At 29.9% G+C, this 57671-nt stretch carries 58 protein-coding genes, 9 tRNA genes, 1 pseudogene, 1 riboswitch and 1 other annotated feature (1 of these 70 only partly in view); of the genes and pseudogenes, 62 read left to right on the plus strand and 6 right to left on the minus strand.

The window, feature by feature from the left end; translation table 11 throughout:
- Both AALI31_RS05130 and AALI31_RS05135 read left to right on the plus strand, forming a co-directional pair.
- A pseudogene (locus tag AALI31_RS05130) lies at positions 1 to 245 on the plus strand (hypothetical protein); the annotation flags it as partial.
- Positions 246 to 418: 173 nt separating this feature from the next.
- Positions 419 to 1006 carry a hypothetical protein gene (locus tag AALI31_RS05135; RefSeq protein WP_489885461.1) on the plus strand — a complete coding sequence of 196 codons (588 nt, stop codon included), beginning with the start codon at positions 419 to 421 and terminating at the stop codon, positions 1004 to 1006.
- On the opposite strand, the gene AALI31_RS05140 is transcribed toward AALI31_RS05135, so the two are convergent.
- Together AALI31_RS05140 and AALI31_RS05145 are read right to left on the minus strand one after the other, a co-directional pair.
- A complete protein-coding gene (locus AALI31_RS05140) occupies positions 996 to 1175 on the minus strand; it encodes a hypothetical protein (RefSeq protein ID WP_489885462.1) in 180 nt (59 codons plus the stop codon). The genes AALI31_RS05135 and AALI31_RS05140 overlap by 11 nt on opposite strands.
- Before the next feature lie 82 nt (positions 1176 to 1257).
- Positions 1258 to 1443, minus strand: a complete 186-nt coding sequence (locus AALI31_RS05145; RefSeq protein ID WP_489885463.1) for a hypothetical protein — start codon at positions 1441 to 1443, stop codon at positions 1258 to 1260.
- Between the two features lie 826 nt (positions 1444 to 2269).
- On the opposite strand from AALI31_RS05145, the gene AALI31_RS05150 reads away from it, so the two are divergent.
- From AALI31_RS05150 to AALI31_RS05165, 4 genes are all read left to right on the plus strand, one after another.
- Positions 2270 to 2716, plus strand: coding sequence for an NfeD family protein (locus tag AALI31_RS05150; protein WP_489885464.1), 447 nt, complete (start codon positions 2270 to 2272; stop codon positions 2714 to 2716).
- Positions 2717 to 2770: 54 nt separating this feature from the next.
- Entirely contained in the window at positions 2771 to 3640 is an 870-nt protein-coding gene (locus AALI31_RS05155; protein ID WP_489885552.1) for an SPFH domain-containing protein, read from the plus strand.
- A gap of 101 nt (positions 3641 to 3741) precedes the next feature.
- Positions 3742 to 4554, plus strand: coding sequence for a DUF368 domain-containing protein (locus AALI31_RS05160; RefSeq protein ID WP_489885465.1), 813 nt, complete (start codon positions 3742 to 3744; stop codon positions 4552 to 4554).
- An 85-nt stretch (positions 4555 to 4639) separates the two neighbouring features.
- Entirely contained in the window at positions 4640 to 4810 is a 171-nt protein-coding gene (locus tag AALI31_RS05165; protein WP_489885466.1) for a hypothetical protein, read from the plus strand.
- 43 nt (positions 4811 to 4853) lie between these two features.
- On the opposite strand, the gene AALI31_RS05170 is transcribed toward AALI31_RS05165, so the two are convergent.
- Complete coding sequence (locus tag AALI31_RS05170; RefSeq protein WP_489885467.1) at positions 4854 to 6035, minus strand: MFS transporter; 1182 nt, start codon at positions 6033 to 6035, stop codon at positions 4854 to 4856.
- 101 nt (positions 6036 to 6136) lie between these two features.
- Between AALI31_RS05170 and AALI31_RS05175 the strand changes: the two genes are divergently transcribed.
- The 14 genes from AALI31_RS05175 (at position 6137) to AALI31_RS05240 (ending at position 22043) form a co-directional block, all read left to right on the plus strand.
- Positions 6137 to 6679, plus strand: a complete 543-nt coding sequence (locus AALI31_RS05175) for a class IV adenylate cyclase (RefSeq protein WP_489885468.1) — start codon at positions 6137 to 6139, stop codon at positions 6677 to 6679.
- 29 nt (positions 6680 to 6708) lie between these two features.
- Positions 6709 to 6897: riboswitch (cobalamin riboswitch) on the plus strand.
- A 145-nt stretch (positions 6898 to 7042) separates the two neighbouring features.
- Positions 7043 to 7909 carry an ABC transporter substrate-binding protein gene (locus AALI31_RS05180; RefSeq protein ID WP_489885469.1) on the plus strand — a complete coding sequence of 289 codons (867 nt, stop codon included), beginning with the start codon at positions 7043 to 7045 and terminating at the stop codon, positions 7907 to 7909.
- The gene (locus AALI31_RS05185; RefSeq protein WP_489885470.1) at positions 7902 to 8921 is read left to right on the plus strand and encodes a FecCD family ABC transporter permease; all 1020 of its coding nucleotides are present in this window, start codon (positions 7902 to 7904) and stop codon (positions 8919 to 8921) included. The genes AALI31_RS05180 and AALI31_RS05185 overlap by 8 nt, the downstream gene beginning before the upstream one ends.
- Entirely contained in the window at positions 8908 to 9678 is a 771-nt protein-coding gene (locus tag AALI31_RS05190; RefSeq protein ID WP_489885471.1) for an ABC transporter ATP-binding protein, read from the plus strand. The genes AALI31_RS05185 and AALI31_RS05190 overlap by 14 nt, the downstream gene beginning before the upstream one ends.
- 178 nt (positions 9679 to 9856) lie before the next feature.
- Entirely contained in the window at positions 9857 to 10588 is a 732-nt protein-coding gene (gene deoD, locus AALI31_RS05195) for a purine-nucleoside phosphorylase (RefSeq protein WP_489885472.1), read from the plus strand.
- 110 nt (positions 10589 to 10698) lie between these two features.
- The gene (locus AALI31_RS05200; protein ID WP_489885473.1) at positions 10699 to 13065 is read left to right on the plus strand and encodes a P-loop NTPase fold protein; all 2367 of its coding nucleotides are present in this window, start codon (positions 10699 to 10701) and stop codon (positions 13063 to 13065) included.
- 121 nt (positions 13066 to 13186) lie between these two features.
- Positions 13187 to 14047 (plus strand): hypothetical protein, encoded by an 861-nt coding sequence (locus AALI31_RS05205; RefSeq protein WP_489885474.1) that lies wholly within the window; start codon positions 13187 to 13189, stop codon positions 14045 to 14047.
- A gap of 1168 nt (positions 14048 to 15215) precedes the next feature.
- The gene (locus AALI31_RS05210; RefSeq protein ID WP_489885553.1) at positions 15216 to 15893 is read left to right on the plus strand and encodes a response regulator transcription factor; all 678 of its coding nucleotides are present in this window, start codon (positions 15216 to 15218) and stop codon (positions 15891 to 15893) included.
- 1 nt (position 15894) lies between these two features.
- Positions 15895 to 17172 carry a sensor histidine kinase gene (locus AALI31_RS05215; RefSeq protein WP_489885475.1) on the plus strand — a complete coding sequence of 426 codons (1278 nt, stop codon included), beginning with the start codon at positions 15895 to 15897 and terminating at the stop codon, positions 17170 to 17172.
- A 97-nt stretch (positions 17173 to 17269) separates the two neighbouring features.
- The gene (locus AALI31_RS05220) at positions 17270 to 18016 is read left to right on the plus strand and encodes a polyphosphate polymerase domain-containing protein (protein WP_489885476.1); all 747 of its coding nucleotides are present in this window, start codon (positions 17270 to 17272) and stop codon (positions 18014 to 18016) included.
- Between the two features lie 41 nt (positions 18017 to 18057).
- The gene (locus AALI31_RS05225; protein ID WP_489885477.1) at positions 18058 to 18747 is read left to right on the plus strand and encodes a DUF4956 domain-containing protein; all 690 of its coding nucleotides are present in this window, start codon (positions 18058 to 18060) and stop codon (positions 18745 to 18747) included.
- Positions 18748 to 20616 carry a carbohydrate-binding domain-containing protein gene (locus tag AALI31_RS05230; RefSeq protein ID WP_489885478.1) on the plus strand — a complete coding sequence of 623 codons (1869 nt, stop codon included), beginning with the start codon at positions 18748 to 18750 and terminating at the stop codon, positions 20614 to 20616. It begins immediately after the preceding gene.
- A 263-nt stretch (positions 20617 to 20879) separates the two neighbouring features.
- On the plus strand, positions 20880 to 21311 hold the full coding sequence (locus AALI31_RS05235) for a YaaR family protein (RefSeq protein WP_489885479.1): 432 nt from the start codon (positions 20880 to 20882) through the stop codon (positions 21309 to 21311).
- Positions 21312 to 21431: 120 nt separating this feature from the next.
- The gene (locus AALI31_RS05240) at positions 21432 to 22043 is read left to right on the plus strand and encodes a YczE/YyaS/YitT family protein (RefSeq protein WP_489885554.1); all 612 of its coding nucleotides are present in this window, start codon (positions 21432 to 21434) and stop codon (positions 22041 to 22043) included.
- Between the two features lie 21 nt (positions 22044 to 22064).
- Here AALI31_RS05240 and AALI31_RS05245 read toward each other — a convergent pair whose 3' ends face one another.
- A complete protein-coding gene (locus AALI31_RS05245; RefSeq protein ID WP_489885480.1) occupies positions 22065 to 23453 on the minus strand; it encodes a hypothetical protein in 1389 nt (462 codons plus the stop codon).
- 101 nt (positions 23454 to 23554) lie between these two features.
- Between AALI31_RS05245 and AALI31_RS05250 the strand changes: the two genes are divergently transcribed.
- The 22 genes from AALI31_RS05250 (at position 23555) to AALI31_RS05355 (ending at position 39127) form a co-directional block, all read left to right on the plus strand.
- Positions 23555 to 24541, plus strand: a complete 987-nt coding sequence (locus AALI31_RS05250) for an AIR synthase family protein (protein ID WP_489885481.1) — start codon at positions 23555 to 23557, stop codon at positions 24539 to 24541.
- Positions 24542 to 24556: 15 nt separating this feature from the next.
- The gene (gene rdgB, locus AALI31_RS05255) at positions 24557 to 25183 is read left to right on the plus strand and encodes an RdgB/HAM1 family non-canonical purine NTP pyrophosphatase (protein ID WP_489885482.1); all 627 of its coding nucleotides are present in this window, start codon (positions 24557 to 24559) and stop codon (positions 25181 to 25183) included.
- An 85-nt stretch (positions 25184 to 25268) separates the two neighbouring features.
- A tRNA-Pro gene (locus AALI31_RS05260) sits at positions 25269 to 25344 on the plus strand.
- A 3-nt stretch (positions 25345 to 25347) separates the two neighbouring features.
- A tRNA-Gly gene (locus tag AALI31_RS05265) sits at positions 25348 to 25421 on the plus strand.
- Positions 25422 to 25430: 9 nt separating this feature from the next.
- A tRNA-His gene (locus AALI31_RS05270) sits at positions 25431 to 25506 on the plus strand.
- An 8-nt stretch (positions 25507 to 25514) separates the two neighbouring features.
- Positions 25515 to 25590, plus strand: a tRNA-Gln gene (locus tag AALI31_RS05275).
- Positions 25591 to 25594: 4 nt separating this feature from the next.
- Positions 25595 to 25670 (plus strand) — tRNA-Lys (locus tag AALI31_RS05280).
- Positions 25671 to 25673: 3 nt separating this feature from the next.
- Positions 25674 to 25758 (plus strand) — tRNA-Leu (locus AALI31_RS05285).
- 11 nt (positions 25759 to 25769) lie between these two features.
- Positions 25770 to 25845 (plus strand) — tRNA-Gly (locus tag AALI31_RS05290).
- Between the two features lie 7 nt (positions 25846 to 25852).
- Positions 25853 to 25926 (plus strand) — tRNA-Gly (locus AALI31_RS05295).
- 16 nt (positions 25927 to 25942) lie between these two features.
- Positions 25943 to 26019: transfer RNA gene (locus AALI31_RS05300), tRNA-Arg, on the plus strand.
- A gap of 145 nt (positions 26020 to 26164) precedes the next feature.
- The gene (gene gnd / locus AALI31_RS05305) at positions 26165 to 27064 is read left to right on the plus strand and encodes a phosphogluconate dehydrogenase (NAD(+)-dependent, decarboxylating) (RefSeq protein ID WP_489885483.1); all 900 of its coding nucleotides are present in this window, start codon (positions 26165 to 26167) and stop codon (positions 27062 to 27064) included.
- Between the two features lie 23 nt (positions 27065 to 27087).
- Positions 27088 to 28566, plus strand: coding sequence for a glucose-6-phosphate dehydrogenase (zwf, locus tag AALI31_RS05310; protein ID WP_489885484.1), 1479 nt, complete (start codon positions 27088 to 27090; stop codon positions 28564 to 28566).
- A gap of 1 nt (position 28567) precedes the next feature.
- Positions 28568 to 29188: a cyclase family protein gene (locus tag AALI31_RS05315; RefSeq protein ID WP_489885485.1), complete on the plus strand. Its 621-nt coding sequence runs from the start codon at positions 28568 to 28570 to the stop codon at positions 29186 to 29188.
- Positions 29189 to 29333: 145 nt separating this feature from the next.
- The gene (locus AALI31_RS05320; protein ID WP_489885486.1) at positions 29334 to 30569 is read left to right on the plus strand and encodes a polysaccharide deacetylase family protein; all 1236 of its coding nucleotides are present in this window, start codon (positions 29334 to 29336) and stop codon (positions 30567 to 30569) included.
- A 98-nt stretch (positions 30570 to 30667) separates the two neighbouring features.
- The gene (locus tag AALI31_RS05325) at positions 30668 to 32914 is read left to right on the plus strand and encodes a peptidoglycan-binding domain-containing protein (RefSeq protein ID WP_489885487.1); all 2247 of its coding nucleotides are present in this window, start codon (positions 30668 to 30670) and stop codon (positions 32912 to 32914) included.
- A 91-nt stretch (positions 32915 to 33005) separates the two neighbouring features.
- Positions 33006 to 33641, plus strand: a complete 636-nt coding sequence (locus AALI31_RS05330) for a hypothetical protein (protein WP_489885488.1) — start codon at positions 33006 to 33008, stop codon at positions 33639 to 33641.
- A gap of 131 nt (positions 33642 to 33772) precedes the next feature.
- Entirely contained in the window at positions 33773 to 35107 is a 1335-nt protein-coding gene (gene nox, locus AALI31_RS05335) for a H2O-forming NADH oxidase (protein WP_489885489.1), read from the plus strand.
- A 381-nt stretch (positions 35108 to 35488) separates the two neighbouring features.
- The gene (locus tag AALI31_RS05340) at positions 35489 to 36538 is read left to right on the plus strand and encodes a hypothetical protein (RefSeq protein ID WP_489885490.1); all 1050 of its coding nucleotides are present in this window, start codon (positions 35489 to 35491) and stop codon (positions 36536 to 36538) included.
- 261 nt (positions 36539 to 36799) lie between these two features.
- Positions 36800 to 37417 (plus strand): ECF transporter S component, encoded by a 618-nt coding sequence (locus AALI31_RS05345; RefSeq protein WP_489885491.1) that lies wholly within the window; start codon positions 36800 to 36802, stop codon positions 37415 to 37417.
- Between the two features lie 20 nt (positions 37418 to 37437).
- Positions 37438 to 38268, plus strand: coding sequence for a pantothenate kinase (locus AALI31_RS05350; RefSeq protein ID WP_489885492.1), 831 nt, complete (start codon positions 37438 to 37440; stop codon positions 38266 to 38268).
- Between the two features lie 118 nt (positions 38269 to 38386).
- Positions 38387 to 39127: a YaaA family protein gene (locus AALI31_RS05355; protein WP_489885493.1), complete on the plus strand. Its 741-nt coding sequence runs from the start codon at positions 38387 to 38389 to the stop codon at positions 39125 to 39127.
- Positions 39128 to 39154: 27 nt separating this feature from the next.
- On the opposite strand, the gene AALI31_RS05360 is transcribed toward AALI31_RS05355, so the two are convergent.
- Positions 39155 to 39757, minus strand: a complete 603-nt coding sequence (locus tag AALI31_RS05360) for a ZIP family metal transporter (protein ID WP_489885555.1) — start codon at positions 39755 to 39757, stop codon at positions 39155 to 39157.
- Here AALI31_RS05360 and AALI31_RS05365 point away from each other — a divergent pair.
- From AALI31_RS05365 to AALI31_RS05455, 19 genes are all read left to right on the plus strand, one after another.
- Positions 39639 to 39929: a hypothetical protein gene (locus AALI31_RS05365; protein WP_489885557.1), complete on the plus strand. Its 291-nt coding sequence runs from the start codon at positions 39639 to 39641 to the stop codon at positions 39927 to 39929. The genes AALI31_RS05360 and AALI31_RS05365 overlap by 119 nt on opposite strands.
- A 485-nt stretch (positions 39930 to 40414) precedes the next feature.
- Complete coding sequence (locus tag AALI31_RS05370) at positions 40415 to 41083, plus strand: C40 family peptidase (RefSeq protein ID WP_489885494.1); 669 nt, start codon at positions 40415 to 40417, stop codon at positions 41081 to 41083.
- 125 nt (positions 41084 to 41208) lie between these two features.
- A complete protein-coding gene (locus tag AALI31_RS05375; RefSeq protein ID WP_489885495.1) occupies positions 41209 to 41934 on the plus strand; it encodes a hypothetical protein in 726 nt (241 codons plus the stop codon).
- Between the two features lie 274 nt (positions 41935 to 42208).
- Entirely contained in the window at positions 42209 to 43228 is a 1020-nt protein-coding gene (locus AALI31_RS05380; RefSeq protein WP_489885496.1) for a rod shape-determining protein, read from the plus strand.
- A 7-nt stretch (positions 43229 to 43235) separates the two neighbouring features.
- Positions 43236 to 44081 carry a rod shape-determining protein MreC gene (gene mreC / locus AALI31_RS05385; RefSeq protein ID WP_489885497.1) on the plus strand — a complete coding sequence of 282 codons (846 nt, stop codon included), beginning with the start codon at positions 43236 to 43238 and terminating at the stop codon, positions 44079 to 44081.
- Positions 44082 to 44085: 4 nt separating this feature from the next.
- Entirely contained in the window at positions 44086 to 44574 is a 489-nt protein-coding gene (gene mreD / locus AALI31_RS05390) for a rod shape-determining protein MreD (protein ID WP_489885498.1), read from the plus strand.
- Between the two features lie 20 nt (positions 44575 to 44594).
- Entirely contained in the window at positions 44595 to 47393 is a 2799-nt protein-coding gene (locus AALI31_RS05395; protein WP_489885499.1) for a penicillin-binding transpeptidase domain-containing protein, read from the plus strand.
- A 17-nt stretch (positions 47394 to 47410) separates the two neighbouring features.
- The gene (minC, locus tag AALI31_RS05400; RefSeq protein WP_489885500.1) at positions 47411 to 48049 is read left to right on the plus strand and encodes a septum site-determining protein MinC; all 639 of its coding nucleotides are present in this window, start codon (positions 47411 to 47413) and stop codon (positions 48047 to 48049) included.
- 72 nt (positions 48050 to 48121) lie between these two features.
- On the plus strand, positions 48122 to 48913 hold the full coding sequence (gene minD / locus AALI31_RS05405) for a septum site-determining protein MinD (protein WP_489885501.1): 792 nt from the start codon (positions 48122 to 48124) through the stop codon (positions 48911 to 48913).
- A 22-nt stretch (positions 48914 to 48935) separates the two neighbouring features.
- On the plus strand, positions 48936 to 49202 hold the full coding sequence (gene minE, locus AALI31_RS05410; RefSeq protein WP_489885502.1) for a cell division topological specificity factor MinE: 267 nt from the start codon (positions 48936 to 48938) through the stop codon (positions 49200 to 49202).
- A gap of 13 nt (positions 49203 to 49215) precedes the next feature.
- Positions 49216 to 50334 (plus strand): rod shape-determining protein RodA, encoded by a 1119-nt coding sequence (gene rodA, locus AALI31_RS05415; protein WP_489885503.1) that lies wholly within the window; start codon positions 49216 to 49218, stop codon positions 50332 to 50334.
- A 69-nt stretch (positions 50335 to 50403) separates the two neighbouring features.
- Positions 50404 to 51258: a site-2 protease family protein gene (locus tag AALI31_RS05420; protein ID WP_489885504.1), complete on the plus strand. Its 855-nt coding sequence runs from the start codon at positions 50404 to 50406 to the stop codon at positions 51256 to 51258.
- 230 nt (positions 51259 to 51488) lie between these two features.
- Positions 51489 to 51564: a sequence feature (ribosomal protein L21 leader region), on the plus strand.
- A gap of 17 nt (positions 51565 to 51581) precedes the next feature.
- The gene (gene rplU, locus AALI31_RS05425) at positions 51582 to 51896 is read left to right on the plus strand and encodes a 50S ribosomal protein L21 (RefSeq protein WP_489885505.1); all 315 of its coding nucleotides are present in this window, start codon (positions 51582 to 51584) and stop codon (positions 51894 to 51896) included.
- 3 nt (positions 51897 to 51899) lie between these two features.
- On the plus strand, positions 51900 to 52232 hold the full coding sequence (locus AALI31_RS05430; protein WP_489885506.1) for a ribosomal-processing cysteine protease Prp: 333 nt from the start codon (positions 51900 to 51902) through the stop codon (positions 52230 to 52232).
- Positions 52233 to 52234: 2 nt separating this feature from the next.
- A complete protein-coding gene (gene rpmA, locus AALI31_RS05435; protein WP_489885507.1) occupies positions 52235 to 52525 on the plus strand; it encodes a 50S ribosomal protein L27 in 291 nt (96 codons plus the stop codon).
- An 82-nt stretch (positions 52526 to 52607) separates the two neighbouring features.
- Positions 52608 to 53903, plus strand: coding sequence for a GTPase ObgE (obgE, locus tag AALI31_RS05440; RefSeq protein ID WP_489885508.1), 1296 nt, complete (start codon positions 52608 to 52610; stop codon positions 53901 to 53903).
- Between the two features lie 26 nt (positions 53904 to 53929).
- Positions 53930 to 54541 carry a nicotinate-nucleotide adenylyltransferase gene (gene nadD, locus AALI31_RS05445; protein ID WP_489885509.1) on the plus strand — a complete coding sequence of 204 codons (612 nt, stop codon included), beginning with the start codon at positions 53930 to 53932 and terminating at the stop codon, positions 54539 to 54541.
- A 7-nt stretch (positions 54542 to 54548) separates the two neighbouring features.
- Positions 54549 to 55133 carry a bis(5'-nucleosyl)-tetraphosphatase (symmetrical) YqeK gene (gene yqeK, locus AALI31_RS05450; protein WP_489885510.1) on the plus strand — a complete coding sequence of 195 codons (585 nt, stop codon included), beginning with the start codon at positions 54549 to 54551 and terminating at the stop codon, positions 55131 to 55133.
- 21 nt (positions 55134 to 55154) lie between these two features.
- Positions 55155 to 56051, plus strand: coding sequence for an RluA family pseudouridine synthase (locus AALI31_RS05455; RefSeq protein ID WP_489885511.1), 897 nt, complete (start codon positions 55155 to 55157; stop codon positions 56049 to 56051).
- Positions 56052 to 56079: 28 nt separating this feature from the next.
- On the opposite strand, the gene AALI31_RS05460 is transcribed toward AALI31_RS05455, so the two are convergent.
- Positions 56080 to 56943: a D-alanyl-D-alanine carboxypeptidase family protein gene (locus AALI31_RS05460; RefSeq protein ID WP_489885512.1), complete on the minus strand. Its 864-nt coding sequence runs from the start codon at positions 56941 to 56943 to the stop codon at positions 56080 to 56082.
- Positions 56944 to 57106: 163 nt separating this feature from the next.
- Here AALI31_RS05460 and AALI31_RS05465 point away from each other — a divergent pair, with 163 nt between their 5' ends.
- Positions 57107 to 57671, plus strand: partial view of a helix-hairpin-helix domain-containing protein gene (locus tag AALI31_RS05465; RefSeq protein WP_489885513.1) — the 5' portion only. The gene runs 74 nt beyond the window's last position; 565 of the gene's 639 nt are visible here — the first part of the coding sequence; it begins with the start codon at positions 57107 to 57109; its stop codon lies off the right edge, out of view.

Here is a 57671-nt window from a genome sequence, read left to right on the forward strand (position 1 = left end):
AGATAGATAGATGGGATAAGTGGGAAGATTTAACAATAAGTAATGATTTTATGTTTTCGAAGGTAATGAGAGATAAGGAGAAAGGCAAGGCAGAGGGAATGACCAAAGGTATAGAAGAAGGAATTAGGAAATTAGTGGAGAGTTTAAGAAAATTTGGAGTAGATGAGAAAGAGATTAGAGTTAAAGTAATTAGTAAGTATGGATTGAGAGAAGATGAGTTAGGTAGATATTTAAAACAGGAATAAGGTGTATAGGAGTTGCTAAGCAATGACTTAGCGATTTTTTGTTTTTTGTGGGAGGTGTGATGGGGATGTATTGGTGGACAAGCATTAAATTTTTGGAAAGGTGTAGAAGGCGTTTGGAAGACACGTGGATGGACAATCATTAATCTCACGGAAGATTTGTGTGAGATACACGGATGGACAAGCTTAAACTTCCAATTAACAAGGTGTTAAATGGTAATATATCAGGGAAGGAGTATGAAATAACTAATGAGAAAGCTGATGGAGGTAATGCAAATGGTATAAATAATGATAATTTGAAGAAAATATTTGCAGGTACAAAGGAAGAGTTATTAAAATTAGGAGAAGGGACATTTGAAATTAAAATAACTGCTCCTGCTAATGGAGCTACAGATGTTACATTAGAAATAATAGACAAGTCTGAATTTAATGGAGGGAAAGAGTATGTAATGGATACTATTACATTTGCTAAACCTGCACAAAAAGGGAATCAAACAGTAGAAATAGCAGGTATAACATTGGAATTAAAGGAGTTGGATACAAACACTTTACCTGATGGAAAGAGTGGAGGATTTGAGTTTACGAACAGTGTGAGTAAGGAGGAAGGAGGTATAAGATTACAAGTAGGAGCGAATAGGGAGCAAATGATAGGATCGAGTGTGGGAAACATGAGGAGCAGGGAGTTAGGGCTAGGAGGTATAGATGTGATAGGAGTAGGGAATGCGGAGGAAGCGATAGAGAGGATAGATGAAGCTAAGAGTTAATAATGTGTTGAATTAATATACAAAGAGGGAAAGATAGTAAAGAGATTATGAAAAGTACTAGGAATTCTTTTGGTAATATGTTATCATCCTCTTGGGTTTCTTTTTTCATTTGCTCTGGTAGGTTGTCTGCTGGAGCATTTCCCCTGTTTTTAGTGTAAATTATTTTCATTTTAATCTCCTCCATGAATTATCTTCTTCATATTTTTCATAGATTTTATTAATAAAATCCATTACTATAAAGCTCTATGTAGTTATTTATATTTCCGTTCTGGATCATTGAATACTAAGAATATTTTTTTAATATCATTGTCAGTTATCTCTACGACTCCATCGTAGATATCAACTCTTATTAATGATCTAACAACCATGCTTATATTTTTAAGATTAATCTTTCTTAGAAGATTGTAATATTTATTATTGATTCTGATGCTTATCATATCGTCATATTCTCTAATTTTTGAATTTGCTAAAATCGTTCTCTTTGATGGATATTGCAAAAAGAACTTTTTGATTTACGTGAATTAAATATTTTAGTTAAATATTTAATTGGACAGTCACGTATTTATCGTTGCAATACTTATAGGCTTGTATGAATTTTTTGTTTGAATTTATGTACATTTTCATTATTTAGATATTTTTAGATAGTTATTATCATTACTATGTTTTACAGTGCCCACGATGTTTTTGACTTTTGTATGAATATTTCTAAATGTATTATTTAAATTTTTACTGATTTGTGATACAATAACGTTAGAAGTTTTAAGGATTCTAGCATTTTTGATATTGTTGCACATAATTAAGGTTTTGCTTATGAAATTTTTAGGCATGTATTTAAGATTGCAAGGCGACAAAAAATAACTGCTAAGGATATCTTACCTAATTTAGATAAATTAAACAGTCATGCATCAATTAATCTTATATATAATTTTGGATCAGGTAAAATATGGATATCTATAAAAAAAGTTTTATCAGTGATTAAGTGTAGTTAAGCTTATTAGCGATGATTTTTTCTTAGAAAATGGGCGATATGAAGTCAAAGAAAATAAAATTAACAGTGAAATTGTAATTGATATATTTAATGATAGAGTTTATGAAATTAAAAAGAAGCGAGTAAAGATACTGAGAAGTGATATGAATATTAATATAGATAAGTTACCTACACTACATAAGCTTTTAAAGAATTGAACTTGATTTAGGTAAAATATCCCAAAGTGGAGGCGAAGAATATTATTTAAGATAGTTGTATGTTTAAGAGGTGGTTTAATGTATATTAATTATTCACATATTATACTTTGGCTGATTATATTTGTGATTTTGGTCGTAATTGAAGTTATTACTATTAATTTAGTAACAGTATGGTTTTGTATAGGAAGTTTGGCTGGATTATTTTCTACATTTTTTATAAAGGATTTGAATTTACAGCTTATAATATTTATAATATTTTCTGTAATTTCTATGCTTTGTACGAAGAGATTTTTGAATAAGGTTACAAATTTTGAGAAAATAAATATAAATACAAATTCTCTTATAGGTAGAATATGTTTAGTAAATAAAGATATAAACAATATCTTAAATCAGGGTGAGGTAATTATAGACAACAATATATGGCCTGCTTTGAGTGAAGATGATAGTTGTATTATAAATGAAGGAAATAAAGTGAGAGTAAAATGCGTAAGAGGAGTGAAACTGATAGTCGAAAAAATTAATTAGGAGGAAATTTTAATGTTTTTTTTTGTGGTGTTTTTTGTGGTGTTTTTCTTGATTATGTTGCTTGTATTTGGAGGAATTGTTGTAGTTCCACAGGCTAAGGTTTACGTAGTAGAAAGGCTTGGAGCGTATTATAAAACTTTAGAGGTTGGAATACATTTTAGAATACCATTTGTTGATAAGATATCAAGTAGAATATCTATAAAAGAAAGAGTGGTAGATTTTAATCCTCAGCCGGTTATAACTAAGGATAATGTAACAATGATGATAGATACTGTTGTATTTTTTCAAATAACTGATCCAAAATTGTATGTTTATGGAGTGGAAAATCCAATTTTGGCTATAGAGAATTTGTCTGTTACGACTCTTAGAAATATAATAGGGGAGTTAGAGTTAGATGAAACACTTACATCAAGAGATTTAGTTAATGGGAAAATGAGATCAATTCTAGATCAAGCAACAGATTCATGGGGAATAAGAATAAATAGAGTGGAACTTAAAAATATTATACCTCCTCAAGAAATACAAGATGCTATGGAAAGACAGATGAAGGCTGAAAGAGAACGTAGAGAGCTTATTTTAAAAGCGGAGGGTGAAAAAAAATCTGCGATACTTCTTGCAGAAGGGGAAAAGGAGTCTACGATTTTGATTGCGGAATCTAAGAAACAGGCCGCTATAAAACAGGCGGAAGGACAAGCGGAAGCTATACTTAGTATACAGAGAGCATTAGCTGAGGGGATAAAATTAATGAATGATGCTTCACCAACAAAAGAGGTATTATCCATTAAAGCGCTTGAAACTTTTGAGAAGGTTGCTGATGGTAAGGCTACTAAAATAATTATACCTTCTGAACTACAAAATTTATCTACGTTTACTAGTACTTTTAGAGAGATTTTTGATTCAGCTGATAGGAGTGTTAATAATTAGAGGTTTTTGAAATATCAATCTATTCTTTTATAGGCTGATATTTTTATTGTTGAGTTATGTATTATGTATATTGAAAAATATATTGTAGCGAGGTTTTTGTATTGGATGATTTTAAAAATATTTTTATAGGTATGATCTTGGGAATATCTAATATTATTCCTGGAGTTTCTGCTGGAACTATGGCTGTAGTGCTTGGAATATATGATAAATTAATAAGTTCTATATCTGAGATTTTTAAGAATTTTAAATCAAATTTTAGATTTTTGTTTTTTATAGGTATTGGAATTTTTTTAGGAGTTGTGATATTTAGTGGTATATTAAATATACTCTTAGATAAATATCCTTGGTATATGAGTTATTTGTTTATAGGACTTATTGCGGGTAGTATGAGAACTTTATTTAAGGTTATTAGGTCGTATGAGGTGAAAAAGATTCATTACCTATACCTGATAGTTACGTTTGTGATTTTACTATGTGTGAAGTTTATGACACCTGCTATGGACGTAAAAATAATTGTTACTTTGAATTTTGAAAATATTATTCTATTGTTTTTAAGTGGTTTTATCGCTTCTAGTACTATGATATTACCAGGAGTTAGTGGTTCGTTTATTTTGATTTTATTTGGAATGTACAATTCTGTAATTTCTGCAGTTTCTAATTTTAATTTTTTGTTTCTTATACCTTTTTGCATTGGTGTGTTTTTAGGAATTGTAGTTATGATAAATGCTGTTGGGTATTTTTTGAAAAATTTTCCTGTCCAAAGTTATATGTCTATAATAGGATTAATTTTAGGATCGATGATTTCGATAATTCCTGGATTTGAGTTTTCTATGAGAGGTATAGTTTACGTAGTAATATTTGTTATAGGATTTTTAATATCATCATCTACTTGGATAGCAGATAGAACAATATAAAAATAGTTATTTTCGAAATAATATTTTATAAAGAAAAATTTATAGTTTACGAAACTATAAATATAACAGAAATTTGAGGAGAGTTATGATGAAGTTAAGTTATTTTGTCAGCAGTTTAATTAATTTTAGGAAAGTGATAATTTGGTTTATGATTGTGGCTTTAATTATAACGCTTATGGTTCTAATAAAAAATGAATATAACTTTTTATCCCCAGCAGCTAGGTATATATATAATGGAATTTTGTTGTCTAACTGATGATTATATAAAAAATGCTACGGTCGATAAAATGACTGTAGCATTAGTTTTTTTGTAATCTGGTATATGAAATTGAAATTAAAAAGCATGATATTAAACTTATTCCCGATATAAAAAAAGGAAGTTTGAACCATACATCGAAAATTATACCAGAGGATATTGCTCCTAAGAAAGAACCAACTGCTTTAAATCCATTTTGAAGACCGGCTAATTCCCCGTGATTGTTTTTAGATTTTTCTATAATCATTGACTGTATAATAGGTGCTATCATTGTATGTAATACCACGAATAAAAGTAAGCAAGCAAAAGATATAATTGAGTTTTGTAAGGTCATGGATAAAATTATACAAACACCAGATACAAGTGTTGATAATAGGTAAAGCAGCTTTGAATTAAATCTTTTATTTAAAGTCGGTATAAGAAACAGATTTGTAATTGTGGTAAAAAATCCAGTTGATCCCAAAATTAATCCATTAACTGTTGTTGGTAATTTTAAAATATTTTCAACGTAGTAACTTATTGTAGATGTATAACTTTGGATTCCTAAAAATGTGATGACTATAAGTAACAACATTAAGAATATGAATTTGTCTGATTTAGCTATACTTTTTAAGTCATCTATGCTAAATATTTTAAATGAAAATTTTTTGTATGAATTTCTTTCTGACGTGTCATTGAAAAATACTAATATACAAAGCATTGATATGAAGGAAATAAAAATCTGAACTATAAATGCTATTTGGTAATTATTCATTCCTGCATAGCCACCTATGATTGACCCAAATGTTGTACCTAGGCTACTAGAAGCGTTTAGATATGCTAATCTTTTTAGTTTTTGCGAATCTGGTGTTATGTAAGATACATATGATATACTTGACACATACCATCCGGATATAAAAATACCTGATATAATTCTCGCAATAAGAACGTTTATGTGATTTGGAAAGAAGCCAAATATAATTTGTCCAATCGTATACCCTATCATTCCAATTATCATAGGAAGTTTCATTCCATATAAATCGCATATGTTTCCAAATATTGGGGAAGCGATAAATGTTGAAATATTTAAACATCCATATAAAAGTCCAAAGTAGAATGGGGGGAGGTTTGTGGAATTTATAAGTTTTGGTGTTACAGGATGAATCATACTTAAACACGTTAAAACTATAACGTTTATCAAAAGTATCTTTGTAAAATTAGTATTACTAGAATTAGAATAACTCAATTTATTTTCTCCTTAAAATAAAATTATTGGTATAATTATATAACAAAAACACAAAGGATATCAGAATTAATAAAAATTATTGATTACATTTTGGAGTATTTATGGAAACTGAAGTTAGGATTTTAGATATTGATATTGATAAAATAAGAAAGAAATTGAATGATAATGGTGCTAGGCTTGTTAAAAAAGAAAATCAAATTAATAAATTATTTGATTTTGAAGACGGTAAACTTCTCAATGAAAATGGATATGCAAGAATAAGGATTGTAGAAGATTTAATTTCTAACAAAATAACATCTTACATGACAGTAAAGAAAACAATCTCAGATTGTAACTCTAAGTATAAGGTTATGGAAGAAAATGAAATAGAAATTAGTGATGCGTATTTAGGAGAGGAGATTTTTAAATCTATAGGTCTTAAGGCAAATTACGTAATACATAGATATAGAGAGAGTTATGAAATATGTGATACTCTTGTAGAAATTGATATAAATGATAAAAGCTTCTATCCAAAACCATATATAGAAATTGAAGGAGATTGTGAGAAAAAAATAGAAAGAGTTGTAAATATTTTAGGGTATACAATGAGTGATACAACGTCAAAAAGTATTTTTGATATACTCAAAGACCACGATAAAAAATAGTTGATTAAAAAAAATTGCTGTTATATAATGATCATCTGGGATATGTGGGTTAGTCAAGTGTTAAAACTTGATTATTAAAAGGGAAATAGGTTAAAATCCTATACGGTCCCGCCGCCGTGAATGAGGAGTGCTTGCCTTATTATCCACTGGGTAACTGGGAAGGGAAGGTAAGTGTTATGATTCTAAGTCGGAATACCTGCCTACGTATTGTGACTTTTAGCTTCACGGTGTATGGAGTTATTTGTTTATGCAATGTTGGGGTGTAGATTGTTATTTATGGCTTCTTTTTGTTGTGTAAAAATGCTCTGTGAGGTTAAAACTCACGGAGCATTTTTAGTTTTTATATAAAAAGGAGAAGTAGTGTTGAAGTTTTTGAGTAAGACATGGAGAGTTTTAGTATTTGGATTAGTTTTAATAAATTTTGTGGCTTGTGGGTCAAACAGAAATAATTCAGTGAGAGATAATGATGGGTTGAAAATTGTATCTCTTGCACCTTCTAATACAGAAATATTAGTTGAACTATCTTTAGGAGATAAAATCATAGGGATTGATAAATATTCTACCGATGTGGAAGGAGTTAATGATGCGGCAAAAATTTTTGAAAGTGGGTCACCGAACATGGAGGCATTAGCAGAGATGGCTCCAGATATTATATTTTTATCTCAATACGATCCTAGCGTTTCATTTGATAAGCTCGAGGGTTTAGGTATTAAAATTGTTAATATTGATACAGCAACTAATTTGGAAGAAATATATAATTCAATTTTACTTATTGGTAATGAAACAAATAAATTAAGTGAGGCAAATAGTATAGTTGAAAATTTGAGGAAGGAGGTTGACAAGATAAAGGACGATATTTTTAGTGATCCAGTTAATGTATATTTTGAGATATCGGCGGCTCCATATATATATAGCATTGGGAATGATACATTTATAAATGAAATTATAGAAATTTCTGGAGGTAAAAATATATTTGGAGATTTGAAAGGATGGATTTCGCCAAATAGTGAATCTATAATCGAAAAAAATCCAAAGATTATTTTTACAAATGTGAGCACACAGGGAAATATTGATGAAATAAAAAGCAGAGTTGGATGGGAAAATATAGATGCTGTAAGGAATGGGAATGTTTACTATATAGATAACAACAGTTCATCAAGACCATCTCAGTTTTTCATAAAGGCACTTCAAGACATTCGAAGTCACATAAAGGAATTTATAAATGAGTAATGTAGTTAAGGTAACCACATCAATTTTTTTAGGAATTTTTTTAATTTTAATTTCAATGATGATCGGTGGTGGAGTAAGTAATGTATCTGATGTAATACAAATTATTTTACATAAGATTTTTAACTATAATTTAAATGAAAATATTTCTAATGCAATGATTTCTATAATTTGGGATATAAGATTACCGAGAATTTTATTATCTTTTATAGTGGGGGGAATGCTTTCGGTAAGTGGTGCTATAATGCAATCAATTTTAAGAAATCCGTTGGCATCGTCTTACACTATAGGTGTTTCTTCTGGAGCATCTTTGGGAATCGGAATATTTATAATTTTGGGAATTACAGTTTCGATATTTAAAAATTTTACATATCCGATTGTTGGGTTTGTATTTTCAATTTTAACAGCGTTGTTAGTAATAGTCATTTCGAAAAGGTGTGATAGATATATGTCGAATAACACAATAATTCTAATCGGAATGTCTATTTCCTTATTTTTGAATTCCATTTTAACATTCATAACATCTATAAATCAAGAAAGTTTATATTCGATATTAATATGGCAAATGGGATCATTTTCTTCTAGAGGATGGGAATATGTATGGGTAATAATTCCATTTGTAGTAATACCAATTATAGGTATTACTACAATGTTAAATGAAATAGATATTTTGACTTTTGGTGATGAGATGTGTAAAGCAGTTGGGGTAAATCCAAGTAAAACTAGAATAAAGTTATTGATATTTTCTTCAATTTTAACGGGAGCTAGTGTAGCTTCAAGTGGCGTAATAGGATTTGTGGATTTGATAACTCCTCACATATGTAGAAGGTTATTCAATTCAAAACATAATTTTGTTATTCCAATGAGTTTTGTTTTTGGAGGAACTCTCATGGTTTTATTTGACACGATATCGAGGATTGTTATATATCCAGCTGAAATACCGATATCAACTATCAATGCTCTCATAGGTACTCCAATATTTATACATATATTTTTCAGAAATGGAAGGAGATGATATTATCTTAAGGGTTTCAAATCTTAGTTACTCTTATGGAAGAAATAAAGTTTTGGATAACATAAGTTTTTCTTTGAACAAGGGTGATCATTTAAATATAATTGGTACAAATGGAAGTGGTAAATCCACTTTGTTAAAATGTTTGTATGGGTTTTTAAATTACAGGGGAAGCATAAAAATCGATGATACTGAAGTAAGCGAAATGAAAAATGAAGTATTGTCTAGTAAAATCACGGTATTACATCAAGAAATAAATACATATTTTAATTATAAGGTTGTAGATGTGATAAAATTTGGAAGGTATGTACATGATAAATGGAAACTTTCTCTCAAGAATAAGGACGAATTGTTGTGGAGACTTGGTATTTCACATTTGGAAAATAAATATATGGATGAATTATCTGGCGGTGAAAGACAAAGAGTTTTTATTGCAAGAGTCCTCGCACAGGATACAGATATAATTTTATTTGATGAACCGAGTAATAATTTGGATATGAAATATCAAATTTATATGATAGAAAATATAAGTAAATGGTTTGAGGGTAAAATTTTAATAAGTATATTTCATGATCTAAATTTGGTCAATAATTTAGATTGTAATATTATGATGCTTAAAGATTCTAAAGTATATAGGTATGGTAAAATAGACGAAGTGTTTAACAAGTTTAACTTGCAAGATTTATATGAAATGGACGTAGAAAAGTTTATGCTAGATTCTTTTAAGAAGTGGAAAAGGAGAAGTAGGTATATTACGTGAAGGAAGAGAGTAGGTTTAAGTAAAACAAGCTTATCTAAGATTGTATCTGAGAAATTTAATTTTAGTCTTTTTATGAAAATGCCGATACTGTACATAATGTAATAGGTATTATAAAAATAGGATAAAATATATTGATAAAGGCTTTACTTAATCCATAATTTATTATAGTATTTAATCAATGATGGATATTTTTATAGAGGAGGCGAGGTTTATTAATACACCACATATAAACACTAATGGAAGTAAAATAGCAGAGTCTATACTTTTGCCAGGAGATCCCTTAAGAGCAAAGTTTATAGCTGATAATTTTTTAGAAAATGTCATACAATTTAATTCTGTTAGGAATATCTTAGGGTTCACTGGTACATATAAAGGTAAGGAAGTTTCTGTAATGGGGACAGGCATGGGAATGCCTAGTATAGGGATATACTCATATGAGCTTATAAGTAAATTTGGTGTTAAGAATTTGATTAGAATAGGAAGTTGTGGAGCAATACAAAAACATATAAATCTATATGATATAATAATAGGGCAAGGGGCATCTACAAATTCAAATTATGGTTTTCAGTATGGAATTAAGGGAACGTTTTCCCCTTTGGCTTCTTACAAGTTATTGTCTAAGGCCACTTGTAAAGCTGAAGAGTTTGGCATTAAATATCACGTAGGAAATATTTTATCTTCTGATGTTTTCTACGATGAAAGTGATTCTTACTTAGAATGGAAAAAATTAGGTGTGCTTGGTGTAGAGATGGAGGCAGCTGCTCTTTACATGAATGCGGCTCGTCTTGGTGCAGATGCACTTTGTATTCTCACAGTTAGTGATCATATATTAACAAAGGAAGAAACAACATCACTTGAAAGGCAAACTGCATTTACGAATATGATGAAAATATCTTTAGAAATGATTTAGAACTTTTTTGGATGCATCTTAATATAATAGATGTATCCTTTTTACTTTTTAAAGAAACTAGATTCATAAAATTTGACGAGTAAAAGATATTAATGGAGAAATAAATATTAATGTTTTATTTGTATCTATTAAGTTTGTTCATAGCAATAATTTATTTTTCAGTATTTACAGCTATTTTTAGATGTAAATTAGTGTATTTTTTAAGGAAGCTCATCTTAAAAATTGTACCTGAGTTTGCTATTTTGATATACCTTAATATTTTTATGGTAAGTATAATAAATTCGAATATTGGAGTTTCTCTTAGTAAAACTGTATTTTATAGCATAGCAAATCAAATAAGTAGTATATTTTTCTATAAGTTATACTATCTAACATTATTTGATTTTATAATAATTATTATCAGTTTATACTTAATATTTGTGATAATTACATGTTTATTTAAAAGGAATTATTTAAATAAATTAGAATATATAAAAACAACCATAGTTTATAAATATCTTAATGAAATAAATTATATAATAGTAGGGATTTATGTAATATATATAATAATTTTATATGTATCTAGGGAGTATTTTATATATTCAGCACAACCGTATATAAATATATTTATTATTTTGAATATATATTTTATATTGAATATGTTTATTATGTTAAAAGAATTAGAAATAGTTTTAATATCAAATTTGTTTAATTATAAGATAAATAAGTTTGATATTAGAGATTTTATTAAAGATGAAAACTATAGAATTTATGATTTTGATATGATGTTTGAGGAAAAAAAATATCTATTCAGGGAAGTTAAAAGATATTTGGACTATTACCAAAAAGAGGCACTTACTATATGTATAGATGGCAAAAGTGGTTGTGGGAAAACTAGTTTTGCTGGTGTTTTACAAAAACAATTGAATGATAATTACTATGTTTTTGAGATAAATAGCTTAATGGTTACCGAGAGAAATAGATTAAGTGACTATTTTAACTTTATTATGGGAAACTTGTTTAAAGCACATGGTATCTATAATTCAAGAACTTTAAAAAATTATACCAATATAATAAATTATGTTATTAACAGTAAAATTCCTGATGTTGTTAAGTATTTCTTAGACGAGGATTTTGGGAATGGTTACTTTGATCTAAAGGATGAGATAAATATATATACTAAAAAGATATTTAATGATAAGTTGAATAGAATATCTGGCAAAAAGGGTATTATATTTATAGTTGATGACCTTGAAAGAGTATACAATAAAATGCAAATTGTGAATATGTTAGTTTTCTCTCAATATATAATAAGTTTTGACTATGTAAAGTTTATATTTGTAACTAACCTTGATATTTTAAGTGAACGAATAGAAAGTAGATACTTGAATATGTTTATTCATAAAATTTTTAAAATAGATGATACAAATACGAATAATATACTAAACAAGTACTTTAGGGAACTTGATTTGTATGAAAGTAGTAATAAGAGAGAAATATTGACAGAGTGGTTTGAAATTCTATCGAATATTGATTTTGACAAAGATATTGGTGAATTTGGAATGTACCTGTATGATAATATAAATATTGAATATTATATTTTTTCTAAAAGGTGGATGGAGTATAAGAGTAAGTTACTTAAAATTTTGAATGATATAGAGTATATGGAAAGTCAGTACGTTAAAATTAACACTGATAACTCAGATTATGATATAATGAATAACTACTATAATTATATATACTTTAAAAAATCATTTTTAGGTGATAATAAAGATGTAATACTTGATAATATGTACATGATAACTAGGCTTCCTAAAATAAAGTTTGATTTGTATAATGATAATCAATTGATTGCTATATGGATATTTTTAGAGAAAAAGGGTCTTATTGACGCAACTATGCAATTAGATAGAGAAAAGTATATGGTATATAAAAATCTTGTAAAATATAAAGACAATATAAATAAAATAGGATTACTTGTTAACTTAAAGTTGGAGAAAAATCCAAGAAATTTAAAAAGGCAAGTATCTTTTTTTTGGTACAGTTTTGAAAGATTAAGCGAATATTTAGAGGGAATAAAGGAACATAAATATTTTGATGATGTGTTAAAACTAGTTACACAAAGGGATTTTATATTATTTTTTATGTTAGTATGTTTTTTAAAAATATCTAGTTTTATAGAAGACCCTAATGAAGATTTTAAAGTTAGTCTTAAGAATAATATTGATATTATGAGTATATACAAATTCTTAGATTCAAGCTACGAGAATTTAAAAAAATGCTCAACTAGAGGTTTTACATCTTTTGTTAACGAAAATGTAAATAATTTAAATATTGAGACGTATGTATCCTTAAAAGGATTTGATAAGGGCATAAATTATATATTTTTGTGTTTTTATGTTCAAACTTATATATACAAGAAGATGATATTAGAGGATGTAAATGAAGAAAGTCTTGAAATGGTTATGCAATTTGTACACAATTTAAGTAAGAGTTAAAGATGGTGGCTACTTTATGTAGGTATCATTTTTTTTTGTTAGAATGGAGATACAGTTGTATATAAATTAGGAAAAATTCACAGAATAGAGTAGAGTTTTAGTTTTCGTATGGAGAAGTTTCATGGGTCTTGATATTTTAGATAGATTAATTGAATATGCTATAGCAGATTTATTTGAGGATACGAAATTGAAAATTTTGGGGTTTCCTTATAAATGTAAATTTGTAAAAAGGAGGAATCAAGAAAGTTTTTATATAAAAGATGCAGTTTTAAATTTCACAATGATTGCTAAAGACAATAAAATTGTACATTTTGAATTTAAGAAAGAGTATTTTTATAATGATATATATAAATTCCTTGTATACTCATCATTCCTGATATATGAAAATAAAGATGACTTTGAACTTATTTTAGTATATCCAAGTAAGACTAGAAAAATAATTAAAAGTATGGCTTTTACCTCACTAAGGTTTATGTATACTGATATATATTTAGATTGTTTCAATGGCGATAAATTGATCATGAAGTTGAGTTCCAAATTTTCTAAAAATAGGAGGTTCACTGATGAAGAATATTTAGCTTTATCTCTTATACCTTATATGTATTCTAGGCGGGAAAAGATAACTCTTATAATAGAAGGATTAAGGCTTGCAAATTCTTTGAATTCCAAGAAAAAACATAGCGTAATTATAGTCATTCTTATCTTGGCAGAAGGATTTTTAGATGAGTCTGATATGTTTAAACTTAAAAAGGAGATAGAAATGTACAAAATTGGTAAGATGCTAATTGAAGAGGGCAAAAAGAAAGTTGCTGATGAGGTTGAACGTGAAATTTCAGGAAGAATGATTGAAAAAGGAAAGAAGCAAGCTAAGATTGAAATTGCAATTGACATGATGAAAAATAAAGAACCTCTAGATAAAATTATGGAATATACGGGATTTGATAAAAAAGATCTCGAAAAAATTTATTATAGTTTTAAGTAATGAGTCCGAAGTAGATTGTATTTACTTCGGATTTTTGTTTTTTGTATGTATAAAATTAAAACAGGGCAATAAAAGTTGACTCTGTCTTTATCATAAAAATATCTTTAATGTAGTCTGTTTGTAAACCTCTAGAGAGCCATTTAGTAGTCTTCATAGCTTCTTTCTTATTTTTCACAAAAATGAATTTATTATGGGTATCTGTATGGAGAGTAGCTTTTTGATATTGATTAGTAGGAATAGTCCCATGAACAATATAATAAGAGATAAAAATTAAGAATGAATCAATAATAACTGTTTTTAACTTGTGCTATGCAATCAAATGTTAATACATTCGGTGAATATTTGCTCGTATGAAGATGGGCGTATAGAGAATTTGATAGTAAGTAAAAGGCTCATGTTTATTTAACAAATGTTGTTAAGATTAGTTATTCAATAGAAGAGAAACATTTTATGGAGGAACATTGCCTTCCCCCTTATTCTTTAAAACATGATTTCGGTATTTAGTTGAAACCTTTAATGGTTTATCAGAGTTGTCCTTTCTTCAATTACATCTACAGACATATACTCATTTCCAGTTACAATATTGAGAGGATCTTCTTGCATAATATCGGCAAAAAGAAATTCTCCATAAAGGTCAACTATAGTTTCGTAATATTTCCATTCTTCTTATTAATGTACGATTCTAGGTGTTATAGCATTGCTATTAGCAATGTGGGTTAGTTTCTTTTTTCAATAACGAATTGAAAATATTTAATTTGACGCAGTAGTATAAATCACTTCTCATTCTTTGGTAAGTTTATATTCAAAGAATTGCATGAAAGTTAAACTTATATGGCGATAATATCTTTTAATCACTTAGTTGTATTTTCGTATGATATTATAAAAGAAGTAAAAGATAGTTTGTAAGCACTGTATTCGAACAGTGCTTTTTATTTTTAGGGGAAGACATAAAAAATAAAATCGATGATTTCGAGAAAGTATTAGTGTACAAGTCTAAAATGTTCGAAACATCAATGGATGAATTAAAATTCCAAGAAGAGATTGAGGTAAATATGAATAGAGTTTACAATAAAGTGGAAAATATGTGAAATATATAAGACAAGTATCTATATGGTTTACAGATATAGGAATAAGGATGGAATACAAAATTTTGAAAAGGGTGATTGTATTGAAATTATTATTGGCTGAAGACGAAAAGGAATTTGCAAATGCTCTGGTTGCTGTGTTGAAACATAATAAGTATTCTGTTGATGTTGTTAATAACGGAATGGATGCACTAGATTGGGCTCTATCAACTGAGTATGATGGAATTATTTTGGATATAATGATGCCTAAGGTTAGTGGATTTGAGGTTATAGAAGAACTTAGGAATAGGGGAAGCAATGTTCCTATACTTCTGCTAACTGCTAAAGGAGAAGTATATGATAAGGTAAAGGGACTTGATATAGGTGCAGATGATTATTTAACTAAGCCGTTTGCTATGAAAGAGCTTCTTGCAAGAATTCGGGCAATGACTAGGAGAAAGACAGAGTTTTTATCTAACGTTTTAAGTTTTAATGGAATGAGTTTGAATAGGGAAAATTTTGAATTATCCTATCTTGGTAAAAGCTTAAGGTTAGGAAATAAAGAATATCAAATGATGGAAATGTTAATGAGAAACCCTGATATGTTAATTTCTACTGACCAATTTATGGAGAGAGTATGGGGATATGATTCGGATGTTGAGATTAATGGAGTCTGGGTTTATATATCTTATTTGAGAAGAAAACTCTTGGCTATTAATGCACCATTTGAGATTAGAGCAGCCAGAGGAATTGGGTATAAGCTCAATAAGAAAGAGGAATAAAATGGTTAGGAGTTTACAAAAAAAGTTTATATTGATAACGGTTTTATCTTTATTTGTAGTTATATTCATAGTATTGAGCACTATCAATATTTTTAATATTATTCAGACTGAAAATAAAAATAATGGACTTATTAATATAATAATTGATCATGATGGTTTTCTTCCAAGAGAATCAAAAGATTTTAAACCAAAAATTAGAAATGGTTATGGATTTGGACAAATACCATTTGATTTTGAATATTCAAAAGAGACACCTTATCAAACTAGATATTTTTCAGTAAAGTATTTTGATTCTGGGGAAATGTCTGTGAATGTAAATAATATTGCTTCTATAAATTATGAAGAGGCTGTTGAGTTAGGAGAGTCTGTATTTAGATCAGGAGGGACTTTTGGATATAAAGGTATATATAAATTTAAGATATCTCAAAAATTAGGGTATAGACTTTTAGTTTTTCTAGATTGTAGAAAAGACTTTATTGTTGTACGAGATTTTGCAGTAGTTTCAATACTAGTTGGAATTATTTTTTTAATATTAGTCTCAATTTTAATAGGTATTCTTTCAAGAAGAGCTATAAGACCCATCGTCGAAAACATTGAAAAACAAAAAAGATTTATAACTGATGCTGGTCATGAAATAAAGACTCCCCTTGCTATTATTTCTGCAAATACTGAGGTTATAGAAATGTTTAATGGTGAAAGTGAGTGGACTCAAAGCATAAGGAATCAAATTGGTAGATTAAGTGAACTTATTAAAAATTTATTATCGTTGTCCAAAATGGATGAAAATGAGTTTAAGTTAGAGATGGAAGAATTTTGCTGTGGAGAAATTGTTTCTGATACTGTGGATAGTTTTGAGATGTTGCTGATTGGGAAAAATATAAGTTTTAAAAAAGAGTTAGATTCTAGTCTGAAAATGCTTGGGAATAGAAATAATTTTTGTAGTTTAATTTCCATACTTTTGGATAATGCGGTGAAATATACTCCTGTTGGTGGCAAAATAGAAATTACTTTTTTGAAGAAAGATGGTAAACTTGAATTTTTAATTTCAAATACGTGGGATAAGAATTTAAATGGTGATTTAAATTATCTCTTTGATAGATTTTATAGAATGGATAACTCAAGATCAAGAGAAGAAGGAGGATATGGAATAGGGTTATCTCTAGCTGAGTCCATTGTAAGATTACATAAAGGGAAGATAACTGCTAAAGGAAAGGGGGAGTACGTCTGTTTTAAATTTTGGCTGCCACAAAACTTACATAGAAAAAAGCAAAAAGCTTAATTATTAAAATTTATTTTAAGGTTAATTTAAAGTTTGTTTTGTATACTTCAATAAACATTAATCGCACGGACTGATTTTTGAAAGGGAGGTTGCAGATATGAGTAATATTAAATCAACTTTTGAAAGGTATGAAAAGAAGTATTTATTGGATAGTGATAAATACTTTAAATTTCTAGAAAAAATTAATAATAAGATGAAAGTAGATAATTACGGCGAAGCTACCATTTGTAATATATATTTTGATACAAAGGATTCACACTTGATAAGGTATTCTCTTGACAAGCCCGTGTATAAAGAAAAGCTCAGGATAAGAAGTTATGGTGTTCCGGATTTAACTAGTAACGTGTTCATTGAACTAAAAAAGAAGTATAAGGGAGTGGTTTATAAAAGAAGAGAAAATATGCGTCTTGATGAGGCAGAAAAATATTTATATGATCGTGTTGAGCCGAATTTTAAAAGTCAAGTTTTAAGAGAAGTAGACTGGTTTCTCAATTATTATGATGATATTATTCCCAATATGTATATTTCGTATGATAGAGTCGCTATGTACTGTGTTGAGGATTCAGAAATTAGGATTACATTTGATAAAAATATCTTATGGAGAGATGTCGAACTTGATTTAAAAAAAGGAAATTGGGGAGATTTTGTAATTGATAGAGGCGAGAGTCTTATGGAGATAAAGATCGCAGGTGGAATGCCTTTTTGGTTATGTGATGCACTTAATAGTTTAGAAATTTACCCACGTTCATTTTCGAAATATGGTACAGCATATCAAATTCAAAGTGGATTCATTGAGAGGATGAATCCGAGTGTGTTGAATAAGGATTATGTGTTTGCTTGCTAAGGTTTTAGTGTTTTTGAATTTGAAAAGGAGGATGTTGTAAAATGTTAGATGCATTATTTAATTCAGTCTTAGTTGAAGGTACGGTAATTGCTACATCGTCACTAGATTTTATAATTTGTACGGTTGCTTCTCTAGGATTGGGAATGATTGTAGCACTTCTTTATATGTTTAGGAGTTCTTATAATAAAGGGTTTGTAGTTACATTAGTTATGATGCCAGCAATTATTCAAATGGTTATAATGTTAGTTAATGGGAGTCTTGGAACTGGAGTTGCAGTAGCTGGTGCTTTTTCTCTTGTACGATTTAGGTCTGCAGCTGGTACAGCCAAGGAAATAACGAGTATATTTTTAGCTATGGCTGTAGGTCTTGCTACAGGTATGGGGTATATAGGAATAGCCATAGTTTTTATCATAATAATGGGTGTCGTTAGTATCGTGTTGAATTTAACTAATTTTGGTAGTTCAAATGGTTTCGAAAGATCCTTGAGGATTACTGTTCCAGAGTCTGTAGATTATAGTAGTTTATTTGATGATATATTTAATGAATATCTAAGGAATTGGGAAATTGTTCAGGTTAGGACTGTGAGTATGGGGAGTTTATTTAGATTGGAATACAGAATTGTTATGAGGGATATTTCTAAGGAGAAACAAATGATAGATGATTTGAGATGCCGTAATGGAAATTTGGAAATACTTTGTGGTAAGTTTTCTTCTTCAAGGGAGGAGTTGTAGATGAATTTTGGAAAGAATAAAAAGACTATTGGGATTGTTTTTTCAACATTGATTTTATTTGGATTGAGTTCTTGTTCGGGCTCTAGTGTTTCATCTAATAGAGATAGTTCTAGTATTGTCTCAAGTGAGACGCAAAAAGATAGTACCAATAGTCAGTATGGTCTTGAGACAATGAGTAGTTCGAATACAACCGTTGATTTCAATTCAGAATTGACTACATCGGTTGTTGATAAAGAAGTTAAGACCAAGGATAAACAAGTTAATTATGATAAGAGTACATCAAAAATAATAAACCTAAGCGATGGTTCTACGAATTTTACAGGTTCAGGAATTAAGGTTGAGGGAAATAAGGTAACAATTACTGAAGCTGGAACTTATGTTTTAAGTGGTACTTTAAGCGATGGTCAAGTCATAGTTGATGTGACTAAGGAAGATGATGTCATACTCGTTTTAGAGAACGTAAATATACATTCCGAAAAGAGTACTGCTATTTATGTTAAGAAGGCTGATAAGGTAGTTATAACTCTACCTAATGGTACAACCAGTACTTTAAGTGGAGGTGCAACTTATGAGAATATTGATGATAATAACATAGATGCAGTTTTATTCAGCAAGGATGATTTAACCATAAATGGATCAGGAATTTTAAATATTAATGCTAACTATAAACACGGAATAGTTTCTAAAAATGATTTAAATATTCTCGGTGGAACTTATAATATAAAATCTGTTTCTCAAGCTCTATCTAGTAAAGATGCTGTCAAAATATATGATGGAACTTTCAATATAGAGTCAAAAGGTAAGGGAATTAAGAGTGACAATGCAGATGAAACTGAAAAAGGAAATATATATATATCTGGCGGAACGTTTAATTTGAACACAGAGGACGATAGTATTCATACAGGAGGAAGTGTTGTAATAGATGGCGGTGAATTTAATATAAAAACTGGTGATGATGGTATCCATGCTGATAAAGATGTTGTAATTAATAATGGTACGATAAACATAACTGAGTCTTATGAGGGTGTTGAAGGTTATAAAGTTGTAATAAATGGTGGAACCTTAAACATCAATTCTAGTGATGATGCAATAAATGCGGCTAAACCTAATTCTGCATCAAGCGATGAGTCAATAAATGGAGTATCGAATATGCCCGAAAGACCTCAAGGTGATCCACCAACTTTTTCGGAAAGTGAACCAGGCTCTCGCCCTACACCTCCTGATCAAGCACAGTCCAATGCTAATGGAAGTCCACCTTCTGGAATGAATAAAGGTGGTGGAAGAGGATTCGAAGGTCCAGGAATGTCAAACGACATTAATGCATACATCAAGATAACTGGAGGCAATATCTCAATAACCGCAGGAGGAGATGGGTTAGATTCAAATGGTAGTATACTAATAACTGGGGGAGATATATTTGTTTCGAATGTTTCAAATACCTCAGATAGTCCTATTGATTACGATGGAAGTTTTAGAATTGAAGGTGGTACGCTTGTAGCCGTTGGGGGTAGTGGAATGATGCATAACTTTACCCAACAAGATGGATCCACGCAACGAAGTATATTTTATGGATTGTCGTCTCAACAAAGTAAAGGTAGCACTATAAAGCTCACAGATAGCACAGGAAAAGAAATTTTGTCTTGGGAAGTCCCACTAAATTACAATACGGTTATTATTTCTACACCAGAACTAAAAGAAGGTCAAACGTATAAACTTCAAGCTGGAACTGAAACTTTTGACATAACGTTAAATGATCTAGTGACAACTAACGGAATGTCAATGGGCGGGAGAAGAGGTCAAAGGCAAAAGTTTGATGATAGTAGTCAAAGGATGCCTGTTGATCAAAATGTAAGTAATGAAAATTTGTAAATGAAAAAGGATAGTTGGCAGACTATCCTTTTACGTTTTTTGATATATCCATTAGGGCATTTTCAATATCTGAATTTAGCTTCTGGCTCATTTCTTAAATTGATTGCTACACAAAGAGCAAGACCTTTAGTCTAATTTTTAAGTTAACAATAAATAATGGGATATTTATTTTGTACATTTTTTGAGAGAATACAAAAGATAATAGTATTAGATTTAAAATATATGAGTGTGAATATTAGTTAGTTTTGAGGGGTAATTGCTTTATGAAAATATCAGGTTTGGAACACAAGGACAATAGCAAGATTTTATCCAATAAAAGATTTGTTACGGGCAATAAAGATAATTTTTTAAAAGAAATGGAGAGCAATTTATTTAATAAATCGAGGAAAAATTTAAAAGATCTACTATCTTCCATAAGGAAGAAAGGTGATGATATCATCATAACAAAAAGTCATAGCGATGTATTGGAGTACAAGAATTTAGTAAAGCAATATTTGAAAAAGGTTATGGAAGATATGTATGAACTCAATAAATTTTCTGATACGTTTAGTTCTAGGTATTATTTAATTGTTGAAACCATTGATGGAAGACTTAAGGAACTTACTGATAAAGTTTTAAGTGGTGAAAAAGACAATATCGATATTTTAAATACTATAGATGAGATTCAAGGACTTATAGTAGATGTATATAAATAAATTCAAATAGCTCTCTTACGAATTTAAATTTTCAGTTTTAAATATGTTCGATATAAATTAAAATAACTTTGGGTGTTTTTTAGTATTTAAAATTATTGGAAGGAAATAAATAATTTGCTTGTGAGGAAATTAAATTTAAAAGGATTAATTTATTTTTTTGTAGGAGTTATATTTTTAACTTTTGGGATAAGGATAATAAGTATTTCAACTTTGGGACTTTCATTTTCAGATGCTATACCTATAAGAATTTCAGAAATGTTTAAAATACCTATATTTTTATCTAGTATTATGTTAGGTACGTTTACATTATTTGTTGAAATGATTGTTAGTAAAAGAAGATTCCCAAGATTTGAATGTTTGGTAGTTTCATTTTTTCTCGGACTCTTTGTGGATTTTTGGGTATTGATTATACCTAATTTTATAATTAGAGGAATAGTTTTGAATGTGTGTGTTTTTATAATTGGTGTTTTTATATTGTCGTTGGGTGCAGCTCTGTATCTTCAGCCTAATTATTCTCCACATCCGAATGATCTACTGCTTGTGTCTGTATCTAACAGATTTAAAATATCTATTTTAAAATCTAAAATATTTATTGATAGTATGTTTGCTGTAATTGCAATTATTTTATCATGCCAAATTGGAATAGGAAGTATTTTTAATACGATTTGTATAGGATTTTTTGTAAATAAATTATTTATATTTTTTGAGAAGATGTATCTAAAAAAACAATAGTGTAAGCGATGAATTCATCACTTACACTATTGTTTTTATTATAGTATCTTTTAAATTTGAGAGTATGAAAAAGATTAATTTCATATTTATCGAAGCGTCAAATTTATCTTTAGATTTTGAGAATTTGAGTTTTTCATAAGAGAAATTTGTATTTTTGTAAATTATCGGAGTTAAATTTGTCTCATCCATAGTCTTATATGATGAAGGTTTTAAAAATTTATCTGGTATGGAGAATTCTTCCTTATGTTCAAATTGAAAATACTTCTCTCCTTCATACCTTTTTGGAATATTTGGAAAACACGAAAAAATTTTACATGGAAGCAGTGTATTGGTATAAAAATTTATGGATTTCTGTTTGTTTGTTTTTGATAAATAAATTTGGTATGAAATTAAATCTTTGGAGCTTGCAAGTTCGGTTGACTCAAAATTTGGATTTGAAAATATATATTCAAATTCCCAAATATACTCTGATATTAAATTGATCTTTTCAATATCGAAATATGAGTCATTATTTAAAAAATGAGATTTGAATTTGGAGAATACATTGTATAGGAGAATTTTATCGTAGGTTTCTAATGAGGAAATTGAAATTTTTTCGGATAAAATTTCAAATAGCTCCATAGATAAATTTAAAAATTCATCTGGTGCATCTGGTTTAATCTCTAAATAAATTTGAAATGAGTTCATAAGTTCGACCAACTTCCTAGGCTTACATTGAAACATATCTTTTTTGAAGCTTAGAAACATTTTTTGTATTTCGTTTGAGAAATTTAAAAATGGAATTTTGTAAGGGCTTGTATCTTTTAACATTTGGGAGCATTTAAGGAAGCATATCATTAAGTATGCTTGAGCTGCAAAATCAAAAGGCTTATCTATAGATTCAAAGGTGTGTATACCGTCTCCTTCTTTTTTGTTTTTGTTTCCAGTATTTACGTATTTATCAACAAACAGTCCGAGTTCATTTCTAAAGTTGTTTGTGTAATAATTAAGTTGGCACTTTACGCAAGAAACGTAAAACTTCACAATGCTATGTCTTTTTTTCTCGTTTTTAATTATCTCATTGTAATATTCAGCAAGGGTTAGAAGCGATAATGACATATAAGAGTTGCTGAGTATGTCTATTTCTTTCTTGATCTTATCTTCCTTCCAGTGGAATACGTTATTTTCAGTTTTTATTTTTGGCTTTGCCTTTTTATAAACACAGCTTAAAGGATAAATGTTTTTTGTACCTGTAAGATCTGAGTTTGATGGTTTGTCTTTAAATTCCTTCCCATTTATTATTTCACCACATTTTGAATTCAAAAAAATCTGTTTTAAACTCTCCTTACTGAAATTGAACAATTGGTATTCAACAATTGGAAAGTTTAGAGAACTTAGTTTTAAAAATTTTCCTAAATGATTTTGTTCCATACAGATCACCTCTTAAAATATATTATGAGGTTCGTATTTTATTATTGACTTAATTATTAAAATCAGGTATGTGATATAATTGCATTCAGGGGTGATTTGATTTGAGAAAAGGGAAAATAGATTTAAAGGATTTAGATCAAATAATTCAATCGTATAAGGGAGCAACTCATAGAGAAACTTTGCTTAGACCTAGTGTTGGCGAAGATTCTTGTATTATAGATTTGAGATTATTAGATGAAGATGTTATGTTTATTTCTTCTGATCCTATAACGATTACATCAGAAAGTATCGGTAAGTTAGCTGTTATAATAAATTCCAATGATATATATGCGAGTGGAGGAAGATGCTACGGAGTGATTTTAAATATATTACTCCCTACGAATAGAAGTATAAAGGACTTTGAAAATGTCATGCGTGATATACATCTGGAATGTTTAAATCACAATTTGGAAATTTTGGGTGGTCATACTGAAGTGACTGAAGTTGTGAATGATATAGTTGTATGTTTAACGATAATTGGAGTTAGTAAACGTAATGAGATTGTGAAAACAAGTTCGTCTAACATTGGAGATTTAATATTTTTAACTAAGCCACTTGGGGTGGAAGGCACAATAATATTATTTGATAAGTTTAAGAGACATATGAAAAATATTTTATCTCAGGAAGAAATTAACGAAGTTGAAAAATTCCGAAATAAAATTTCTATAAAGCGTGAAAGTGAAATACTCAAAGGCTTCAAGGTCAATTCAATGCATGATATAACAGAAGGTGGATTGATAGGAGCATTATTTGAAATGAGCATTTCTTCCAATCAAGGATTTAAGATTTTTGAAAATAAGATTAATGTAAACAGAGTTACGAGAAAAATATGTAATTATTTAAACAGAGATGTCTACCATTTAATATCATCTGGGAATTTGTTATTTACGGTAAGCCCTGAGTACAAAGATAATATTAAGGAGGCATTCTTAAGTGAAGATATTGAGTGTTCTCTAATTGGAGAAATAGCAGAAAAAGGAAAATACATTTTCAGTAAAGGCAATGATGAACAAATACTGTTTAATATAAAAGATTCAATTTTTGATTAAGGAGGAAAATGTGATTTGGATTTAATTATAGCTAGCAATAACAAAAATAAAATTCGTGAAATTAAAGGTATGTTTAAAGATATAAAGATTCCCATATATTCCTTAGAGGATAAAGGGATTTCTATGAAAATTATCGAAGATAGAGATACTATTGAGGAAAATTCTCTGAAAAAAGCGAAGGAAGTTTATAGATACTTAAAGGATAAATCAAAAAAAGGATTTCTCGTTTTGAGCGATGATAGTGGTCTTGTGATTGAATATTTAAATGGAGCACCTGGAGTTATGAGTGCTAGATTTGCTGGAAATGATGCCACTTATGAGGAAAATGTGCAGAAGGTTTTGAAATTACTTAACGGTGTTGAGTATGATAGGAGAAATGCAAAGTTCTTGACAGTTCTTACCTTGATTGATGAACTTGGGAATGTAAACCAATTCTTTGGAGAGTTGTATGGTAGGATTATAGATGAGAAAAGGGGTACTAATGGTTTCGCTTACGATAGTGTATTCTTTTTAGAAAATGAAAAAAAGACACTCGCAGAACTAACTTTTGAAGAAAAGAATTTAATATCTCATAGACGTAAGGCATTAGATAAATTTCTAGATTATATAGAGAAAAATTATGAATCAAAAAACATTTTATAAAAATTAAAAAACCATTGACATATTAACTAAAGTATTATATTATTTAATGCGTGGGACGTGGTCTATGATTTGTCCTATCTTCATTCGGGGTGTGGCGCAGCTGGGAGCGCGCGTGCTTTGGGAGCATGAGGTCGCAGGTTCGATCCCTGTCACCCCGACCATTTGCGGGTATCGTATATCGGTAATACTCCAGCCTTCCAAGCTGGTAAGGTGGGTTCGATTCCCACTACCCGCTCCACTCATTTTGGTGAATGTAGTTCAGTTGGTAGAGCGCCAGATTGTGGTTCTGGTTGTCGTGGGTTCGAGTCCCATCATTCACCCCATGTGATTAAGGGATATAGCCAAGTTGGTAAGGCAACGGACTTTGACTCCGTCATGCGTAGGTTCGAGTCCTGCTATCCCTGCCATCACGGTTCGTTAGCTCAGGTGGTAGAGCACATGACTTTTAATCATGGTGTCCGGGGTTCGAGTCCCCGACGAATCACCATTTGCAGGTGTGGCGAAATTGGCAGACGCACTAGACTTAGGATCTAGCGCCTTACGGCGTGGGGGTTCGACTCCCTTCACCTGCACCACAATTTGTTATGCGGGAGTAGCTCAGTTGGTAGAGTGCCACCTTGCCAAGGTGGATGTCGCGAGTTCGAGTCTCGTCTTCCGCTCCATAGTTATGCGGGTATCGTATATCGGTAATACTCCAGCCTTCCAAGCTGGCAAGGTGGGTTCGATTCCCACTACCCGCTCCATGTATCCTTTTTCTTTGTGTCTTTAGCTCAGCTGGATAGAGCAACGGCCTTCTAAGCCGTAGGTCAGGAGTTCGAATCTCTTAAGACACGCCATATTTTTTTATAAAGCAATACCGAGAGGTGTTGCTTTATTTGTTTTTGACTTACTTGATAATGGACTTGTAAAATTATATAATAATAATTATTAATAACTATAAGGATAGTTTTAAAAGTTAAAATTAAAAGGGGAGATATTTTGATGACAATTGGTTTAGTTGGATTAGGAAGAATGGGATATAACTTAGCACTGAACATGAAGGACAATGGTCATAAGGTAGTTTGTTTCAATAGATCAAAAGAGAAGGTAAGTCAAGCTATAAATGATGGGCTTGAGGGAGTATTTTCTATAGAGGAATTAGTCAGTGAGTTGGAAGGACGAAGAGTTATTTGGCTTATGCTTCCGGCTGGAGATGTCATAGACAGTATGATTAAGTCAATAGTTCCTTTGTTAAATAAGGGAGATATTATAATTGATGGTGGTAATTCTAATTATAAGGATACCTTGAGAAGATATGAAGAATTAAAAGCACAAGGTATAGACTTTATTGATATTGGAACAAGTGGAGGAATTGATGGAGCTAGAAATGGAGCATGCACCATGATTGGAGCTGAGGAGGAAGTTTTTTCATATATAGAGCCTTTAGTTAAAGATATAAGTGTTGAGAATGGATATTTACACTGTGGTAAAAATGGTTCAGGTCATTTTGTGAAAATGGTTCACAATGGCATTGAATATGGAATGATGGCTGCTATTGGTGAGGGGTTTGAAATTTTAAAACAGAGTAGGTTTAATTTGAATTTCGAAAAGGTTTCTAAGGTTTGGAATAATGGTTCTGTAATAAGGGGTTGGTTAATGGAGCTTGCAGAGAATGCATTTAAGAAAGATTCGAGCTTGGATAAAATAAAAGGAGTTATGTATTCATCAGGAGAGGGTCTTTGGACAGTGCAGGAGGCATTGGAATTGAAAGTTCCTGCGACAGTCATAACGGAATCTTTAATGATGAGATATAGGAGTGAACAAGAAGACACATTTACAGGTAAGGTTGTTGCTGCTCTCAGAAATGAATTTGGAGGACATGCGGTAAAGGAAAATAAATAATTTGGAAATTGGTTGGAGGCAATATGAAGGAATCGAAAATTGTTGATCCGAATATTTTTGTTATATTTGGTGCTACTGGTGATCTCACTTATAGGAAGTTGATGCCAGCCCTTTACAATTTATATATACAAAATATCCTACCAAAAAATTTTTCTGTAATATGTATTGGACGAAGGGAACTCACGCAAAAAGATTATGAAGACAATGTTTTAAACTCATTAAAGGAGTTCTCTAAAAATACTTTTGATGTTGGTATTTGGAAAAGGTTCTGTGAGATATTCAAGTATCTAAGATTAGATTTTGTTAAAGATACGACTTACGATGCACTTAAGATATTCATTGGTAAATTGTGCAATGATCATAATTGTTCTGAAAATATAATGTATTACATGGCTGTTTCTCCTGAGTATTTTTCTATAATAGCAGATAGACTTAAAGAAAATGCATTGGTTGATAGAGAAAAGGGAATAAAAAGAATACTTATAGAGAAACCTTTTGGTGAAAATTTGAAATCTGCAATAGACCTTAATGAAAAAATAACCGATATTTTTACAGAGAGAGACATTTATAGGATTGATCATTACCTCGGTAAGGAAATGATACAAAACATAATGGCTATAAGGTTTGCAAATCCCATATTTGAGTCTATATGGAATAACAGATATATAGATAATATACAAATAATAAGCAGTGAATCTTTAGGGGTGTTGTCCAGAGGACAATATTATGAAAAGTCTGGAGCGTTGAAGGATATGCTTCAGAATCATATGCTTCAGCTATTGACTTTAATTGCTATGGAACCGCCGGTTTCATTAGAGACCGAGAATATAAGGGATGAAAAGGTTAAAGTTTTAAGAGCAATTCCTGAAGTTGATGAAGATTTTGTGATTAATAATATCGTAAGAGGACAGTACATAGGAGATAAAGATGGTAAAATGAAATCTTACAGAGATGAGGACAATGTTTCTCGAGACTCGAACGTCGAAACTTTTGTTGCACTTAAATGTTTTATAAATAATTACAGGTGGACAGGGGTTCCTTTTTATATAAGAACAGGAAAGAGACTTAAGAAAAAATTAACTGAAGTTGTAATACAGTTTAAGGATTCTCCATTTGTTTTATACGACGGAGATAGAAATGTTCAACCGAATTTGCTTGTTATAGGAATACACCCAGATGAAAGAATATTTTTAAGACTTAATGTTAAGAAACAAGGAAATAAAAATGAAATTATTCCGATTCAAATGGATTTTTGCCAAAATTGTCATTCTATAATTTCAGCTGAAGCTTACGAAAAACTTATTCACGATGCTATTAAAGGAGATTCAACTTTATTTACCAGATGGGATGAAACGGAATTTTCTTGGAGATTTGTAGAAAAAATATTGAATATATGGGGAAGTAGAGAGATTCCTCTGTACATGTATGATTCATTTAGTGATGGTCCAAAAGAAATGAATAAACTCCTTAATGGCGAAAATATGGTATGGTGGGATATTTAAAATGAAAATATATGATATATCAACTTTGATTCATCCAGATATGATTGTTTACAAAAATAAAAATGAAAAGAGACCTGTAATCACAATTGTAAATGATTATTCTAAGGGAACAAGTTATGAAAGCAGAGCTCTATTAGATATGCATGTTGGAACTCATATGGATGCACCACTTCATATGATTGAAGGTGGTAGCTCTATAGATGATCAGGATTTGTATAAGTGTGTAACAGATTGCAAGGTATTTGATTTAGTTGATGTTGAAGAAAAAATAGAAATGAAGCATGTTGAAAATTTAAATATATGTGAGGACGATTTTGTAATATTTAAAACTAAGAATTCTTTTGCCGATAAGTTTGATTGTAAATTTGTATTTATTTCAACTGATGTAGCTAGGTTTCTGGTTAAAAGAAAGATTAAGGGCATTGGCATCGATGCTCTAAGTGTTGAAAGAGATCAGCCAAATCATGAAACTCATGAAGCGTTTTTAAAAAATGGTGTAGCAGTACTTGAAGGATTAAGCCTTAGGGATATTAATCAAGGAGAATATTTTTTAGTGGCACTTCCTTTGAAGATTAAAGGTGCGGAGGGTGCCCCGTCTAGAGTTATCCTGATAGAGAGGTAATGTTTGAAGGGGATATAGTAAATTCTATATTCTCTTTTTTGTTGTCAAAAATTACAATTTGATATATTAAATTTTAAAATATTTATTGAACATAATAGAAATAGAAAGATTTTATAATTTATGAAAACTTGGAGTCTATAAGATTATGTTTAGCAAATTAAAATGTCTATTTAGTTTTAATTGGTTTTATATAGCTCTGTTTTTAGTTTTACTTGTTTTTAATTTTAAAGATGAGATATTAATCGGGAAGGAAACTCTCAGATTAATTATAACTAAGGATTATGATATGGACGATGAATTGAAAAGAATGTCTCAGGTCAATGATAAAGATTTTAATTTTATCGATTTAGATGAAATCTCCAAAGATGAATTTGTGATATATACAGGTAAGATTGATTACATATTTTTTCATCCGCTCGTTTTAAATTCTAGAAGAATACTTAATGCTAAAAATATTAACAAGAGAGTACTATATAATTTTTTTGTAACCGTAGATGAATTCAAGAAATTTCTGGATAAACTTTACGAAAATAATTATATAATTGTAGATATTTTTGATGTATACGAAGAAGTGTATAGAGATGGAAAGTTTAAGATTAAATACAAAGATCTAAAAATACCAAAGGGTAAAAGACCATTCGTATTATTTATTGATGATTTAGATTACAGTGAAAATGAGATTAATAGTTTACATAAGCTCGTAATAGATGAGAGAGATTTAAAGATAAAGAGTTTTGGTGTGGATATGGGAAAAGAGATCCTTAGAGATGACGTGGAGATTATACCCATACTTAATAAATTTATTGAAAGTCATCCTGATTTTTCTTTAAATGGTGCTAGAGCTGTTATATCTTTGACTGGTTCTAATGGGGTGTTTGGATATAACACTGGGAGAAATATAAATAAGCATAGATTAAACATTGAGGTTTTAAGAAAATTATCTGATGATATTTTTGATGCTAAGAGGGTCGCTGATAGATTGAAAGAAGAGGGATGGAGATTCGCATGTCGTACATATGATCATATGAATTTTAAAAATGTAACACTTGATTACATTAAGAGGGATGTAGAAAATTGGTTTAAGTATGTTTCGAATATCGTTGGAAATACGAATATATTTGTGTATCCATATGATAATTCGATAAGTGAAAATGATGAGAGGTTCAGGTATCTTAATGCAAATGGGTTTAATATTTTCTGTTCTTCGAATAAGGAAACTACTAAATATTCTTTTGTCATAAGGGACTATGTTGATATACGTAGGAATTTAATTTGTTATGAAACTTCAAAATACAGTAAGGAAGGTTTACATAAAATGTTTGAAGAAATAGTCACTTCAAATAGAGAAAAATTAGATAGTGGGTTTAAGTTATTCAATTAATAAACTTATTTTATAAATACTTAAGTTACAATATTATTTAACATATTCTAAAAATGTAAAATATAATATTTATTATTACTAAATTAAGGTGGATTCATTTGCAAAAGGGTTATTTGATTTTTGAGTTAAGAAAGGATAATGGTGCTACCCCTATCTCAAATGCACAGGTAAAAATAACTAAAATAGATGGAAGAGAAGTAAACCATTTGTTAAATGTAGATGAAAGTGGAAAGACAGATAAGTTTGAAGTTTATACAAAAGACAAATCTTTAACTTTTGATAAGTTCAATAGAGAAATTCCATATACAGAAGTTGATGCTGAGGTTAGATTTGAGAACGATAAGATAATTTTTATTGACGGTATACAAATTTATTCAGATATTTTATCGATACAAGAAGTGAAAATTGATAATAGAGAAGGTAAATTTAGATCCAACAAGGATAAAAAAGGAAAATCCAAAAAACATCATGTGCATTTTAAAAATCATCCTCCTTGTGTACTCGAAGGTGAACATAGTGATCATACGAATAATTTTAAGCAGGATGAAAAATCTATAAAACCTGTTTTGAAAACTTGTGATATTTTTATACCTGAGTTTATAATCGTCCACATAGGTTGTCCAGGTGATGATGGAGAAGTACTTGCAGTTCCATTTATTGATTATATAAAGAATGTTTCTTGTTCATCTGTTTATCCGACTTGGAGTCGAGAGGCTATATGTGCGAATGTTCATTCCATTATTTCATTTACTCTAAATAGAATATATACCGATTGGTATAAGAGTAAGGGATATGGATTTGATATAACTAGTAGCTCTGAGGATGATCAAATGTATGTTAAGGGAAGAAATTTATTTAGGAATGTTTGTGATATTGTTGATGAGATATTTTATACATGCATAAGAGTTAACGGATTTAGTCAGCCGTTTCTGGCAAAATGTTATAACTTTTCAAATTGTAGTGGTAGAAGCTTGTCTAGGTGGGGAAGTTTTGATTTAGCTGAAGATGGCTTTGGTGCTTTGGATATTTTGAAAAAATATTATGGCGATAATATTGAACTTGTCAATGTTGATGATGTTGGAGGAATTATCAATAGAAATCCTCAAAGAAATTTGTCAGTTGGTTCTGTTGGAGATGACGTTAGGTTTATTCAGAAAGCTTTAAATACTATTGCGAAACAATATGTCGGAATATCAAAAATACTAAATGAGGATGGAATATTTGGAGAAAATACGAGAAGGGCTGTGAGGGATTTCCAAAGGATTTTTAACCTAGATGCAGATGGAATTGTGGGAGTGAAAACTTGGAATAAAATTTCACTTTTGTATGCTTTGATTAAGAAGATATTTGATAATTCAAATAATATTGAAGAAATTATAAGAAATGCATTTCCAATGGAGTTAGGCAGCAAGGGAGAAGATGTAAAAAATATACAAAAATCTTTAAATTTTATCTTCAAAAAATATGGATCATTTGATAAATTAGATGAAGATGGGTATTTTGGTGAAAAGACTAGAGATGCCGTTAAAGAATTTCAAAAAAGGTTTGGGTTAGTTGTTGATGGCATTGTTGGTAAAGATACTATTGATAGAATAAAGTATGTTGAAAAAAATATAAATGATCTTTCTATGTTTGTTCCAAATGTATCAGACGACAACGAAGAATTTATAGAAGATATAAAGCAACTTAAAGATGACTTTAGGTTGATTTTGAGTTTAGAGGAAATAGAAATCCCTATGAAATTTGGAGATCAAGGAGAAAATGTAAAGAGTTTGCAAAGGGAACTAAATAACTTATCTAAATATTATGGATTTTTAGAAAAGCTTGATGAAGATGGAATATTTGGTCCAAAAACTAAGGAGACTATTTTAAAGTTCCAAAAAAGGTTTGGACTAAATGTTGATGGAATATTTGGAGAGGAAAGTTTAAAGAAATTAGTATCCTTAAATAAGGCTTTGGAAGAATTGCAAATTGATGGAGATTGTTGTAATATTAGGCAAGATAAGAAGGAAGAATGTGCTAAGAAGAAGAACTATATTATTGATATAGATAAAAGCAAGTTTAAGTCTGAGTATTCGATGGAATATCCTAATTTTAATTTGGAATATGGATGCACGTGTGGGTATGTTATACTTGTACAAAAATATATAAATTCGATTAAGAAAAACAATAAAAACTATTTTTCAAATAATGATGAGATTTTGGAAAATGGAAAATTTGATGACAATACTCTTAAGCATATCAAAGAATTTCAGGATAAGATTGGTTATGATAAAAATGGGATAATTGATAAATTGACTTGGAATAATCTTGTGAATGAATATGAGAAGTTTTACACTAAATAGGTTTGACTCATGGGTTTTCTAGCATGTATATGTTTAGAAAATCCTTTTTTATAAATTCTAAGTGTTATATAAAGATTTGGAGGTAATTAATTTGCAAAAGATAATTAGGGTCTTAAAATATAGAACACCAATTTTTATAGTTTTGACTTGTTTGTTATTTGTGATAACTTCATGCGGATCAAGGAAGTACATTAGGACAGTCGATAGTTTTTTATCAGATCTCAAAAGCAGAAATATAAGCAAGAGTTATACATATTTAATTGAAGATGATGAATCCAATATGTTTAAAGACTATATGAAAATTGTATTGAATTTGCAAGATACTGAAGGTGAGTTTGCAAGTCTTAGCGATTTAGTATTAGAAAAGATATTCGATTTCGAGTATGAGATTTTTCAAGAGGAAGAAAACGATGAATTTGTTGATGTAAATGTCAAGTTTAAGTATTTTGATTTTTCAAATGTATATATAGATGCATTAAGCGATTTCTTAGAACGATCTCTTGATTTTGAAAATTTAGATAATCTTTATAGTGGAGATTATATAAAAAATATTTTGATGGAATATATAAGTAAGGCTCCACGGAAGGAGATAGAATTAAAAATTAGTGTAACTAAATCCAGCGAATTAAAAATTAAACTTAGTGAAGATACAGTGGAAATTTTAACAGGTAATTTTATTAATTTTTTTACATCTGTGAATAAAAATATACTCGGTGAACAACCTTAATATTGATAGTTATCTGATTATAATTATCGAATTTTAGAGTATATAAATATAAAATTTTATATTTTCAATCATTGTAAATGTGGTATAGTATAGATTGAGTATTATTGATTATTTTAGAGGAGGATGGAGCATTGAGTAAAATAGTTTTTATAGGTGCTAATCATGCAGGAACAGCTGCTATTAATACAGTGTTAGACAACTATAGTGATAATGAAGTTGTTGTTTTTGATAGAAATTCAAATATAAGTTTCTTGGGTTGTGGAATGGCTTTATGGATTGGAAATGTAATTGATGGTCCTCAAGGGTTATTCTATTCTTCCAAAGAGAAAATGGAGGCTAAGGGTGCTAGTGTCCATATGGAATCGGAGATTACTGAAATTGATTTTGAAAATAAGGTTGTTATAGGTAAGCGTAAAGATGGAAGTGCAATAAGAGAAAGCTATGATAAACTTATACTAGCAACTGGTTCTCTGCCGATATCTCCTAATATACCTGGGAAAGAATTAGACAATGTACAATTTGTTAAATTGTATCAGGATGCTGCTCAAACTATCGAAAGATTAAGTAATCCTAACATAAAAAATGTTGCTGTTATAGGAGCGGGTTATATAGGTGTCGAACTAGCAGAAGCATTTCAAAGATGTGGTAAGAATGTGACACTTTTGGATTTAGCTTCAACTTGCCTTGAAAGGTACTATGATAAACCTTTTACAGATCTAATGTGTGAAAACCTAAGGAGTAATAACATAACTACGAGATTTAACGAGAGAGTTATAGAGCTTAAAGGGAATGGAAAAGTTGAAAAAGTTATTACAGATAAGGGAGAAATCGATGCTGATATGGTGGTTTTAGCTATTGGATTTTTGCCTAATACATCTCTTGGGAAAGATAAAATTGAAACACTTCAAAATGGGGCTTATAAGGTTAATTTAAAAAATGAAACTAGTATCAAAGATGTTTACGCTATAGGTGACTGTGCTACGGTTTATGATAATTCTAAGAAAGAGATAAGCTATATTGCACTTGCGACTAATGCTGTAAGGAGTGGGATTATTGCAGGACACAATGCATGTGGAACAGAAATTGAATCTATAGGGGTTCAGGGGTCTAACGGCATTTCGATATATGGGTTGAATATGGTTTCTACGGGTATGACTTTGGATTCTGCAAGACAGTTTGGATTCGATGCAGATTTTACGGAATTTGAAGATACACAAAAGCCTAGCTTTATGAAGAAAAATAATGAGATGGTTAAGATTAGGATAGTGTTTGATAAATCTACAAGAAGAATTTTAGGAGCACAGCTTGCGTCAAGACAAGATATTTCTATGGCAATACATATGTTTTCTCTAGCTATACAGGAGGAAGTTACCATAGATAAACTAAAGCTATTGGATATTTTCTTTTTGCCACATTTTAATCAGCCATATAACTACATAACTATGGCAGCACTTTCCACTAAATAGTGTTTATTATTAAAAGCCTCTCTGTTTAATCAAAGAGGCTTTTAATATTGTGGAGATTTAAGTAATTTAATTTTTAGAAATTAAATATTTTATTTTAAGTGTACTCCTATATTTTATAATAAATTTTGTGTGCATGATAGGGGACATTTTATATAAATTTTTATAATAAATAAAAAATATTGAATAAAATTTTTAAAAAATGGGATTACTTAGATATCCTTAATTTTTACTATAACTTACTATACAAATTTTGAAAATCTCTAGTCATTTGTTTGGCTAGAGATTTTTTATTATAAATTGTTAAGAGTAAAAAAAATATTTACGAAAATATAATTACCATTATTTTATGTAAGGTTTTAGTAATTAATTGAGGTGGTTTTTGTGAAATCATGTAGCGTGTGTAAAACTTTAGTTGGTGAACATGAAAAGTTTTGTACATTTTGTGGAAATAAAATTCAAACGTTGAGTGAATTTTTTGATAAAACAAGGGATGAAGTATTAGGACTTAGTTTGCCTGAAGATTACAAAATCAATAAAATCGGTATACAGCTCTTAAGTTGTGAGATAGAAAAGTTTATGAAATTTAGGATTGGATCTATTTTAATTTTAATTTTCATAGCTCTGTGTGTAATTTTTGGGTTTTATATACAAGATGAGTATGCAGAGTATAGAGATTATAAAGCTATACAGGAGAATTTGAGTAATAATGAATATCAGCAAACGCAAGTTTATATAGATAAATTTTTATATGACTATGTAGATTCTTCCCATAGATATGAACTCATACGAATTAAAGATGAGATTTCACATCAAGTAGAAATGATTTTAGCTCAACAAAAAACTAAGGATTATTTAAAATATTTTGATAAAATTGGTGAGAGTGTTTCTATGGGCGGAGATATGGTTTTGAGACTGTATGGTGTAACCGATACATTGGGAATGGATAAGGAGAAGATTAAGATTATAGATTTTTTTGAAAGTCAAAACTATCAAGATCATGATTACTGTATTTTTGTTTATAGAAACCATTATTTCACAGCCTACTATGGGGATGATAATGAAATTTTTCGTGTGAGAAATTCATTGAATGAGGATATGTTTTTAAACAATCAAGTTGAAAAATCCATATATGATTTTTTGCTTTCTGATGATGAAATACACGATGTGATGAGAGTTAGCAAAATGATTGTGAATTTAGTTCATGATGATCCTACAATTTCTAAATTTCCTGATATGCAGAATCAAAAATATTATTGGAACATGATGAAAAAGGGTGATACTATTGTGGTCTTGTCTCATGTTAGTTATGTTAACAATATGAATCAAAATATAAAGGAGAATTTTCAAATTACTTTAAATAAAAATGAAACGAGATATGAGTTGCTTGACTTGATTTTAGATGGGAAAAGGAATAACCAAATTATTTACTAAAACAAATTTAGTTTTATGTATGTTTGTATAATCGTTTTTACATGTTAGATTGATTGATTTGCAATGTAGTATCTTTCTATAAATTTATATTTGGTTGACTATTTAAACATCATAGATTATAATTTGGTTAGAATTTTAGTATCGGTATTTTTGAACAATTTGAACAATGAGAGTGTTAATTTTGATTATGTGGTTTTGAATTGTGTCATTTCGGTTTGTTATGTTTTACGTGATCTCTAATGTCAGGGAGGGATGTTTTGAATGAGCGATAGAAAAAGGGTTTCTTTTGTTACAATGCTTGCTATTTTAATAGCAATAGAGATAGTTATTATGACTACTCCACTTGGTGCTTTACCAGCTATGGGTCCCATAATTATGACTATTGCCCATGTTCCTGTGATAGTAGCTGCTGTTATTTTAGGACTTAGAGGTTCGGTAATAATGGGTCTTGTATACGGTTCTTTGAGTTTTCTTATTTGGACTTTTGCCCCACGATCTCCTGTTGCTTTTTTGTTCACTCCATTTTACTCTGTAGGAGGCATAGGAGGTAATTTTTGGAGCTTGGTGGTTTGTTTTGTTCCAAGGATAGCACTTGGATTTCTCTCTTACTTCTTTATCCGAATTGCTTTCAAGAGGTTGAACAATAAGTTTGTATCAAGTTTTATAGGGGCGTTTTTAGCTAATTTTATAGCCTCAGTAATGTTGATGCTATTTGTTTATGTATTCTTTAGTTACGAGTATTCTACTTTTCTGGGTATTGGATATGATGCGTTGAAAGGCGTTATATTGTTAACCATAGTAACAAGTTCAGTACCAGAAAGCATATTTGGTGGATTAGTTGCTTTTTTTGTAGACAAGGCTTTTAAATCTAAAATGTAGCAATGAGGAGAATAGGTTTTATGGAATTAGTTTTGGGGGTTGATATTGGAGGATCTACAACCAAGGTAGTTGGCTTCAATGGGGAAACCAAGATAGGATGTCTCCAGATTAAGACCGAGGATCAGTTAACCTCGTTTCATGGAGCTGTAGGGAAATTTTTAGCTATTCACGGTATGTGTGTAGAGAATTTGAAATGTATAGTTGTAACTGGAGTTGGAAGTTCTTTTTTAGAAGGTGATGTTTACGGTGTTAAGACACTTAAAGTTAGTGAATTCGATTCTATAGGGTATGGAGGTTTGTATCTTTCTTCAAAGGATTCTGCATTGGTTGTGAGCATGGGAACGGGTACGGCATATGTATTGGCAGATGGTAAAGATATGACTCATTTAATAGGAAGCGCTGTAGGAGGAGGGACTTTAGTTGGACTTTCAAGGTTATTATTGGGTGTTACGGATTTAGATTTGTTGAATGAATATATGAGCAATGGTTCTCTTTTGAATGTTGATTTATACATAGGTGATATATGTAGAGATGTAATTCCTTCTCTACCTCCGGACAAGAATGCTTCCAATTTTGGATGGATCAAGAGTGGTGCTACAAAAAATGATTTAGCACTTGGCATAGCAAATATGGTTTACCAAACTATAGGTATTTTGGCGGTAGCCCATGTTAAGAGGACCAATGTTGAGAACATCATTTTAACAGGAAGTATGACTAAGTTTTCGTGTATCAAAGATATTTTTGCGAGATTGGAGAATTTGCACAATGTGAAGTTTACTATTCCAGATGATGCTGTTTTTTCAACAGCAGTTGGAGCGATTATGTATTATCGTAAAAATTTAATGAAGTAGCGAATTTGTACGAAACTTATGCAACTGAAGTGATTAGATAGTACTCTTGTTTATAGAGTGTAATTGTTTTATAATTTTGGATTTATAGATTATTATTTAATTTGAGGAGATTTTGAGGATGATTTGCATAATGTCTCCGTCTTTGTCCATGGAAGAATGTGAAGACCACTATATAAATTTGACTGTGCCACAGCGGATTGATATGGCTAGGAGAATTGTAGATTTTGTCAATAAGACCAGTATTGATGAAATTATGACTATTATGGGTATAAATTATAAGTTAGCAGAAATGAACAAACTGAGATATGAGAGAATCAAATTTGATAATAACGGTAGTCCTGCTATATTGTGTTATACTGGAACTGCGTACAAGAATATGAATCCGTCTATATTTAATGATCAGGAAATTGAATTTTGTAGAGAGCATGTTAGAATTTTGAGTGGACTATATGGTGTTTTAAATCCGTACGATAGTGTGTATGAGTATAGGCTCGAATTAAAGTCCAAGATTAGTGTTGACGGTACGAGAGATTTATATGAATACTTTGGTAGGGTCATGTATGATGATATTGTTAGATGTGATAGACAAATTGTTAATTTGTGTTCAAATGAGTATAGTAAATCGGTTAAACCTTATATAACTTCTAGAGATATGTTTATAACGTGCGTATTTAAAACTAATAAAAATGGGTATTTGCGTATTGTTGCTAATGATGCTAAAGCTGCTAGGGGTAGAATGGTAAACTTTATTGTTAGAAATAGAATAACTAGAGTTGAGTTATTAAAAGAGTTTGATGAATTAAACTATAGATTTGATAAAACTTTATCAAATAGTGGGGAATATGTATTTATAAAATAGAGGTACGCCCTTTTAGGGGATGTACCTCTATTTTATAAATATTTCAGTAAACATCAATACTAGAAATCCTAATATGAATCCTAGTAAAGTGTATTTAATAAATCTTTTAGAAATATATTCAATGATAAGTTCACGTATAACTGTGATTATTATTATTGTTGATACCATTGATACCACTAATGGAAGGAAATTTGTGATATTAGTTGATAATATTATACTTATAATTCCACCTAATGGTTCAAGAAGACCAGGTATACATATTATTAAGAATGATTTAAAGGTGGAAAGTTTGTGTTTTTTAAATATCAGAGATATAGAGAAACTTTCTAAGAAATTTTGTAAAATCATGGCTATCGATAAAGTTATTGCACCTGTTATATTCCATGTAAAATTGTAGGATAAGGAAAATGCTATACCTATTGATATACCTTCTATAATATTTCTAAGGGAAGATGATATTATTATTAAGTAATTTTTTCTATTCAGTGATGATATTTCTGGTTTTGATGATATGATTTTATCTAATGATCTAATTAAAATTATTCCTATAACTATTCCTGAAATTATTAATAAAGCACTATGCGTTTTTATGATAAATGAACTTGTAATAGGTATGGGTATTGATATAATAAGTGATGAAACCATCATGCCAGATATGATGCCTAGGAAAAATTTTTCATATTTTACGTTTATATTTTTTTTCGTAAAGAATATAAAAGATGATCCGATAATAGTCGATAGCATAGCTATTAATGTACTTATTAATGTTGCATATAGAGATGAAAAATTATACATGATTTAGGTATAACTCCGAAAATATTTTTATTAGTAATTAATTTAGATTTATTATAATATTATTGATAAAATATTGTATTGTGATTATGAAAAATATATTTATTTTAATTTAAATAAGATGTTTTTTTACATGATTTATAATTATTTTGATACTTTTATTTTTAAATGAGAATAGTTTTTAAACATAGAAATATTTTTAATTTGTGTGAATTTATATATTTGTACAGATATACCGTAGAAGTATAAATTTATTTATGCATTTATGTATTTTTAATTAAAATTGTGTATCTTATTAATAAAAACGTAATTAGTAGTATTGATTTTAAGTATATAATATAATATTATGTATGCGTGTACAGTGGTTTTATATTTAGTAAAATTTAGTAAATACGTATATTGAGACTGAAGTATCATCATCTTATATTTATGTTTGTGTTGATAGGTTTTATTTTTAGTCGATATTTATTTTGTTTTATATTTTAGGAGGTTCTCATGAACGGTAGACTAAAGAGATTTTTGGTCGGTGTTATGGTTGGTTCTACCTTATTTTGTGTTGTGCCAAAAGCTGATACTTTGACTGGTAATGAGGAAGTTGTCCAAGAAAGTGATAACGAAGGAATATTTGAAACTATTTATAGTAGAATATCTGATGGTAGGGGTATCATTGATGTTTTAAATGGTGAGGAACTAGGCATAAGGGCAAGTATTGGGGTTGATACTCCGCCTAGGGGCATTACTAAAGGTAGCAATATGAAAAATGTAGTTAATTCAGATGATCTTAGTAGTGATGAGGATAATATTGGGGCTAAAATTGCTGATTTTGCTAAAGGATTGGTTGGTAGACCGTATTCTTATGGTTCAGTTGGACCTAATTCTTTTGATTGTTCAGGTTTTGTCGTTTATGTTTATGGTATTTTTGGAATTGATCTCCCAAGAGCGAGTCAATCTCAGGCTTATTCAGGCGATAGGATAAGTAGAAGTGACTTGAAGCCAGGTGATTTAGTGTTTTCAAATACTTACTCTAGTTTGTCGCATGTAGGTGTGTATTTAGGTGATGGGAAATTCGTTCATGCTGCTAGCCCGAGTTCTGGTGTTACAATATCAAGTATAAATGATGATTATTATGGTTCGAGATATGCTTGGGCTACTAGAGTTTATTAATATGATTTTTGAAAGATAGTGTTAGTTTTGGCACTATCTTTTTTTGTTTGAATATAGAATATATTTATAAAAAAATATGCATATATTTTTATTATATTTTTATTTTTGGAGGAACATTGAGATAAATGAATTATAGAAAAGATAGATACATGAAAAAAATTAAAAGTAATGATATGTTCGTATTTATTTCCTCTTCGTTTTTAATTTTAATAATATCGATAATTATTTCCAGTAATCTAGCTAAGATAATTTATGGAAATACTATTTACTCTAATAGAGATGAATCGTTTTTTGTAGAAAATGAAAATATTGTAGAAATGGTTGATGTGGATAATGTAGAAAAAATATCTAAAAGTAGTGTGATATTATTTCAAGGCGGAGTGTTTACAGATTTAGATAATGCAGAAGATTTCAAAGGTGAGTTACAGCATAAAACTTTAGCTACTGTAGTTAATGATGGAAAGTATGAAAAAATATTTATAGGAGTTTCCAGTGGTAATAATTTTTTAGATATGGTAAGCATATTCAAAAGTCATAATATACAGTTTGTTAAGCAAATATATAAAATTCCTTTAGATATAGCTTATGGATCAGAGATTGTAAACATAATAGAACAATTCTCAAATTTCATTATAGATAACTACGAAGATTTGTTTGAAAATGCAATTAATATTTCAAGTTTCAAAGAAGAGGTAAAAAACATAAAACCTAATTATGGAAGTGTAGGATTTTACAATGAATTTAATAGTTTTAAAGAACTAATTTTGGAATTCGAGGATAACGTATATGTTCATGAATTAGAAAGTATATTGGATTTTCTATATTATGGCTTTAAACAATATAAGTTTTAAGTTTAGTGTAAAAGTATGCATTAGATCTACCTTTTATAATTGTGCTTGTTTAAATTAGTCTTAGATGGTAGAATAATATATAAATTTTGTATTTAATGTATATTGGTGGCAAATATTTCGTGAGTTAACAATTAACACAAGTTGAAATATTTGGTGCATAATTAAGCATAAAAGTGTAATAATTTCTAAGAGATTGTCATGATATAAGATAGTTTTGTTGAATTTAAGTATAAATTTAGTAAATTTAGTAGAATCATTTGAAAGGAGATAGATCATGGGGTTGTTCGGTATGAGTAAGGATATGGGAATAGATCTTGGAACTGCTAACACACTTGTATATGTTAAAGGGAAGGGTATAGTATTGAGGGAACCTTCAGTTGTGGCTATTAATGATATAACGAAGAGAGCTCTGGCTGTCGGTAGAGAAGCTAAGCAAATGATTGGTAGAACTCCTGGCAATATTGTTGCTATAAGACCTCTTAAGGATGGGGTTATAGCAGATTTTGAAGTTACTCAAACGATGCTTAAAAGATTTATAAGCAAGGTGACTTCCAAGAGTATCCTAGCCAGTCCTAGAATTATTGTTTGTTTTCCATCAGGAGTAACAGGTGTTGAAAAGAGAGCGATTGAAGAGGCTACTAAACAGGCAGGTGCTAGAGAAGTTGTTTTAATGGAAGAGCCTATGGCTGCAGCTATAGGTGCAGGGCTACCAGTTGATGATGCTACAGGTAGTATGATAGTTGATATAGGAGGTGGTACGACTGAAGTTGCGGTTATATCTTTGGGAGGTATAGTTACGAGTAAATCTCTTAGGATAGCTGGGAATGAACTTGATCAATCAATAACTAGTTACATAAAAAAAGAATTTAATTTAATGATTGGTGAGAGGACCGCAGAGCAGATTAAAATGGAGATAGGGTCGGCTTTTCAATTAGATGAAGTTGAGAGGGTTATTGACATAAAGGGTAGAGATCTAGTGACCGGTTTACCTAAGACTATAAAAGTTACAGAAGATCAAATTAGAGATGCGTTAAAGGAACCAGTGTCTGCTATAATAGATTCTATTAAAACCACTTTAGAAAAAACACCACCCGAATTAGCAGCAGATATAATGGAGAAAGGTATAATGTTAGCAGGTGGAGGAGCTCTTTTGAGGAATTTAGATTCTTTGATAAATCATGAGACCCATATGCCTGTTCATATAGCAGAACAGCCTTTGGATTGCGTTGCTTTGGGTGCAGGGAAGGCATTAGAAAATTTTGATAGAATAGCAAAAAATCAACGAGGATATTAGTATTTAGATGAAGTATTTCAAGAATAGGATTAATATAGTTATAGCATTTCTGGTTGTAGTTATGGTAGTTTTGATTTTGTTTTCATCTCAGCGTGGGAGTAAATCTGGATTAGAGGGACTTGTTGGAGATGCATTAAATCCTGTGCAAAAGATAGTATATTCAATATCAAAGGGTATATCCGATACATGGAGAGGTATTGTTAAGTATTCAGAACTTGTAGCTAAGGTAGAAGCACTTAGTGAAGAAAATGGGTATCTCAAGGCTAAGGTAAGTTCTTATCAGCAGTTATATCAAGAAAATAAAGAACTTAGAAATGTTCTCAATTTTAAGGATGTGTTACATGACTATAGTTTTATAGGTGCAAATATTGTAGGTAAGAGTGGAATGTATTCAGATAATTATATTATTGATATTGGTGTAAATGATGGTGTAAAGAATGGTATGGTTGTTATAGCTAACGGAGGTCTCTATGGTATGATAACTTCTGTTTCGGATAATTGGAGTCTTGTTTCGCCAATAACAAATGGGGATATCTCTGTAAGTGGAGTTGTACAAAGAACAAGTGGTAATCAAGGAATAGTGAGTGGATTTGGTGAGTCAAGAGAAGAATATAATTTAAAAATGGAGTATTTGCCTATAAATGAAGATATAGTACATGGTGATGTCGTTGTGACCTCAGGATTAGGTGGAGTTTATCCAGCTAATATACCAGTTGGGGAAGTCTTTGAAATTAAGGATGACGATCGTACGTTGAGTAAGAGTGTGTATATAAAATCTCATGTAGAATTTGAGTTTGTAAACAAATTATTTGTTGTTTGTCCGAATAGTGATAATAGAGTGGAGTATCAATGATATTATGAAATTAGTGATAGTAATTCTACTTACTTTTATTTTGTTGGTAGTGGATGTGTCTTTTCTGCCATTTTTTAGATTTGATGGTGTGTATTCTAGTGCTTTGACAATATTTATATTTGTATATTGTATGAACAATGAAAAATATGGTATTACTTGCTTATCGTTATTTTCGGGTTTCTTGCAAGACGTCTACTTTCATAATGTAATAGGGGTCAATATGTTATTGAACTTAGTTTTAGGTAATGTGGTATATTTGTTATCTACAAAGTGTAATAAGAATAAGCATGTTTTTTATATATTTATTATCTCGATTTTACATGTTTGTAGGGGTATGTTTATAAATCTTTATTTAGTTGTCATGGGATATAGTATTAGTTTGTTGAATATATTTTATGAATTTCTTCATGTATTTGTGCTGTCGCTGTTTATGTATCCAATGCTTAATGGTATATTCAAAAGTAAGCTATTCAAAAAGGCATTAGAATTTTAATACATAGGTGGGGAATTAAAGTGAGTAATAAATGTGAGAAGAGTATTAATTATAGGTATTTGATAGTTATTATATCTATGTTTATACTCTTTTTTGTAATAGTATTGAAATTAATTGAGTTGCAAATTATAAATTTTGAAGATAACTTGAAGCTTTCTAATTATTATTCACAGCGACAGATACCTGTACTTGCATCACGAGGAGAGATTTTAGATAAGGATGGAGAGGTCTTAGCCACAAATGTTGAAAGTTATATTTTAGAATACTACTATAGAGATAATAGTGAGAGTTTTTTTGAAGTTATAAAACAAATATTGGATATATTGGATAAAAATGGTGAAGAATTATATGATAGTTTTGATCTTAAAGTTAATCCATTTAGATTTGAGTTTAATGTGTCTAGTAATTATGAGAAAAGGAATAGAGAGTTAAGATTTAAGACCGATAGAGGATATTATGATAAAGAGAAGAAAAACTATTACCCACTTGTCAAAGAACTTACTGATAATCAAAAAAGAGAACTTGAATCTCGTATATTGGACATAAGTGCTGAACAAATATTTTATGATTTGATAAAGGAATATAAGATGTATAATCTCTTGGAAGACGGGTTTCTTTATTCTGAGAATAGTGGTAGAGAAATATATGATAAATTAATTGAAACTTATGATGTAGATTACATAAGGAAGTATCTACTGATAAAAGATGCTATAAAAATGAATAGTTTTTCTGAATATAATCCTGTGGTTTTGTCATCAGGTCTGAAAAAGGAAACTGCTTTTGAGATAATGCAAAGGCAAAATATGTTGAATGGTATAAATGTATCTCAAAAATCCATACGATATTACCCAGAGGGAGAGTTTGCTTCAAGCATTATAGGGTATATAGGAGCTATTGATGATAGTCAAAAGGAAAAGTACAAACAGGAAGGATACAATATTTCATATGATACAATAGGTAAATCTGGAATAGAGGCAATGTTTGAATCAAACTTGCGTGGTAGTCACGGGAGTAATGTAATAAAGGTAGATAATAGTGGTGTAAAACAGCAAGATATATTTAGTTTAGAAGCTAGGGCTGGGGATAATGTGTATTTAACAATAGATAAAAATTTGCAAAAAGTGACCGAATTAGCATTATCTGACGTGATGAATGGATTACAAAAAACAGGCGATGGTCATGGTACTGGATTAGATACTAGTAATGCTACAAGGGGGGCAGCAGTTGTTGTTGATGTTAATAGTGGTAATGTGTTATCTTTAGTATCTCTACCTAATTATGATCCAAATGTTTTTGTATCTGAAGATAGAATGACGAATGAAATAAGAGAAAAGTATTTTGCTACAAATTTATATGACTTTGGAGAAGATTATATAGAAAGTCGAGGATTAGACATAAGTATTGATGAGTTATTTCCGCTTTCAGATAAAAGTGATGTATACAGTTTAAGAGAAGATCCTAATGATATTTACCCTAAGGTGTTTTTTAATTATGTTACTCAGGGTCTTATTCCTCCGGGTTCAACTTTTAAGCCACTTACTGCAATTGCTGCTCTTGAAGAGGGTGTTGTTGGAATAGATGAATTGATTGAAGATAAGGTTGTATTTGAGGCTTATGGAAATAAATGGAAAAACTTTATTAATTATAGTCTTGGTAAGATTGATATAAGGGATGCTTTAAAGAATTCGAATAATTATTTTTTTTATGAAATATCAAATAGGATGTACATAAAAGAATCATCTAATATAGAAGGATTAGATATATTAGCTAATTGGGCATGGAAATTTGGACTTGGAAGAGAGCCTAATAGTACCAAATATGTATCTACTACAGGGATTGAATTAAATGAAACTACGGGTCAAGTATTTAATTCCCAAAGTATGAGAAGTAATATAGTAGCTCTATCTTCTTATAATATTGTCGACATTTTAAATAATGGGGAATTTGGGAAATATAAATTTAAATCGATAGATATATCTAAAAACAATGGTGATACGGAAAAATTATCAAAATTAAAGAAGGATATCAAAGACCTGGTAAAGAAAATATTAGGTGAGGAGTTGCCATTAGATATTAAACAAGATGTTTTGAATGACAAATTAAGTTACCTTAATACTAACCTCAAGGAATTGTTCTACGAGTTAGTAAATTATTACAGAGATGAATTCGGTATTGCATATGAAGAAATCGATGTAGAAAATATGGCAAGTGCTGTATCTGAATATACTTTGTATTCTCTAAGAACTGAGATTTACACTCCCGGTAATGTCATTAATGCTGCTATAGGTCAAGGAACAAGTTTGTTTACTCCTGTACAGTTAGTTAATTACATATCGACTTTAGTTAATGGGGGTATTAGATATAAATTAAATTTAGTTAATAAAATAGTTGATATTGATAATAATGTTGTTAAAAGTTATGAACCAGAGATACTAGATAGAATTTATTTAAATCAGGAAAATGTAAATACTGTAATAGAGGGGATGAGAAGAGTTAATAGGAGTGGTAGTACAGCGAGTGTATTTACACAAGGTAACTACTTTCCCATAGAGACTGGTGGTAAAACAGGTACTGCGACTTTCAAAGAAGATGGTATGCAGGAGAGAGTTGGAAGGGCAGCGTATGGTGTTTTTGTTGGGTTTGCCCCAGTTGAAAATCCTGAGATAGCGGTATGTGTAGTTTTATATGATGGAGGACATGGTTATTTTGGTGGGTATGTAGCCAGAGCAGTATTCGAAGCTTATTTTAAAGAAAGATTGCAGCAACAATATCCTGATTATATTCCAATGTTTAATTATGCTTATGCCTTAATGGATTGATTTTTAGGAGGAAGTTTATGAGTAGTGGTGGAGTTAAAATCAGAGGTATAAAAGATGGCTTGGAGATAATATTCGATGATGATAGATATACATATGATAAGTTGGCTGTAGAATTGATAGATAAAATGAAAGGTAACCTAAGATTTTTTAGAGAATCTTCTATTAAATTAATTATAGATTTTTCAAAAATAGATAATGATATTTTAAGTGATATAAAGAAGTTTTTTAAGAATGATATAAATGTAAAAGAGTTTATATTAGAGGATAAAAATAATTATTATTTAGAGAATAGTTCTTATTTCAGTGGTATTGATGAAGGTAAAACTAAGTTTGTATATAAAACAGTGAGAAGTGGTCAGAAAGTTTTTTTTAATGGGAATATAGTTATAATAGGTGATATAAATAGTGGTGCAGAGATTGTGGCAACTGGGAATGTTATTGTATTGGGAGAACTGAAGGGCAGAGTTCATGCTGGTTTCAATGGGAATAAAGAGACTGTTATAGCAGCATTTAGGCTGTGTCCTGAAATTTTGCAGATTCACGACATTGTAGCGACTTCACCAGACGGTAACAAGCCGAAGTATCCAGAAGTCGCAAAATTAAAAAATGGTTGCATTGAAGTAGAACCATATAGTATAAATAAGTATGTATATTAGTAAAAATTTCCAATTAATTTATACTAAGTTTATGATGATTATTTTAATGGTAGTATTTGTAGGGGGTATACTATGAGTGAGTCAATAGTTATAACATCAGGAAAAGGTGGTGTTGGTAAAACTACTACAACAGCTAATATAGGGACTGCGCTTGCTTCTTTTGAAAAAAGTGTAATAGTTGTTGATGGAGATACAGGATTAAGGAACTTGGACGTTTTAATGGGATTGGAAAATAGGATAGTGTATACGTTATTGGATGTTATTGAAGGTAAATGTAAGCTTAAACAAGCTATTATAAAAGATAAGAGATTTAATAATCTATATCTTCTTCCTACTGCACAGACTAGAGATAAGAACGACATTACTACTAAGCAGATGCAAAAATTGATAAATGAACTAAAACAAGATTTTGATTACGTATTGATAGATTGTCCCGCTGGGATAGAACAAGGATTTGAAAATGCTGTAATTGGGGCCGATAGAGCTATAGTTGTGGTTAATCCAGAGATAACTTCAGTTAGGGATGCTGATAGGGTAATAGGTAAATTGGATGCAAAAGGACTTGATAGGCATCAGCTTATAATTAACAAACTAAATTACTCAATGACCAAGAAGGGAGATATGTTAGATGTGGATGATATAATGGAGACATTATCAATAAAGTTACTAGGAGTTGTGCCTGATGATAAAAATATAACCATATCTACAAATAAAGGAGAGCCTGCTGTTTTGTTTAATAAATCTAAGGCTGGTAATGCTTATATTAATATTGCAAAGAGGATAATGGGCGAAGAAGTACCTTTTATGAGCTTAGAGGAGGAAAATAGTTTTTTTAAGTCCTTGGTTAGTATATTTAGGAGATAGTAAAGGTTGGAGGTGCGTCAAAATGTTAAAATTTCTTCATAGTAAGCCTTTACCGAAAGAGATAGCAAAGAATAGATTGAAATTTATAATTATTAATGATAGAGATGGTATAACACCTTATGTTTTAGATATTATTAAAAATGAAATTTTGATGGTTGTAGTTAAGTACATAAATATTGATATAAATAGTGTTTCTATAAATTTACATAAACCCGATGAGTTCAGTATTGATAAAAAGAATTCAGCTTTGGTTGTGACGGTTCCTTTTTGTAAGAATTATGATGATTGAATAGGTGATCTGATTGAAATATATTCTTTCGAAAATAAGGCATATAAAGCGTATTGATTTCATTATGCTGATTAGTATAGTAGCTTTGTCACTATATGGGGTTCTGAATGTATCCAGTGCTACTAATTTTAATTTTGCCAAGCGTCAGTTACTTTTTGTAAGTATAGCTTTTATAATACTAGTAGTAATCTTATTTATAGATTATTCAGATATAAAGCCATTTATTTCTATATTTTATTATTCAAATATTATGCTTTTGATATTTACGAAAATATTTACCGAAGAGATAAACGGTGCTAGTGGTTGGATACAATTAGGTGTTTTTTCTATTCAGCCATCTGAATTTATGAAGATTACTTTAATTTTAATGTTGGCTAAGGTTATAGATGACAATGATAAAAGGGTAAATGAGAGAGGAGTTATTATAAAATTACTGTGTTATATAATTGTACCTCTAATTTCAATAGTTATTCAACCTGATATGGGAATGACCATTGTTTGCTTTATAATGAGTCTTGGAGTGTTGTTTATAGCAGGATTAAATATAAAAGTTTTTATGTTTGGTATAATATTTTGTGTATTAGGAGTGTTAGTAGTTTGGGATACGAATTTATTACCTACATACTGGAAGAATAGGGTAATTTCGTTTATAGACCCTTCTGTAGATTCTTATGGGAATGGCCTTCAAGTTGTCCAGTCTAAGATTGGGGTTGGATCTGGAGGGCTTTGGGGTAAGCACGATACTTTGTTAGGAAATAGTAAAAATAGTTACGTATCACAGTTTGTACCTGAACCTCAGAATGATTTTATATTTTCTATAATAGGGGAATATTGGGGTTTTATAGGAGCTCTAGTTTTGTTATGTGTATTTTCTTTAGTAATTTTTAGAATAATAAAAATTGCTAGAACATCTAAGGACACCTTTGGAGAATTATTCTGTGCAGGCATGGCTTTTTACATGTTGTATTCTGTGTTTCAGAATATTGGTATGACAGTAGGACTCTTACCAGTTACGGGAATCAATTTACCGTTTGTGAGTTATGGGGGAAGTTCGATGCTTAGTAACATGATAGGAATGGCATTAGTGTTGAACATAAATATGAGAAAGGATCCTATAATTTTTAATATTTAAGTTTTTGTTATAAAAACATAAATTGAAAGTATATCTATAAAATAATTAATTAATTTTATAGGTGAATTTGTGAGTTATACACAGAGGATTTTAAAATTAAGTTTAGTTGTTTTGTATATAATATTTTTCATAAAAGAGTTTAGTTATGGGGTTCTTTCTGTTATTGCTATTTGCACACATGAATTATTTCATGTGTTGTTTTTGAGTCTAAATTCTATAAATTTTAAAAACTTTAAGATATCTATTCTCGGATTTAGGATAGACTTGAGTGATAATATTTTTGTAAATAGTCAAATTATAATGTATTCTATAGGAAGTATAGCTAATTTAATGGTTGGAGCAGTTTTTTTTGTAATAAGTTTATTAATTAGTACTGATACTTTTGATAAATTTATACTTGTTAATTTAGTGATCGGAGGATTTAATTTGTTACCTATTTTTCCATTGGATGGGGCATTTATACTGAGGAGTTTATTATTTAGGATTTTAAAACGACGATATGTTACAATGTTTTTTAGTATATTTATAAGTTTGATTTTATCTTTGAGTATGCTTGTATTAGTTGTGAACTCTTTTTTAGGTTCTTTTTTGTTTAATATAACGCATTTAGTAGTTATAATATTTACTTTAATAAGTACTTATAGAGAGTATAAAGTTTTAATAAGTATGTTTGTTATAAATAAGATTGATAATTCAAAGCGTACACTTTTGAGTAAGGGATATGTAAAATCGAAAGTAATTTCTGTACATCATGATACTCATATACTAGATATTATAAAATTGTCTAAATTCAATAAATTTATCATATTTTGTGTTTTGGATGAAGATTTAGAAATAATAGATATCACAAATCATTACACTATTTTACAATGCTATAAAAAATTTGGTAACATTAAAATAGGCGAATATTATGAAAATAAATAGATTGGTTAAACTTATAATTAATATGAGTTTGACCAATCTGTTTGTTTTTAATTCAGTACAATTCCTATAAATAGTATAAACATTATCCAAATTGAAAGTAGTGCAACTTGAAGTTTCATAAGTTATCTCCTAATTCTTATGGTAAGTGTACCACATGATTATAATGCAAAAGTATAGAATCTACAACAAATAAGTTTTTATATTTGTAATTTTTTATACTTTGTGTTAAAATTCAAGTGTAACCGCACTGTTATGGGTAGCTTTTAAGATTTATTATCACCTGTATGGGCGAGTCTTAATTTTATTGAGGAGGTTTCTTATTTATGTATGCTGTTATAGAGACTGGTGGAAAACAGTACAAAGTCAAAGAAGGTAACGTTATATACATAGAAAAGTTAGATTTATCTGTTAATGATACATATGAATTTAATAATGTTTTGGCTGTGTTTAGCGAGGAATATGGTGCGAAGTTTGGTAATCCTTTTATTAGTGGTGCTAAAGTTAAATTTACTGTTGTAGCTCAAGTTAAAGGAAAAAAAATAATTGTATTCAAATATAAACCTAAGAAGGATTATAGGAGAAAGAATGGGCATAGACAGCCGTATACTAAAGTTAGAATTGAGAAAATAGAGGTTTAAAGTTTGATAAATATACTTTTAACTACAAGAGGAGATAGTTTTGTTAAATTAAAAGTATTTGGTCATTCTATGTATGATATATCGGGTAGAGATATAGTCTGTGCTGCTGTATCTACCCTATCTCAGAGTCTTATTCTTGGTCTTAAAGAAGTTATATCTGATGACTTTGTTTTTTTTGTTGATGAAAAAAATTCTAGTGTTGATTTAGATATTTCAAGATATGATGAAGATAATAAGAGTAAGGCACAGGTACTGTTTAAGACGTTTAAGATAACTATGGATAAGTTGATTTTGGAATATGGACAGTACATTAATATGAAGATTAAGGAGGAGTAACAGTGGAAAGGATTAATATACAGTTATTTGCGTCTAAAAAAGGTGTTGGTAGTTCCAAAAATGGTAGGGAAAGTCATTCAAAAAGGCTTGGTGTTAAGAGGTCAGATGGTCAATTTGTGTTAGCTGGTAATATATTAATGAGGCAAAGGGGAACTAAAATTCATCCAGGGAATAATGTTGGTTTAGGTAAAGATCATACTCTTTTTGCAACAGTAGATGGTATTGTTAGGTTTGAAAAGTTCGGAAGTGGTAAGAAAAGAGCAAGTGTTTATCCTGTTGAGGTTACTATTTAATTTGAAGGGTTTTAGACATGGGGTGATTAATTTTCGTTAATCACCCTTTTTTCGTAAGTATATTTTAAAGGAAGGTGAGATTATGTTTTTGGATGTAGCGAAAATTTATGTTCGTTCTGGAAAGGGTGGAGATGGATGCATTTCGTTTAGAAGAGAGAAATATGTCCCGTTAGGTGGTCCAGATGGAGGAGATGGAGGAGATGGAGGGGATGTATTAATTGAAGTTGATCCTGGTAGTAATACGTTAATTGATTTTAAATATAATAAAAGATTTATTGCCGAGAATGGAGAAAATGGTGGAACTAGTAAATGTTATGGTAAAAGGGGAAAGGATATCGTAATAAAAGTACCTGAAGGAACTGTAATACGCCATGCAAATACCAATAAAGTTATTGTAGATATGACAAATAAAAATGAAAGATTCGTATTATTGAAAGGGGGAAGAGGAGGAAAAGGAAATTGTAAATTCTGTACTCCAACTAGGCATACTCCAGATTTTGCAGAACCTGGTATGCCTTTTGATGAAATGGAAATAGTCTTAGAGCTTCGCCTAATTGCCGATGTAGGGCTCATGGGATTCCCAAATGTTGGGAAATCAACTTTGATTTCAATGGTTACAAATGCTAAGCCTAAAATCGCAAATTATCATTTTACTACCTTATATCCGAACTTAGGAGTAGTTGATTACAAAAATATAAAAGGATTTGTTGTAGCAGATATACCAGGAATTATTGAGGGAGCTTCTAAGGGAGTTGGTCTAGGATTAGAATTTCTTAAGCATATCGAAAGAACGAGATTGCTTATACATATGTTGGATGTTTCCGAAAGTGAAGGAAGAGATGTAATCAACGATTTTAATTTGATTAATCGTGAAATCAAAGAATACAATGAAGACTTAAGTAATCGTCCACAAGTTGTTGTGCTTAACAAAAGTGACATAATTACAAATGAAAATGGGGAGAGATTGAAAGAGATAAAGTCTAAGATAAAATGTCTTGGATACGAAAATACTTTTGAGATCTCTGCAGCGACAGGTCAAGGGGTTTATGAGCTATTTAATAAAGTTAAAGAGATTATTGATAATACACCTAAAACCATTTTGAATTTTCAAGAAGATGATATGTATGAATTCGAATCTAAGAGATTTACATATGAAATTCAACGAAAAGTTGATGAAGATGGTAATCAGAGTTATTTAATTGTGGGAAGTTTTGTAGATAGGTTATTGAATGCTGTGAATATTTATAATTTTACTTCTCTTCGATATTTCCACAAAGTGTTAAAGAATAAAGGGATCATTGATGAACTGAAAAAACTCGGAGTCAATGATGGAGATTTAGTCAAATTGAATGAATTTGAATTTGAATTTATGGGATAAATATATCTAAAATGTTTTGATCGAAGGTGTTTAATTTGAAGTTAGGAATTTTTGGTGGAACGTTTAATCCAATTCATAATGGTCATATTAATATTGCTTCGAATGTTTATAAGTATTTATCTTTAGATAAAGTTTTGTTTATGCCTAATAAAATACCACCTCATAAAAATATTGAATGTATTCTAAATGATAAAATTCGTGTTGAGATGATTAAGATTGCAATAAATGATTATGACTTCATGGGAATTGAAGATTATGAAATTAAGAAAGATGGAATCTCATATACTTACCAAAGTTTAGAGTATTTGGATAGAATTTATAAAGGTGATGAATTGTTTTCTGTTATAGGCTCAGATAGTTTTATTAATTTCGATAAGTGGCAGAAGATCAATAGGATTTTTAGAAGTGCAAATCTTGTTGTTTATTTAAGGGATAATTCACATAAATATATCATCAATGATATTAAAGTACGTTATGAAAAGACATACAAAGGTAAGATATTTTTACTACTTGGTGACGTGATGCATATTTCATCCACAGAGGTTCGTGAAAATATATTTAATGGCAAGGATATTGGACATTTAGTGCCTAAACCTTTGTACGAATACATAGTATCTAAAAAATTGTATGTGGGGTAATTGATTTATGGATTTTGACATTATTAAAAGCTATTTAAAGGAAAATTTGAGTGAGTATAGGTACAATCATACATTAAGAGTTGTAGATATGGGAGTTATATTAGCTGATAAGTTTTCCTATAAAAATCTTCTTAAGGTAAAGACTGCATGTTATTTTCATGATATCGGAAAAGAATTATCGTCATATGAAATCTTGAAGATTGTGACAGATGAAGGACATGTTTTGAATTGTGATGAAGTGAGTAATGTACATATATATCATGGAATTGCATCCATGACTATTGCTAGAGATAGATTTAAAGTTGATGATATTGAGATTTTGAATGCTATAAAAAATCATGTTACCGGAAGTGAGAGTATGACAATGCTCGATAAAATTGTCTTTCTTGCTGATTTTATTGAAATTGGTAGAGATTATAATGTTGTTTGTAAATCTAGGGATGCAGCTTTGGTAGATTTAAATTTGAATGAGGCATTGGTCTGTGCTTATGATTCCATTATTCAAGAGTTGTTATCCAAGAGAAAGTTTATTCATGAGGATACTTTGAAAGCAAGAAATTTTATTTTGTCAAATATTAATAGGAATTATTAATGAAAGGAATTTTTGAGGATTTTGAGTTTTTTAAAATATGAAATTACAGAGGACGTTAAGGATACGAAAATAAGAGATTATTTAAAATATGATAAGGGATTGAGTTCGAGATTTATAAAACGAGCTTCGATTGATAGAAGAATTTTAGTGAATGGTTCCAGTGTGAAGTTAAGTTATTATGTAAAAAAGGGAGATAAGATTTCTATAAAGGTATTTATAGAAAATGAAACCCAAAATATAGAGTCTATTCCCATGGACATAAAAGTCATTTATGAGGACGACTTCATACTTGTAATTGATAAACCGCCACATATAGTTGTTCATCCTAGCAAAAGTCATGGTGTCTCTCTTGCAAATGGTATTATGTATTATTTTAAAACCAACAAGATAGATTCTATTGTGAGATTTGTAAATAGACTTGATATGAATACATCTGGGATATTGGTTGTTGCTAAAAATCAATATGCTCATATGTTTCTGTCGGATCTTATTAGAAGAAACATATTTAAAAAACAATATGTTGCAGTTGTTGATGGGAGTATTTCTAAATCGGAGGGAGTCATAGAGAAAAATATTTTTAGACCAACTAATGATTCCATTAAAAGGATTGTCCATGATACCGAGGGACAATATGCAAAAACTACATATAAGGTAATTGAAAGATATGAAAACAGTAGTTTGTTAAATGTTCACATTGATACTGGTAGAACTCACCAGATAAGAGTTCATATGGCTTATATTGGTCATCATATAATTGGAGACAACCTATATGGAGTTGAGAGTGAAGAGATTGATAGGCAATTGTTACACTCTCATAAGATTTCCATAGTCCATCCTTATACTAAGGAAGTATTGAATTTCAATTGCGATATTCCTCATGACATGATGACTTACATAAAAAGACAAAAGGCAAAATAATCTTTTTCCATTTAAGATTATTTTGCCTTTATCGTTTTGATGTTATACTGACTTTCTTAACTTTATTAAAGCCATACTCAAATAATCTTATAGTATCTTGAAGATATTCGTCTTTACTTTGTGCATTTAATGTTATTGCTATCAAATCAACATTATTGTTTCTTGCTGACGCAGCAAATGTGTATTGAGCTGGCGTTGTGAAACCAGTCTTTCCAAGTAACGCATGTTCATAATAATATTTTCCATCTTTTAATAATAATTGATTTTGGTTATAGATGCTAAACGAATCTCCATTTGTACCTAAAATTTTACGGAACTTCGAAGCAGAGATCTCTACAAACTTTTTGTTTCTGATAGCATAAGATAAAATCTTACTTAGATCATATGCACATGTGTAGTGATTATTATTATGAAGTCCACTTGCATTCATGAAGTTTGAATGATTTGCACCTATGGAACGTGCTTTTTTATTCATGAGATTTGAAAAATTCTGTTCAGTACCTGAGACATGTTCAGCTAAGGCTATCGCACAATCATTTCCTGAATTTAATAAAAGTCCATATAAGAGATCTTCAACTTTATAAAGCCCACCTGCATATAAGCCAACCTTTGTTCCATTTATATCCGAAGCATTTCTCGATACTTTAACAAACTCATCAAGTTCTAGAGTTTCTAGTACAACTATAGCAGTTAAGATTTTCGTTGTAGATGCAGGGAAAAATTTTTCGTATGCATTCTTTTCAAAAATTACACTTGAGTTTTGAGGTGTAATCAATATAGCTGATTTGCTCTTGATGATCAGATCAGAATCAGAAATTCCATTAGTAGGTAACTTAAATAAAAATATATTAAAAAATAAAATCAAAGCTATAAATTTATACAAAGTCCTCACTAAAAACCTCCGAGGTTATATTCATAAGTGCTCTTATTATTTGCATGATTTGTATAAATTATTAATTCTTTGATTTAATAAATATGTAAAAGTTTTAATATTTTTTGTTTAATAAATATTAAAAGTGGAATTATATAGAAAAAAGATTCTAGAGGATATTGTAATGTTTAGTAAAGAAAATCTAATGAAATATATAGTTGGAGTAATAATATCGATTGTATTTTTATCGGTATTTGTTATCTATAATTTATCTTCTAAGGTTTCAAATACAGAGATATTATCGCTTAGTGATTCTATACATAAAGGAAGTGAGCACACGTTTAGTGATACTGATGTTTATCCGGACATGCCAACTGAAAATATATTTGTGGAAATCAAAGGTGAAGTTTTAAATCCTGATGTTTATGAAATAGAAAAGGGGAGTATTGTTAAAGATTTAATAGTCATGTCTGGTGGTTTAACAAATGATGGTGATATATCAAATATAAACCAAGCAAGGGAATTACAAAATGGAGAATGCATAACTGTACTTTCCAAACAAGAAATATTAGAATCTAAAATAGTTGATGTTGTTTATGAAACTACTGATAATAATTCATATGGAAGGGATTTTATGATAAATATAAATACCGCATCTAAAGATGAGCTTAAAACTTTAAGCGGTATAGGTGATGGCTTAGCAGATTCTATAATACAGTACAGAGAAGAAAATGGTCCGTTTAAAATCA

It is taken from the genome of Anisomitus miae (SeqCode) (assembly GCF_054906395.1).

What these genes read in the sequence shown, in the direction of transcription:
- AALI31_RS05135 (WP_489885461.1), top strand. Translation starts at nt 419, where the DNA reads ATGGACAAGCTTAAACTTCCAATTAACAAGGTGTTAAATGGTAATATA.
- AALI31_RS05140 (WP_489885462.1), bottom strand. Translation starts at nt 1,175, where the DNA reads ATGAAAATAATTTACACTAAAAACAGGGGAAATGCTCCAGCAGACAAC.
- AALI31_RS05145 (WP_489885463.1), bottom strand. Translation starts at nt 1,443, where the DNA reads ATGATAAGCATCAGAATCAATAATAAATATTACAATCTTCTAAGAAAG.
- AALI31_RS05150 (WP_489885464.1), top strand. Translation starts at nt 2,270, where the DNA reads ATGTATATTAATTATTCACATATTATACTTTGGCTGATTATATTTGTG.
- AALI31_RS05155 (WP_489885552.1), top strand. Translation starts at nt 2,771, where the DNA reads ATGTTGCTTGTATTTGGAGGAATTGTTGTAGTTCCACAGGCTAAGGTT.
- AALI31_RS05165 (WP_489885466.1), top strand. Translation starts at nt 4,640, where the DNA reads ATGATGAAGTTAAGTTATTTTGTCAGCAGTTTAATTAATTTTAGGAAA.
- AALI31_RS05175 (WP_489885468.1), top strand. Translation starts at nt 6,137, where the DNA reads ATGGAAACTGAAGTTAGGATTTTAGATATTGATATTGATAAAATAAGA.
- AALI31_RS05185 (WP_489885470.1), top strand. Translation starts at nt 7,902, where the DNA reads ATGAGTAATGTAGTTAAGGTAACCACATCAATTTTTTTAGGAATTTTT.
- AALI31_RS05190 (WP_489885471.1), top strand. Translation starts at nt 8,908, where the DNA reads ATGGAAGGAGATGATATTATCTTAAGGGTTTCAAATCTTAGTTACTCT.
- deoD (WP_489885472.1), top strand. Translation starts at nt 9,857, where the DNA reads ATGATGGATATTTTTATAGAGGAGGCGAGGTTTATTAATACACCACAT.
- AALI31_RS05200 (WP_489885473.1), top strand. Translation starts at nt 10,699, where the DNA reads ATGTTTTATTTGTATCTATTAAGTTTGTTCATAGCAATAATTTATTTT.
- AALI31_RS05205 (WP_489885474.1), top strand. Translation starts at nt 13,187, where the DNA reads ATGGGTCTTGATATTTTAGATAGATTAATTGAATATGCTATAGCAGAT.
- AALI31_RS05215 (WP_489885475.1), top strand. Translation starts at nt 15,895, where the DNA reads ATGGTTAGGAGTTTACAAAAAAAGTTTATATTGATAACGGTTTTATCT.
- AALI31_RS05220 (WP_489885476.1), top strand. Translation starts at nt 17,270, where the DNA reads ATGAGTAATATTAAATCAACTTTTGAAAGGTATGAAAAGAAGTATTTA.
- AALI31_RS05225 (WP_489885477.1), top strand. Translation starts at nt 18,058, where the DNA reads ATGTTAGATGCATTATTTAATTCAGTCTTAGTTGAAGGTACGGTAATT.
- AALI31_RS05230 (WP_489885478.1), top strand. Translation starts at nt 18,748, where the DNA reads ATGAATTTTGGAAAGAATAAAAAGACTATTGGGATTGTTTTTTCAACA.
- AALI31_RS05235 (WP_489885479.1), top strand. Translation starts at nt 20,880, where the DNA reads ATGAAAATATCAGGTTTGGAACACAAGGACAATAGCAAGATTTTATCC.
- AALI31_RS05245 (WP_489885480.1), bottom strand. Translation starts at nt 23,453, where the DNA reads ATGGAACAAAATCATTTAGGAAAATTTTTAAAACTAAGTTCTCTAAAC.
- gnd (WP_489885483.1), top strand. Translation starts at nt 26,165, where the DNA reads ATGACAATTGGTTTAGTTGGATTAGGAAGAATGGGATATAACTTAGCA.
- zwf (WP_489885484.1), top strand. Translation starts at nt 27,088, where the DNA reads ATGAAGGAATCGAAAATTGTTGATCCGAATATTTTTGTTATATTTGGT.
- AALI31_RS05315 (WP_489885485.1), top strand. Translation starts at nt 28,568, where the DNA reads ATGAAAATATATGATATATCAACTTTGATTCATCCAGATATGATTGTT.
- AALI31_RS05320 (WP_489885486.1), top strand. Translation starts at nt 29,334, where the DNA reads ATGTTTAGCAAATTAAAATGTCTATTTAGTTTTAATTGGTTTTATATA.
- AALI31_RS05345 (WP_489885491.1), top strand. Translation starts at nt 36,800, where the DNA reads ATGAGCGATAGAAAAAGGGTTTCTTTTGTTACAATGCTTGCTATTTTA.
- AALI31_RS05350 (WP_489885492.1), top strand. Translation starts at nt 37,438, where the DNA reads ATGGAATTAGTTTTGGGGGTTGATATTGGAGGATCTACAACCAAGGTA.
- AALI31_RS05355 (WP_489885493.1), top strand. Translation starts at nt 38,387, where the DNA reads ATGATTTGCATAATGTCTCCGTCTTTGTCCATGGAAGAATGTGAAGAC.
- AALI31_RS05365 (WP_489885557.1), top strand. Translation starts at nt 39,639, where the DNA reads ATGATTTTATCTAATGATCTAATTAAAATTATTCCTATAACTATTCCT.
- AALI31_RS05370 (WP_489885494.1), top strand. Translation starts at nt 40,415, where the DNA reads ATGAACGGTAGACTAAAGAGATTTTTGGTCGGTGTTATGGTTGGTTCT.
- AALI31_RS05375 (WP_489885495.1), top strand. Translation starts at nt 41,209, where the DNA reads ATGAATTATAGAAAAGATAGATACATGAAAAAAATTAAAAGTAATGAT.
- AALI31_RS05380 (WP_489885496.1), top strand. Translation starts at nt 42,209, where the DNA reads ATGGGGTTGTTCGGTATGAGTAAGGATATGGGAATAGATCTTGGAACT.
- mreC (WP_489885497.1), top strand. Translation starts at nt 43,236, where the DNA reads ATGAAGTATTTCAAGAATAGGATTAATATAGTTATAGCATTTCTGGTT.
- mreD (WP_489885498.1), top strand. Translation starts at nt 44,086, where the DNA reads ATGAAATTAGTGATAGTAATTCTACTTACTTTTATTTTGTTGGTAGTG.
- minC (WP_489885500.1), top strand. Translation starts at nt 47,411, where the DNA reads ATGAGTAGTGGTGGAGTTAAAATCAGAGGTATAAAAGATGGCTTGGAG.
- minD (WP_489885501.1), top strand. Translation starts at nt 48,122, where the DNA reads ATGAGTGAGTCAATAGTTATAACATCAGGAAAAGGTGGTGTTGGTAAA.
- minE (WP_489885502.1), top strand. Translation starts at nt 48,936, where the DNA reads ATGTTAAAATTTCTTCATAGTAAGCCTTTACCGAAAGAGATAGCAAAG.
- rplU (WP_489885505.1), top strand. Translation starts at nt 51,582, where the DNA reads ATGTATGCTGTTATAGAGACTGGTGGAAAACAGTACAAAGTCAAAGAA.
- obgE (WP_489885508.1), top strand. Translation starts at nt 52,608, where the DNA reads ATGTTTTTGGATGTAGCGAAAATTTATGTTCGTTCTGGAAAGGGTGGA.
- yqeK (WP_489885510.1), top strand. Translation starts at nt 54,549, where the DNA reads ATGGATTTTGACATTATTAAAAGCTATTTAAAGGAAAATTTGAGTGAG.